The 56,524-nt window shown below is 60.7% G+C and carries 52 protein-coding genes and 1 tRNA gene (1 of these 53 cut by a window edge); 24 read left to right on the forward strand and 29 right to left on the reverse strand.

Annotated features, from left to right (window positions below; genetic code table 11):
• Both ACIPZF_RS08955 and ACIPZF_RS08960 read left to right on the forward strand, forming a co-directional pair.
• On the forward strand, nucleotides 1-369 hold the final stretch of the coding sequence (locus tag ACIPZF_RS08955) for a FecR family protein (protein WP_400797873.1). It extends 564 nt beyond the left edge of the window; 369 of the gene's 933 nt are visible here — the last part of the coding sequence; the start codon falls outside the window, past its left edge; the stop codon is at nucleotides 367-369.
• A gap of 95 nt (nucleotides 370-464) precedes the next feature.
• Nucleotides 465-541 (forward strand) — tRNA-Met (locus tag ACIPZF_RS08960).
• Between the two features lie 55 nt (nucleotides 542-596).
• Here ACIPZF_RS08960 and ACIPZF_RS08965 read toward each other — a convergent pair.
• Entirely contained in the window at nucleotides 597-1,208 is a 612-nt protein-coding gene (locus tag ACIPZF_RS08965; RefSeq protein ID WP_400797876.1) for a LysE family translocator, read from the reverse strand.
• Between the two features lie 118 nt (nucleotides 1,209-1,326).
• On the opposite strand from ACIPZF_RS08965, the gene ACIPZF_RS08970 reads away from it, so the two are divergent.
• Complete coding sequence (locus ACIPZF_RS08970) at nucleotides 1,327-2,241, forward strand: LysR substrate-binding domain-containing protein (RefSeq protein ID WP_400797879.1); 915 nt, start codon at nucleotides 1,327-1,329, stop codon at nucleotides 2,239-2,241.
• On the opposite strand, the gene ACIPZF_RS08975 is transcribed toward ACIPZF_RS08970, so the two are convergent.
• Nucleotides 2,181-2,765: a D-Ala-D-Ala carboxypeptidase family metallohydrolase gene (locus tag ACIPZF_RS08975; RefSeq protein WP_400797881.1), complete on the reverse strand. Its 585-nt coding sequence runs from the start codon at nucleotides 2,763-2,765 to the stop codon at nucleotides 2,181-2,183. The two genes, ACIPZF_RS08970 and ACIPZF_RS08975, sit on opposite strands and share 61 nt — an antisense overlap.
• A 68-nt stretch (nucleotides 2,766-2,833) precedes the next feature.
• On the opposite strand from ACIPZF_RS08975, the gene ACIPZF_RS08980 reads away from it, so the two are divergent.
• Nucleotides 2,834-3,979 carry a hypothetical protein gene (locus ACIPZF_RS08980; protein ID WP_400797884.1) on the forward strand — a complete coding sequence of 382 codons (1,146 nt, stop codon included), beginning with the start codon at nucleotides 2,834-2,836 and terminating at the stop codon, nucleotides 3,977-3,979.
• 254 nt (nucleotides 3,980-4,233) lie between these two features.
• Nucleotides 4,234-4,923 carry an NYN domain-containing protein gene (locus tag ACIPZF_RS08985; RefSeq protein ID WP_400797887.1) on the forward strand — a complete coding sequence of 230 codons (690 nt, stop codon included), beginning with the start codon at nucleotides 4,234-4,236 and terminating at the stop codon, nucleotides 4,921-4,923.
• A gap of 31 nt (nucleotides 4,924-4,954) precedes the next feature.
• Here ACIPZF_RS08985 and rimI read toward each other — a convergent pair whose 3' ends face one another.
• A complete protein-coding gene (rimI, locus tag ACIPZF_RS08990; RefSeq protein WP_110996186.1) occupies nucleotides 4,955-5,410 on the reverse strand; it encodes a ribosomal protein S18-alanine N-acetyltransferase in 456 nt (151 codons plus the stop codon).
• On the reverse strand, nucleotides 5,407-6,195 hold the full coding sequence (locus ACIPZF_RS08995) for an energy transducer TonB (RefSeq protein ID WP_400797890.1): 789 nt from the start codon (nucleotides 6,193-6,195) through the stop codon (nucleotides 5,407-5,409). The genes rimI and ACIPZF_RS08995 overlap by 4 nt, the downstream gene beginning before the upstream one ends.
• 429 nt (nucleotides 6,196-6,624) lie before the next feature.
• Here ACIPZF_RS08995 and mksB point away from each other — a divergent pair, with 429 nt between their 5' ends.
• From mksB to mksF, 3 genes are read left to right on the forward strand one after another with little or no spacing between them, the layout of a single operon-like run.
• The gene (gene mksB, locus ACIPZF_RS09000) at nucleotides 6,625-7,902 is read left to right on the forward strand and encodes an Mks condensin complex protein MksB (RefSeq protein WP_400797893.1); all 1,278 of its coding nucleotides are present in this window, start codon (nucleotides 6,625-6,627) and stop codon (nucleotides 7,900-7,902) included.
• Nucleotides 7,892-8,599, forward strand: coding sequence for an Mks condensin complex protein MksE (gene mksE / locus ACIPZF_RS09005; RefSeq protein ID WP_400797896.1), 708 nt, complete (start codon nucleotides 7,892-7,894; stop codon nucleotides 8,597-8,599). Before mksB ends, mksE begins: the two co-directional genes overlap by 11 nt.
• Nucleotides 8,596-11,427, forward strand: a complete 2,832-nt coding sequence (gene mksF / locus ACIPZF_RS09010; protein ID WP_400797899.1) for an Mks condensin complex protein MksF — start codon at nucleotides 8,596-8,598, stop codon at nucleotides 11,425-11,427. The genes mksE and mksF overlap by 4 nt, the downstream gene beginning before the upstream one ends.
• A gap of 141 nt (nucleotides 11,428-11,568) precedes the next feature.
• Here the strand turns inward: mksF and ACIPZF_RS09015 are convergent, their stop codons facing one another.
• The 5 genes from ACIPZF_RS09015 to rplU all read right to left on the reverse strand — a co-directional run bounded on the left by ACIPZF_RS09015 (nucleotide 11,569) and on the right by rplU (nucleotide 15,258).
• A complete protein-coding gene (locus ACIPZF_RS09015) occupies nucleotides 11,569-12,030 on the reverse strand; it encodes a CreA family protein (RefSeq protein ID WP_400797902.1) in 462 nt (153 codons plus the stop codon).
• A complete protein-coding gene (gene proB, locus ACIPZF_RS09020) occupies nucleotides 12,027-13,145 on the reverse strand; it encodes a glutamate 5-kinase (RefSeq protein ID WP_400797905.1) in 1,119 nt (372 codons plus the stop codon). Before proB ends, ACIPZF_RS09015 begins: the two co-directional genes overlap by 4 nt.
• An 87-nt stretch (nucleotides 13,146-13,232) precedes the next feature.
• A complete protein-coding gene (gene cgtA / locus ACIPZF_RS09025; protein WP_400797908.1) occupies nucleotides 13,233-14,459 on the reverse strand; it encodes an Obg family GTPase CgtA in 1,227 nt (408 codons plus the stop codon).
• Nucleotides 14,460-14,647: 188 nt separating this feature from the next.
• The gene (rpmA, locus tag ACIPZF_RS09030) at nucleotides 14,648-14,905 is read right to left on the reverse strand and encodes a 50S ribosomal protein L27 (protein ID WP_008092023.1); all 258 of its coding nucleotides are present in this window, start codon (nucleotides 14,903-14,905) and stop codon (nucleotides 14,648-14,650) included.
• A gap of 38 nt (nucleotides 14,906-14,943) precedes the next feature.
• Nucleotides 14,944-15,258 (reverse strand): 50S ribosomal protein L21, encoded by a 315-nt coding sequence (rplU, locus tag ACIPZF_RS09035; RefSeq protein ID WP_008092021.1) that lies wholly within the window; start codon nucleotides 15,256-15,258, stop codon nucleotides 14,944-14,946.
• 245 nt (nucleotides 15,259-15,503) lie between these two features.
• Between rplU and ACIPZF_RS09040 the strand changes: the two genes are divergently transcribed.
• From ACIPZF_RS09040 to ACIPZF_RS09050, 3 genes are all read left to right on the forward strand, one after another.
• Nucleotides 15,504-16,472 (forward strand): polyprenyl synthetase family protein, encoded by a 969-nt coding sequence (locus ACIPZF_RS09040; protein WP_400797911.1) that lies wholly within the window; start codon nucleotides 15,504-15,506, stop codon nucleotides 16,470-16,472.
• 186 nt (nucleotides 16,473-16,658) lie between these two features.
• Nucleotides 16,659-17,000 carry a zinc ribbon domain-containing protein YjdM gene (locus tag ACIPZF_RS09045; RefSeq protein WP_400797914.1) on the forward strand — a complete coding sequence of 114 codons (342 nt, stop codon included), beginning with the start codon at nucleotides 16,659-16,661 and terminating at the stop codon, nucleotides 16,998-17,000.
• An 81-nt stretch (nucleotides 17,001-17,081) separates the two neighbouring features.
• Complete coding sequence (locus tag ACIPZF_RS09050; RefSeq protein WP_400797917.1) at nucleotides 17,082-17,327, forward strand: hypothetical protein; 246 nt, start codon at nucleotides 17,082-17,084, stop codon at nucleotides 17,325-17,327.
• Between the two features lie 26 nt (nucleotides 17,328-17,353).
• Here ACIPZF_RS09050 and ACIPZF_RS09055 read toward each other — a convergent pair whose 3' ends face one another.
• From ACIPZF_RS09055 to ACIPZF_RS09075, 5 genes are all read right to left on the reverse strand, one after another.
• The gene (locus ACIPZF_RS09055) at nucleotides 17,354-17,971 is read right to left on the reverse strand and encodes an FKBP-type peptidyl-prolyl cis-trans isomerase (protein WP_400797920.1); all 618 of its coding nucleotides are present in this window, start codon (nucleotides 17,969-17,971) and stop codon (nucleotides 17,354-17,356) included.
• A gap of 85 nt (nucleotides 17,972-18,056) precedes the next feature.
• Entirely contained in the window at nucleotides 18,057-18,362 is a 306-nt protein-coding gene (locus ACIPZF_RS09060; protein ID WP_387528970.1) for a DUF6482 family protein, read from the reverse strand.
• 192 nt (nucleotides 18,363-18,554) lie between these two features.
• Nucleotides 18,555-19,043, reverse strand: a complete 489-nt coding sequence (locus ACIPZF_RS09065) for a TIGR00645 family protein (RefSeq protein ID WP_016501546.1) — start codon at nucleotides 19,041-19,043, stop codon at nucleotides 18,555-18,557.
• Between the two features lie 121 nt (nucleotides 19,044-19,164).
• Complete coding sequence (locus ACIPZF_RS09070; protein WP_003247487.1) at nucleotides 19,165-19,503, reverse strand: hypothetical protein; 339 nt, start codon at nucleotides 19,501-19,503, stop codon at nucleotides 19,165-19,167.
• 164 nt (nucleotides 19,504-19,667) lie between these two features.
• Nucleotides 19,668-22,106, reverse strand: a complete 2,439-nt coding sequence (locus ACIPZF_RS09075; protein WP_400797924.1) for a Lon protease family protein — start codon at nucleotides 22,104-22,106, stop codon at nucleotides 19,668-19,670.
• A gap of 252 nt (nucleotides 22,107-22,358) precedes the next feature.
• Between ACIPZF_RS09075 and ACIPZF_RS09080 the strand changes: the two genes are divergently transcribed.
• The 3 genes from ACIPZF_RS09080 to ACIPZF_RS09090 all read left to right on the forward strand — a co-directional run bounded on the left by ACIPZF_RS09080 (nucleotide 22,359) and on the right by ACIPZF_RS09090 (nucleotide 25,449).
• The gene (locus tag ACIPZF_RS09080; RefSeq protein WP_400797926.1) at nucleotides 22,359-22,847 is read left to right on the forward strand and encodes a DUF3015 domain-containing protein; all 489 of its coding nucleotides are present in this window, start codon (nucleotides 22,359-22,361) and stop codon (nucleotides 22,845-22,847) included.
• Nucleotides 22,848-22,923: 76 nt separating this feature from the next.
• On the forward strand, nucleotides 22,924-24,777 hold the full coding sequence (locus ACIPZF_RS09085) for a DUF4105 domain-containing protein (protein ID WP_400797929.1): 1,854 nt from the start codon (nucleotides 22,924-22,926) through the stop codon (nucleotides 24,775-24,777).
• Nucleotides 24,778-24,951: 174 nt separating this feature from the next.
• A complete protein-coding gene (locus tag ACIPZF_RS09090) occupies nucleotides 24,952-25,449 on the forward strand; it encodes a GreA/GreB family elongation factor (RefSeq protein WP_400797931.1) in 498 nt (165 codons plus the stop codon).
• On the opposite strand, the gene gdhA is transcribed toward ACIPZF_RS09090, so the two are convergent.
• The 3 genes from gdhA to ACIPZF_RS09105 all read right to left on the reverse strand — a co-directional run bounded on the left by gdhA (nucleotide 25,446) and on the right by ACIPZF_RS09105 (nucleotide 29,430).
• Nucleotides 25,446-26,786: an NADP-specific glutamate dehydrogenase gene (gene gdhA, locus ACIPZF_RS09095; RefSeq protein WP_400797933.1), complete on the reverse strand. Its 1,341-nt coding sequence runs from the start codon at nucleotides 26,784-26,786 to the stop codon at nucleotides 25,446-25,448. The two genes, ACIPZF_RS09090 and gdhA, sit on opposite strands and share 4 nt — an antisense overlap.
• 320 nt (nucleotides 26,787-27,106) lie before the next feature.
• Nucleotides 27,107-28,774 (reverse strand): energy-dependent translational throttle protein EttA, encoded by a 1,668-nt coding sequence (gene ettA, locus ACIPZF_RS09100; protein WP_346614845.1) that lies wholly within the window; start codon nucleotides 28,772-28,774, stop codon nucleotides 27,107-27,109.
• A 275-nt stretch (nucleotides 28,775-29,049) separates the two neighbouring features.
• Complete coding sequence (locus ACIPZF_RS09105; protein WP_400797935.1) at nucleotides 29,050-29,430, reverse strand: hypothetical protein; 381 nt, start codon at nucleotides 29,428-29,430, stop codon at nucleotides 29,050-29,052.
• Nucleotides 29,431-29,690: 260 nt separating this feature from the next.
• Here ACIPZF_RS09105 and ACIPZF_RS09110 point away from each other — a divergent pair, with 260 nt between their 5' ends.
• The 5 genes from ACIPZF_RS09110 (at nucleotide 29,691) to ACIPZF_RS09130 (ending at nucleotide 38,446) form a co-directional block, all read left to right on the forward strand.
• Nucleotides 29,691-33,521: an EAL domain-containing protein gene (locus ACIPZF_RS09110; protein ID WP_400797937.1), complete on the forward strand. Its 3,831-nt coding sequence runs from the start codon at nucleotides 29,691-29,693 to the stop codon at nucleotides 33,519-33,521.
• 284 nt (nucleotides 33,522-33,805) lie between these two features.
• Entirely contained in the window at nucleotides 33,806-35,059 is a 1,254-nt protein-coding gene (glyA, locus tag ACIPZF_RS09115) for a serine hydroxymethyltransferase (RefSeq protein ID WP_012316314.1), read from the forward strand.
• A 383-nt stretch (nucleotides 35,060-35,442) separates the two neighbouring features.
• Entirely contained in the window at nucleotides 35,443-36,399 is a 957-nt protein-coding gene (locus ACIPZF_RS09120; RefSeq protein ID WP_400797939.1) for an arsenic resistance protein, read from the forward strand.
• Between the two features lie 229 nt (nucleotides 36,400-36,628).
• Nucleotides 36,629-37,063 carry a DUF2846 domain-containing protein gene (locus ACIPZF_RS09125; protein WP_400797941.1) on the forward strand — a complete coding sequence of 145 codons (435 nt, stop codon included), beginning with the start codon at nucleotides 36,629-36,631 and terminating at the stop codon, nucleotides 37,061-37,063.
• A gap of 93 nt (nucleotides 37,064-37,156) precedes the next feature.
• Nucleotides 37,157-38,446, forward strand: a complete 1,290-nt coding sequence (locus tag ACIPZF_RS09130) for a hypothetical protein (RefSeq protein ID WP_400797943.1) — start codon at nucleotides 37,157-37,159, stop codon at nucleotides 38,444-38,446.
• A 47-nt stretch (nucleotides 38,447-38,493) separates the two neighbouring features.
• On the opposite strand, the gene ACIPZF_RS09135 is transcribed toward ACIPZF_RS09130, so the two are convergent.
• The 4 genes from ACIPZF_RS09135 to ACIPZF_RS09150 form a co-directional block, all read right to left on the reverse strand.
• Entirely contained in the window at nucleotides 38,494-38,724 is a 231-nt protein-coding gene (locus tag ACIPZF_RS09135) for a hypothetical protein (RefSeq protein ID WP_400797945.1), read from the reverse strand.
• A 1,033-nt stretch (nucleotides 38,725-39,757) separates the two neighbouring features.
• Nucleotides 39,758-40,126: a hypothetical protein gene (locus ACIPZF_RS09140; RefSeq protein ID WP_400797947.1), complete on the reverse strand. Its 369-nt coding sequence runs from the start codon at nucleotides 40,124-40,126 to the stop codon at nucleotides 39,758-39,760.
• Between the two features lie 187 nt (nucleotides 40,127-40,313).
• Nucleotides 40,314-40,925 (reverse strand): YitT family protein, encoded by a 612-nt coding sequence (locus tag ACIPZF_RS09145; protein ID WP_400797949.1) that lies wholly within the window; start codon nucleotides 40,923-40,925, stop codon nucleotides 40,314-40,316.
• Nucleotides 40,915-41,097, reverse strand: coding sequence for a hypothetical protein (locus tag ACIPZF_RS09150; protein ID WP_400797951.1), 183 nt, complete (start codon nucleotides 41,095-41,097; stop codon nucleotides 40,915-40,917). Before ACIPZF_RS09150 ends, ACIPZF_RS09145 begins: the two co-directional genes overlap by 11 nt.
• Before the next feature lie 435 nt (nucleotides 41,098-41,532).
• On the opposite strand from ACIPZF_RS09150, the gene ACIPZF_RS09155 reads away from it, so the two are divergent.
• Nucleotides 41,533-41,694: a hypothetical protein gene (locus ACIPZF_RS09155; RefSeq protein WP_400797953.1), complete on the forward strand. Its 162-nt coding sequence runs from the start codon at nucleotides 41,533-41,535 to the stop codon at nucleotides 41,692-41,694.
• A 1,038-nt stretch (nucleotides 41,695-42,732) separates the two neighbouring features.
• Nucleotides 42,733-43,362 carry a LysE family translocator gene (locus ACIPZF_RS09160; RefSeq protein WP_400797956.1) on the forward strand — a complete coding sequence of 210 codons (630 nt, stop codon included), beginning with the start codon at nucleotides 42,733-42,735 and terminating at the stop codon, nucleotides 43,360-43,362.
• Nucleotides 43,363-43,445: 83 nt separating this feature from the next.
• Here ACIPZF_RS09160 and ACIPZF_RS09165 read toward each other — a convergent pair whose 3' ends face one another.
• The 3 genes from ACIPZF_RS09165 to ACIPZF_RS09175 are packed head-to-tail and all read right to left on the reverse strand — an operon-like array spanning nucleotide 43,446 to nucleotide 47,219.
• Nucleotides 43,446-44,939, reverse strand: coding sequence for a DUF1254 domain-containing protein (locus tag ACIPZF_RS09165; protein ID WP_400797957.1), 1,494 nt, complete (start codon nucleotides 44,937-44,939; stop codon nucleotides 43,446-43,448).
• 47 nt (nucleotides 44,940-44,986) lie between these two features.
• Nucleotides 44,987-46,441, reverse strand: a complete 1,455-nt coding sequence (locus tag ACIPZF_RS09170) for a DUF1254 domain-containing protein (protein WP_400797960.1) — start codon at nucleotides 46,439-46,441, stop codon at nucleotides 44,987-44,989.
• Nucleotides 46,442-46,460: 19 nt separating this feature from the next.
• On the reverse strand, nucleotides 46,461-47,219 hold the full coding sequence (locus tag ACIPZF_RS09175) for a hypothetical protein (protein ID WP_400797963.1): 759 nt from the start codon (nucleotides 47,217-47,219) through the stop codon (nucleotides 46,461-46,463).
• Nucleotides 47,220-47,509: 290 nt separating this feature from the next.
• Between ACIPZF_RS09175 and ACIPZF_RS09180 the strand changes: the two genes are divergently transcribed.
• Complete coding sequence (locus tag ACIPZF_RS09180; protein WP_400797966.1) at nucleotides 47,510-48,418, forward strand: transporter; 909 nt, start codon at nucleotides 47,510-47,512, stop codon at nucleotides 48,416-48,418.
• Between the two features lie 175 nt (nucleotides 48,419-48,593).
• Here ACIPZF_RS09180 and ACIPZF_RS09185 read toward each other — a convergent pair whose 3' ends face one another.
• Nucleotides 48,594-49,538, reverse strand: coding sequence for a hypothetical protein (locus ACIPZF_RS09185; RefSeq protein WP_400797969.1), 945 nt, complete (start codon nucleotides 49,536-49,538; stop codon nucleotides 48,594-48,596).
• A 740-nt stretch (nucleotides 49,539-50,278) separates the two neighbouring features.
• Between ACIPZF_RS09185 and ACIPZF_RS09190 the strand changes: the two genes are divergently transcribed.
• Both ACIPZF_RS09190 and ACIPZF_RS09195 read left to right on the forward strand, forming a co-directional pair.
• Nucleotides 50,279-50,872, forward strand: coding sequence for a hypothetical protein (locus ACIPZF_RS09190; protein WP_400797972.1), 594 nt, complete (start codon nucleotides 50,279-50,281; stop codon nucleotides 50,870-50,872).
• A gap of 99 nt (nucleotides 50,873-50,971) precedes the next feature.
• Complete coding sequence (locus ACIPZF_RS09195) at nucleotides 50,972-51,508, forward strand: super-infection exclusion protein B (protein WP_400797975.1); 537 nt, start codon at nucleotides 50,972-50,974, stop codon at nucleotides 51,506-51,508.
• A 268-nt stretch (nucleotides 51,509-51,776) separates the two neighbouring features.
• On the opposite strand, the gene ACIPZF_RS09200 is transcribed toward ACIPZF_RS09195, so the two are convergent.
• The 4 genes from ACIPZF_RS09200 to ACIPZF_RS09215 form a co-directional block, all read right to left on the reverse strand.
• Entirely contained in the window at nucleotides 51,777-52,634 is an 858-nt protein-coding gene (locus ACIPZF_RS09200; protein WP_400797978.1) for a hypothetical protein, read from the reverse strand.
• Nucleotides 52,635-52,720: 86 nt separating this feature from the next.
• Nucleotides 52,721-55,615 carry a DUF927 domain-containing protein gene (locus tag ACIPZF_RS09205; protein WP_069943421.1) on the reverse strand — a complete coding sequence of 965 codons (2,895 nt, stop codon included), beginning with the start codon at nucleotides 55,613-55,615 and terminating at the stop codon, nucleotides 52,721-52,723.
• The gene (locus ACIPZF_RS09210; RefSeq protein WP_400797981.1) at nucleotides 55,612-55,896 is read right to left on the reverse strand and encodes a DUF3077 domain-containing protein; all 285 of its coding nucleotides are present in this window, start codon (nucleotides 55,894-55,896) and stop codon (nucleotides 55,612-55,614) included. The genes ACIPZF_RS09205 and ACIPZF_RS09210 overlap by 4 nt, the downstream gene beginning before the upstream one ends.
• Nucleotides 55,893-56,177: a hypothetical protein gene (locus tag ACIPZF_RS09215; protein ID WP_400797984.1), complete on the reverse strand. Its 285-nt coding sequence runs from the start codon at nucleotides 56,175-56,177 to the stop codon at nucleotides 55,893-55,895. Before ACIPZF_RS09215 ends, ACIPZF_RS09210 begins: the two co-directional genes overlap by 4 nt.
• Nucleotides 56,178-56,524 lie beyond the last annotated feature (347 nt).

Below are 56,524 nucleotides of genomic sequence, written 5' to 3' on the forward strand. Positions count from 1 at the left end.
GACGAGCTGGTGGTGCTCAACGGCAAGGCGATGATCCTGCAGGGCGGCGACCAGCGCATGGTTTCGGCCGGCGAACGGGTGACCTTCACCGATGCACGAATAAACCCCGTGGAAAAAGCCGACGTGAAAGCCGCCGATGCCTGGCGCACTGGCCAGCTGCACGCCAGCAACATGCCCTTGGGCCAGGTCATCGAACGCCTGGCCAGCTATCAGGGCCGTCGCGTATGGCTGATGGATGAACAGACGGCGTATCGGCGAGTGAGCGGTGACTTCAACCTCGACCGCCCTGGCGAAACCCTCGACGCCCTGGCTGCCGCGCAGCACTTGCAGCTGCACGGCGTGCTCGGGCAATGGCTGATCGTCCAATAAAAACGGGCTGAGCGGCTAAGTTTTTGAAAGCGTGCAAATTTTTTTTGAAATGAGTGTTGACACAGGGGCCTCACAAGCGAATAATGCGCGCCATCGGCTACATAGCTCAGTTGGTTAGAGCATAGCATTCATAATGCTGGGGTCCGGGGTTCAAGTCCCTGTGTAGCCACCAAACTTGAAAAGGGCTTACCGCAAGGTAGGCCCTTTTCTTTTGCCTGCAGAAAAGTTCAGCGCACACCCGCCACCGCCACGGCCAGCCCCAGGCCGATCAGCGCTACCCCGATCACCCGATCGACCATGCCCTGCCGCTCGATCATTGCCGCGCGCAACCCCGCACTCGAAAAGAACACCGCCACCAGGCTGAACCAGGCCCAGTGGGCAAACGACATGAATGCCCCATAGGCGAAATCCACGACCAATGGCGTACCTGGCTGGACCACCTGCGTGTAAGCGCTGACTACAAACAGCATGGTCTTGGGGTTCAAGGCGTTGGTCATGAACCCCGTGCGTAGCGCGGCCACCAGACTCTTGCCAGAGACTTGGCCCTCAAGGCTCAAGCGGGTGGTGTTGGTCAGCGATTGATAACCCAGGTAGATCAGATATCCCGCCCCGAGCACCTTCATCGCCAGGAACAGCGCCGGGCTCTGGCTGATGATCACCGCAACACCCAATACCGTGTACAGCACATGCACCTGCACGCCCAAGGCGATACCTGCCGCTGCAGCCAGCCCCGCCCTGCGGCCCAGTGCATAGCTGCTGCGGGTAACCATGGCGAAATCGGCGCCGGGGCTGATGACAGCCAGCAGAGTGAATAGAGCAACGGCGAACAGTTCGGTCACGGGTGGATCCTCGATAGGCGATGTAAATGCACAGACGTGCTGATTATCGAGGCCATACAAGAAGCGAAAAATCGATTTATAGTGAGGCGAATCCGCTAGTTTTCCTCACATAAAGCCTATGAAGCTGCCACCCCTTACCGCCTTTCGCTATTTCGACATCGCCGCCGAAACTGAAAGCTTCGTGCGCGCGGCCGAGCGCCTGCATGTCACCCATGGCGCCGTCAGCCGCCAAGTGCGCCTGCTGGAAGAACACCTGGGCATCGAACTGTTCGAGCGTCGCAACCGGGCAATTTTCCTGACCCCAGCCGGCCGCGCCCTGCAAGGCACCACCCAAGCTATCTTCGAGCAACTCGAAACTGCAGTGCAGCGTCTGCAGCAGCAAGAGCGGGATAACGTGCTGGTGCTTTCCTGCGAACCGACCATCGCCATGCGCTGGCTGATCCCTCGCCTGCCCCGCTTTCACGCCGCCCACCCAGACCTGCAACTGCACCTGGTAGCCGCTGGCGGGCCATTGGACTTCGCCCGCAGCGGTGTCGACCTGGCGCTACGCCGCGATGACTTCCACTGGCCGCCGACATTGCATAGCCTGAAGATCTGCGACGAGTGGATCGGCCCGGTCAGCCGCGACGCCAACCTTGAGCTCGATCACCAGCGCCTGCTGCACTGCGGCACCCGACCAGACGCTTGGCCTGCGTGGCTGCGCCTGAGTGGCCGCAAGGCACGACACAGCCAGCGCAGCGACTACGAACACTTTTACCTGTCACTGCAGGCGGCCAGCGCCGGCCTTGGTTTGGCCATCGCTTCGGCGCTGATGGTGCGCGACGAGCTCGACAGCGGACAGCTGCACGCTCCGCTCGGCTTCTTGCGCGACGGCTCCGCCTATCACCTGCTGAGCCCGCAACCGCTGAACGACGGCGGCAAGCGCCAGCGTTTCGCAGAATGGGTGATTGGCGAAAGCCAGGCCTGCCTCGCTCAGCTGGGCTTGATACAGAACGACGAACCGGCACTGCCATCACCACCCCAGGTGCGATAGCCCGCTGTGTCGAGATGGATACGGCCTGTCGGATAACGCCCCAGACCCATGTTCCAGGCCTGACCGTGCTGCTGCCAGAAGCGGCACAGCGGGTTGGGATCGGCCCAGGCCGGCAGCAGGATATCGACTGCGAAGGCACGGGTATGGGCACTGTCCACAGCACCACCGGCGCAGCGGTTGAGGCTCGGATCGCGGTAGGCCGAAACGACTTCGAACTGACGCAAGATGCCTTGATCACCCAGTGTCTTGATCAGCGCCAGCGTGGAGCGCACATTGGGCCAGTTGCTGGACGGTGGCACGGCGAAGGGCGAGGCCTTGCACAGCCGCCAGTCGGACGCCGAGCGCAGCAGCTGATGAATCGGCACCACGCCATACAGGCGAGCATCCACCAGCATCTCGCGAAAGGGCCGGGTCTGATGATCCCCCGCCCATTGCGCGAACATCCACAGGTCACGCTCATCGGCCTGCGCCACACCCGCGATCGATAATACCACCGCCATCAGGCAGCCTTTGGCCCTTCTCATTCCCGCTCCCCCACTCCAGTATGGGCACCCTCGCCAATCCTGGCGATTCTGCTGACAAGGAGTTAAGCATGTACAAGCTGGCCCTACCGAGCCTGGCCGCCCTCGCCTTTACCGGATTTGCCGCAGCCGATGCTCAGATCTACCTGGGCGACGCCCAGCGCGTCACCCGCCTGTTCGCCTTCCCCAACAACTGCCACGTGATCTGCTTTCGCGACTGGACGCTGGAGCAGACCGTCGAGCATTACCTGACCCAGAGCGTACGCCGCGACGGCCACGCCAATGCCCAGGTGCACGTGCGCCGCGACGCTGATCGGCTCCACGCAACCATCAGCGACGTCCCCGCCAACTACGCCGAGCCGCTGCGCAAGCTGCTCGATAGCGGCGAGCTGGCTTACCAGGGCGCCACCCAGCTGAACAAGGACGGCAAATGGGCCTATGACTGGTACCTGTTCCTGCCGCTCGGCATGGCCCTGCAGAACCGCCGCAGCATCGAGCTGCTGCACTTTCCGCCCGACTATTCGCTGACCCAGGCGCAAGACTACCTGCGCAGCAACACCACCGACCGCTGGGCCGAGCTGCTGACCTATAACGGTGTGGCAGCCGGCGACACCCCGGCCTACCAGACCATCATCGACATTGCCCCGATTGCCGCACCGGCCAGTGCGGGCGAAACGCTGAAAGAGACCTACAGCTACTTCAAGGATTATCAGCTGCGCATGGTCAAGGAGATGACCCTGCAGAACATCACCCAGCCCCTGCCAATGGTTGCCTTCGGTGCTCCAGTGCGCAGCTGGATCGAGCAGCAATACGGGCCCAAGGTCGGTGTGTTGGGCCTGGTCAGCATCAGCCCGCAGGCCGGCGCCAAGGTGCCGGTGCTGGGGGCCAACCACCCGAGTGCGATCTGGTATGCGGCGGACAAGAGCAACTACGACGGCGATCAGGACAAGGCCGACGCGGCTGGGCTGAGGATGATGGGGCAGGATTTGACGGCGGCGTGCTGGCAGGCCGGGATGGGACGCAATCAGGAGGCCGATGCCAAGCTGACGCTCGATGCGTGCTCGACCAAGTGGCAGGTGACGCAGAAGAAGCAGACCTGTGAGTTGTTCTTCCGCACGGTGCGCAAATACACGCCAGAGCAGGCGGCGGCGAAGTGCAATAGCGGGGCTGTGACGAGGAGCCTGAGGGATTTGCGCAAGCCAGTCGAAACCGAGTGAGATGTTTCAGGCAATGTCGGGGGCAACGTGGAGCAACACACTTCTCCATACGCCTTGACCCACGCCCGCTCCGTATTGAGTCATCATTAGCCAACAGCGAGCATCTGTACCGGAGATGCCTGTTGACTGCCCCAATCCTGGTGGCATAATCAATTTCACTACTCAGCCCCGTACGCGACGATTCAGTTCGTTGGCTGTTGGGGTGAAAAAACCGGCCTAGCGCCGGTTTTTTCGTTTTCAGGGCAATAAAAATTTTGCGTACAGCCTGCTTCATCGACGGATACAACGTGTTCTACGGGCTGGTAGCAGGCACAGGCTTCAAATGGCTCGACCTGCCTGCTTTACTCGGTCATATCATCAAGGTTGAACAACCGGAAAGCGAAATCAAAGCCATCAGCTTTTTTACCGCCGGCGTAAAGCCGTCTTTAGCGAGCCGGGGAAGCGTTTCGAAAGAAGCTCAAGACACTTACCTTCGCGCTCTGATCGCAAGAGGAGTTGTTGTTCATTACGGACGCCATCAGCTGGAGCCTCGTAGTGCTCCACGATTCATAGATAAAGAAACGCCACCCTCGCGGCTCGACAAAGTGGCCATCTGGAAGCTCGAAGAAAAGGAAACGGACGTTCTGATTGCCATCAGCATGTACCGGCTCGCCGCGCAGCAATGCACGATCCCCGCAGAAGAGCGAATAGAACAGATAGTTCTAGTTTCTGCAGATACCGATATGACTCCAGCCCTAAGGGCCATCAGAGAGGATTTCCCAGAACTGCGATTGGGCGTGATCCTGCCGCACCGCGAGGGCATGAAGCGAACTGCACCCGGCTCACTCAAAAATCATTCACACTGGATGCGCCACCTGGTGACAACCGAGGAGCTTGCCTCACACCAATTCCCAGATCGGGTGCCCACCCAGAAAAGACCGGCAATCAAACCCGCATATTGGTAACAATTTACTCAATGCCAGACAGGCTGGACCATCAATCTTCGAGCAAGGTGCAAGCCATCACCAGCGCGTCCTCACGCCCACCCGCGACCGGGTAGTAATCGCGCCGACGCCCAATCTCGTTAAAGCCATACCGCTCATACAACCGATACGCCGACTGGTTGCTCGCCCTGACCTCCAGGAAACACTCCCGCCCATTGAGCTGATACGCCCGCGCCATCAGGTGTTCGAGCAACCGCAAGCCCATCCCCCGCCCCTGGCTCTCCGGCTTCACGGTGATGTTCAGCAAGTGCGCCTCATCGATGATCACATTGATCACACCATGACCCACCTGCTGCTGGCCATCGAACATCAACCACACTTCGTAGGATTTGAGCGCATCCTGGAAAATCCCGCGGGTCCAGGGATGGCTGAACGCGGCATATTCGATCTTCAGCACGGCATCCAGATCCGCCTCGGTCATCGGGCGGAAACTGATCGATTCACTCATTCAACGCTCTTCCAGCGCGCCATCAGCTGGCGCATCGCTTGCCAGACGTCCGCTTTGCGCTGCGGCTCGTCCATCAACAGTTCAAGGCCCGGCAAGGCCCAGGCATCGCCCAGGCCGTCGAGCTTGAGGACTTGGTAATAGGCTGTGTCATCGGCATTGGCGGCATGGCGCAGGGCCGGCAAGCCAATCAACCACAGCACGGTGCAGGGTGCTTCCTCCAACCGCGCCTGGATGAAACCCTGGACGAAATCACGCGCGGCCGCCGGGCCCTGGTCCATGTTGCCGCGCACCAGCAGCGGCCAGCGTACGGGCTCGCCGATGATCTGCGGCGCGTCGGGCAGGCCGGCGGCGCGCAGCATGTCCTTGAGCAGCAGGTAGGACGGGTCGCGGCTCTGGAACGGTTGGCCGGTGGCCAGCTCGACCAGCAGCAGGCAGCTGCCGGCACGCAGCAGTTGCAGCGAGAAGCGCGGTGGCGGCACCAGCGCCGGGCGCGGCGCGGGGGGCTGATCCTCGACCTCGACCGGCTTGGCGACAGGCTTGGCCGTGCTGCTCGGGCGCGGGATCTCGATTTTCGGCCGCTCGCCGGAACGCGCCTGCGGTGCGGACGGTGCATCGTTGGCGGCCGGAGCGGTTGGACTGACCTCGAACGCTGCGTCCTCGACCGGCACCTGCGGCAACAGCAGCTCGGGGCGCGACGGGGCGGCGAACGGCAGTTCGGCGCGCGGCAGCCAATGCACCACTTGCATGGCGGAAAGGTAGGCGCGTCGGCGGGGTTCGGTCAGCAAGGCACGGATATCCGGGGGGGGAGGGTCAGTGGGGGATTGTAACGTGTACGCGTGGGATTTGCAGGGGCCTTGAGACCGAGCGCCGCCCGCGCGGCGCATCGCGAGCAACGCTCGCTCCTACGTTTGTTTCCGGCCAGTAACGTCAGTGACAGGCGCGCGCGAACGCCTTGTTTGTTTGGCACGATATCGCGTCATGCGCCAAGGCGTTCGCGCGCAAATCCCACAGGCGGAATTGGCCAGAAACAAACGTAGGAGCGAGCGTTGCTCGCGATGCGCCGCGCGGGCGGCGCGCGATCTTGAAAACGCCGCACCCGCCAAGACAACCACCTGCACCACAGCGGATTCACCTCATTACAGACAAGGGGTGAAATCCTCCCCCCCGGATGCAGTACAATCGCCCCCTTTTTACTTGGCAACGAGTAGACGCCAATGATCGAACCCAAGCGCGTCCTGCGCGCCCTAGCCGAACACTGGGCCCTGATCGAGCCGCTGTGCGAGCGTTTCGACCAGGGCACCCTGAGCCTGGTGGAACTGCGCCAGCAACTGGGCCGCCAGCAAGTGGAAAGCACGCCGCAGGACATCACCCAGCTGCTCGACGTGTGGATTCGCCTGGATATCCTGGTGCCGGTGGCCAAGAGCCCGAATCGCTTCGAGCTCAACGCCCAGATCCACGACTTCCTCGCCTACCTGCGCCGCGAGCACCGCCTGGGCCTGTGCCTGGAGATCGAGGCCTACCTGCGCCACCTGGAGCGCCTTGCCGGGCACATCCAGGATGCTTTCGACAACCGCGACAGCGACGACCTGGCGCGCCAGCTGCGCCTGCTCGACATGCGGGTGCGCGACGTGCTGAAGAAGCTCGACAACGACGAACAGGCGCTGGTGGCCGTGGCCGAACGGGCCAAGACCAGCAACCGCCAGATCCCCTTGCGCCAGCGCTATGCCGAAGTGCTGGCGACCTGGGACGAATATGTCGAGCCGATGATCCAGCTGGTCAACGCCGACGGCGCCTTCGAGCAGGGCGTGCGCAAGGTCGAGACCGTGCTGCTGAAACTGCTCGGTGAACAGGCGCGCCTGGGCCACCTGGTGGACGACGACATGCTGCTGCGTACCCACGCGCGCATCCTCGAAATGCAGACCAGCGCCCAGCTGACCCTGCGCCACGCCCGCGAGCTGCTGCTGCCGCTGCGTGAAGAAGCCCGCCGGCACAATGCCGTGACCCGCGGCGCGGCGCTGGCCCTGTCGGTGATCCGCCGCAAAGGCATCGACGCCGTGCCGCACGCCGCCATGCCGCTGTTCACCCGCCCGCAGAGCACCTTCCTCGGCAGCGCCAGCCAGGTCGAGGCCTACGTCTACGCCCTCGCCCGCTTCGAGCCGAAACCGGCCAAATTCCCCAAGGCGCACAAGACCCAGAGCGGCGTGCTGCCGCGTGCACCGCGCACGGTCAAGGAAATGCTCGAACGCTGCGAAAACGCCCTGCCGCTGCCCGACCTGATGGTCTGGCTGCTGGAGCAGGAGCCCGAAGGCGCCACCGACGAGCTGCTGTACTGGTTCTCACGCCTGTCACGGGAAAAGCGCTTCAAGCGCGAACGCCTCGACCGCCGCGAATACACCACCCAGGAACACCTGGTCAGCCTGCGCTCGTTCGCCCTGACCTCCAGCCGCGAAGCGCCACCTGAAAACAACGCGAGCCCAGCCCATGCATCTTGATCTTTCCGAACTGTCCCAGCTCGCGCCGATCTTCCGCGAGCTGTTCAAAGGGTTTCACGTCAGCCGCCGCGACCCGGAGCTGTACGCCCAGCTGTCGAATTTCCAGGACCAGTACCGCACCCTGTTCAAGGCCCTGGGCTTCGAGCTGGTGTGCGATACCCGCGGCTTCTACTACTTCGTCCCCGACCAGGCCGCGGCGCAGGTCAACAAGACCGCCCAGCGCCTGTCGCTGTTCACCTTCATCCTGGTCGAGCACCTGGCCGACCAGGGCCGCGACCCGATGGCCGTGCTCGACGGCGGCAGCATCGGCCGCGACGAGCTGCCATCGCTGCTGGACAAGTACCGCGACCTGTTCCTGCAGGCCGAAGTGCAGACCGTCGACGAGCTTGAAGAAAAGATCATGCGCCGCATGACCCAACTCGGCTTCGCCCACGAAGAAGGCGGCATCTACCGCTTCCTGCCGCCGATGCACCGCTTCCTCGACGTGTGCCTGTCGGTGCAGCAGGACCGCGACCTGGCCGCCACCCTGCACAGCGACCTACCGCTGCCAACGCCGGTATTGGTCGAAGAAGAAAGCGCCGAAGAACTGGCGCGCACCGACGACCCGCTCGACCTGGCCCCCTTCGAGGCCGACGAAAGCGAAGAAGAAGCCCTGGCCCGGGCCATCCGCGAAGAGCAACAGGAGATTGACGCATGAGCCAGGAACGCTACGGCATCCGCCGCTTCGCACTGCTCAACACCGCCGGCTACAGCCTCGGCCTGTTCCCCCTGGAGCACCCGCTGTCGGTCTACGGCGCCAACAACCTGGGCAAGTCCGCCTCGATCAACGCCCTGCAGTTCCCGATCCTGGCGCGCATGTCCGACATGAGCTTCGGCAAGTACAGCCTGGAACAGTCGCGCCGCTTCTACTTCGCCAGCGACACTTCGTACATCCTCTGCGAACTCAACCTGCCCCACGGCCCGCACGTGATCGGCGTGGTCGGGCGTGGCCCGGGCGGCGGTTTCGGTCACCAGTTCTTCGCCTACAAAGGTGAGCTGGACCTGGCGCATTACCAGAAGAACGACACCTGCCTGCGTCAGAAAGAGCTGTTCACCAACCTCGAGCGCCTGGGCCTGAAGGCCTATGAACTCAAGCCGGACGAACTGCGCCGGCTGCTGGTCGGCGGCCACACCTCGGTGCCGCTGGACCTGACCCTGATCCCGCTGCGTTCGACCAGCGAGCAGAGCCTGAAGACCTTCCGCGCCCTGTTCATCAACCTGCTGCACATGCGCGAAATCACCGCCGCCAAGCTCAAGCAGCTGTTCCTCGATGCATTCGAGCACAGCCTGCGCTCGGGCAGCGTCGACTACATCGCTGCATGCGAAGAAGCCTTCCGCGACGTGCGCCGCATGGAGCAGGACTACAACGCCCTGGTCGCTGCCGGCCCGCTGGTCGAGGCCCTGGCCGGCGGCGTGGCCCAGCGCGACATCCTGCGCGGCAAGCTGCACCGCCTTTCGCCGCTGCTCGACAACCTGCTGGGCACCTGGCAGGAATACGCCATGGCGCGCAAGGAAGAGCTGGTGATCCAGGCCGAGCACTTCCGCGGCGAGCAGGACCGCTTGCAGAATGACCAGCGTGGCGGCACCCAGGAGCTGATGCGCCTGGAGCGTGAAATCACCGGCATCCAGCGCTGGCTCGGCGAGCTGTCGGTGCTCAAGCACCGCTTCGCCCTGGTCGATGACGTCAAAGTCCTCGAACAGCAGTTGCTGGCGGCCAAGGACGCCCACGACGAACTGGCCGGCGCATTGGCGCAGTCGCGGCAGTTCTCCGCCGAAGACCTCGACGAGCGCGTGCGCGACCTGGAAAAACGCGTGAAGCAGGTCAGGCAGCAGCTCGACCACGCCGACAACAACAGCTATGCCCGCCTGCGCGAAGAGTTCTCGCAGGCCGACGTCGACCGCCTGATGCGCCTGTTCAACGGCGCGCTGTTCAGCCTGCCGCTGGGCGACCGTGGCATCGAGCTGGACGACAGCGACCTGTGGGTGAAATCGCTGGAGGCCGTGCTCGACGGCTTCAAAGGCGAGCGTTTCGAGGCTCCGGGCATTTCCATCGACCTCTCGCACATCGACCCACCGGCGCTGCAGGCCCTGGCCGACCGCGCCGCCCTGCGCGACCAGAAAGACCGCCTGGAACGCGAGCTCAAGCAGCTCAAGACCCAGCAATCGGTGGCCGCCGACCGCACCGCTTCCAAGGCTCAGACCGAAGCCCTGTACCAGCAGGTACTCGACGCGCAGAAGGCCCTGGAAGACTACCGCCGCAGCGAAACCCTGGCCGCCGAAGAGCCCGAGAAGCTGGAGCAACTGGCGCAACTGGAAGCCGCCCAGGACGAACTCAAGCGTTCCAGCGACGCCTTCACCGAGCGCGTCCAGCAACTGTCGGCCAAGCTGCAGCTGGTCGGCCGCCAGCTCGGCGACCTGGAATCCAAGCAACGTACCCTGGAAGACGCCCTGCGCCGTCGCCAGCTTCTGCCAGCAGACTTGCCGTTCGGCACGCCGTTCATGGAAGCGGTGGACGACTCCATGGACAACCTGCTGCCGCTGCTCAACGACTACCAGGACAGCTGGCAGGGCTTGCAGCGCGTCGACAACCAGATCGAGGCGCTGTACGCCCAGGTGCGCCTCAAGGGCGTGGCCAAGTTCGACAGCGAAGACGACATGGAGCGCCGCCTGCAATTGCTGGTGAACGCCTATGCGCACCGCACCGACGAGGCCCTGACCCTGGCCAAGGCGCGCCGCGCGGCGGTCACCGACATCGCCCGGACCCTGCGCAACATCCGCAGCGACTACGACAGCCTTGAGCACCAACTGGCCCTGTTCAACCGCGAGATCAACAAGCGCCAGGTGTCCAACCTGGAGAGCTTCCGCGTGGTGCTGGCGCCGAACAAGGAAGCGCTCAAGCACATCGACCAGATCATCCACAGCGCCGGCCAGTACGAGGAAGGCGAAACCCTGTCGGTGTTCGACCTGACGCAGAGCTCGGAGCAGGATCACAAGAACGAAGAGGCCAAGGAATACCTGGCTCGCTTGGTGGCCGCCAACCACAACCAGCTGGGCTTGAAAGACTTGTTCGAACTAGCCTTCGAGATCACCAAGATCAACAGCCAGCCAGTGATCCACGCCGACATCGACGGCGCGGCCTCCAACGGCACTACCATGACCATCAAGGCGCTGACCAACATGTACTTGTTGCTGCACCTGATGGACCGTGACCTGGCCGGGCGCATTCGCCTGCCGTACTACCTCGACGAGGCGGCGGACATCGACGAACGCAACCAGGCGGCGCTGCTGGAGACCAGCCTGCAGCTGGGCTTCGTGCCGATTCTGGCGAGCGTGAAGCCGCAGGTGTCGGCGCATGTGGCGATCGACCTGGAAGGCGGCAGCGGGCCGAATGGCATCTACATCGACGAGGCGGACTGGAAGTACATCAGCCGGCGGGATGTGGAGAAGGCGATCGTGCGGGAGGATCAGGCTGAGGAATTGGCCTGAGGAATTTGGGGCCGCTTTGCGGCCCTTTCGCGGGGCGAGCCCGCTCCCACAGAGTAATGCAGCGCCGCTATAAATGTGGGAGCGGGCTTGCCGAGACGTCGGACCGCCCGCGAAAGGAGGCCAACGGCCTCCCCTACGGCATCACTGACTCCAAGGCAGAATCGGAATCGCCGTCACCGCATTCTGCGGGCTGCCTTCGATCATGCGGTCGCTGTACACCAGGTACACCAACGTATTACGTTTCTTGTCCAAAAAGCGCACCACCTGCATGGTCTTGAACACCAGCGAGGTGCGTTCCTTGAACACCTCCTCGCCATCTTTCAACTCACCCTTGAAGTTGATCGGCCCAACCTGACGGCAGGCAATCGACGCCTCCGCCCGGTCTTCGGCCAAACCCAGCCCACCTTTCACACCGCCCGTCTTGGCGCGTGACAGGTAGCAGGTCACACCCTCGACCTTGGGGTCGTCAAACGCCTCGACCACGATGCGGTCGTTCGGCCCGACGAACTTGAACACGGTGGACACCTGGCCGATTTCCTCGGCCCCGGCCAGCATCGGCAGCGCCAAGGCTGCTGCGGCAATTACGCCCTTGAGCATTTTCATACCAGCACCAGGTTGTCGCGGTGCACCAGCTCCGGCTCGGCGCTGTAACCGAGGATGGCCTCGATGGCATCGGACGGCTGGCCGATGATCTTCTGAGATTCCAGCGCACTGTAGTTGGCCAGGCCACGGGCCACTTCGATACCGTCCGGGCCGACGCACACGACCATCTCGCCGCGACGGAAGCTGCCCTGCACGGTTTTCACACCAACCGGCAAGAGGCTCTTGTTGGCTTGGCGCAGAGCCTGCACGGCACCGGCGTCGAGCACCAGGGTGCCACGGGTCTGCAGGTGGCCCGCCAGCCATTGCTTGCGCGCCGCCAGCATGCCGCGCTCGGGCGACAGCAAGGTACCCAGGCGTTCGCCCGCCTTCAGGCGGTCCAGCACGCGCTCGATGCGGCCACCGATGATGATCGTGTGGGCACCGGAACGGGCCGCCAGGCGCGCGGCGCGCAGTTTGGTCTGCATACCGCCACGGCCCAGAGCACCACCGGTACCGCCGGCCACGGCGTCGAGCGACGAGTCATCGGCACGGGCTTCATAGATCAGCTGTGCTTCGGGATTGTTGCGCGGGTCGGCGTCGAACATGCCGTCGCGGTCGGTGAGGATCACCAGCAGGTCGGCTTCGACCAGGTTGGCCACCAGCGCGGCCAGCGTGTCGTTGTCGCCGAAGCGGATCTCGTCGGTGACCACGGTGTCGTTTTCGTTGATCACCGGCACCACACCCAGATCGACCAGAGTGCGCAGGGTGCTGCGAGCATTGAGGTAACGCTTGCGGTCGGACAGGTCGTCGTGGGTCAGGAGGATTTGCGCAGTGTGCTTGCCGTGCTCGCCGAAGCTCGACTCCCAGGCCTGCACCAGGCGCATCTGGCCGAGCGCGGCGGCGGCCTGCAGCTCGTTCATCGCGCTCGGTCGGGTGGCCCAGCCCAGCTGGCTCATGCCTGCCGCCACGGCCCCAGAGGACACCAGCACCAACTCCACGCCCGCTTCACGCAGCGCGACCATCTGCTCGACCCACACGGCCATGGCGCCGCGGTCCAGGCCTTTGCCATCCGCCGTGAGCAGCGCACTGCCGATCTTCACGACCCAGCGCTTGGCGCCAGTCACCTTGCTTCGCATCTTCTCTTCCAACCTATGTCGAATCCGTAGATACATTAGATACAAAAACGCCGCTCCAGAGAGCGGCGTTTAGTGTACTGCAACCGGTCAGTCACGCACGTAAATGATTTCCGGGCCGTCTTCGTCGTCCTCGAAATCATCGTCCCAGGCATCATCGTCGCCGATGTCGTGCACGCTCTTGACGCCGGTGCGGCGCAGGGTGCGGGCGTCATCCAGGGCCTGCAGCTGGGCGCGGGCTTCGTCTTCGATGCGCTGGTCGAGCTCGGCCAGCTCCTGGGCGTAGGCCGGGTCGTTGGCCAGGCGGTCGGCGCGGTCTTCGATGTAGCGCATCAGGTCGTGGCTGAGCTGCTCGGTACCCTGCTTGGAGATGGCCGAGATCACGTAGACCGGGCCTTCCCACTGCAGGCGCTCGACCACTTCCTTGACCCGCTCGTCGCGCTCGTCGTCCATCAGCATGTCCGACTTGTTCAGCACCAGCCAGCGCTCACGGTCGGTCAGCGCCGGGCTGAAGCGGGTCAGCTCGTTGACGATCACTTCGGCGGCATCGGCCGGGTTGCTCTCGTCCAGCGGCGCCAGGTCGACCAGGTGCAGCAGCACGCGGGTACGCGCCAGGTGCTTGAGGAAGCGAATGCCCAAGCCGGCACCGTCGGAAGCGCCTTCGATCAGGCCGGGGATGTCGGCAACGACGAAGCTCTTCCAGCGGTCGACGCTGACCACGCCCAGGTTCGGCACCAGGGTGGTGAACGGGTAGTCGGCGACTTTCGGCTTGGCGGCCGATACCGCACGGATGAAGGTGCTCTTGCCAGCGTTCGGCAGGCCCAGCAAGCCAACGTCGGCGAGGACTTTCAGCTCCATCTTCAGGTCGCGCTGGTCACCCGGCTTGCCTGGGGTGGTCTGGCGCGGCGCACGGTTGGTACTGGACTTGAAACGGGTGTTGCCCAGGCCGTGCCAGCCGCCTTGGGCGACCATCAGTTTCTGGCCAGGGGTCACCAGGTCGCCGATCACTTCCTGGGTGGAGGCGTCGATCACCGTGGTGCCGACCGGCACGCGCAGGAACAGGTCTTCACCCTTCTTGCCGGTGCAATCGGTGCTGCCGCCGTTGGAGCCGCGCTGGGCTTCGTGGTGACGGGTGTAGCGGTAGTCGACCAGGGTGTTGAGGTTTTCGTCGGCGACCATGTACACCGAACCGCCATCGCCACCGTCGCCGCCGTTGGGGCCGCCGTTCTCGATGAACTTCTCGCGGCGGAAGCTCATGCAACCGTTACCGCCGTCACCGGCCTTGACCCGAATCGATACTTCGTCAACAAACTTCATTTAAACCGCCTCTCGCCTTCCGGCGAGTTGAATACCTGAAAAACCTGAGGCTCTTGCAAAAATGAGCGCGGCGGCCCCGTACGACCGAAGAAACCCACGCCGGCAGCCCATACAAACAGCTTTGCAAGAGGCTCACCACAAACGAAAAAGCCCCGTCGCATGACGGGGCTTCTGGAGCGACGTCGCGATTAAGCGGCGACGATGCTCACGTAACGGCGGTTGAACTCGCCTTTCTTCTCGAACTTGATCACGCCTTCGATCTTGGCGAACAGGGTGTGATCCTTGCCCATGCCAACGCCGTAGCCGGCGTGGAACTGGGTGCCGCGCTGACGGACGATGATGTTGCCGGCCTTGACGACCTGGCTGCCATACATCTTCACGCCAAGGCGTTTCGATTCTGAGTCGCGACCGTTACGGGTACTACCACCAGCCTTCTTGTGAGCCATGGTTCAATTCTCCAAATAAATTCAGGGGATCTAGGGGATTAAGCCTGGATGCCGGTGATTTTGATCTCGGTGAACCACTGGCGGTGGCCCATACGCTTCATGTGGTGCTTACGGCGACGGAACTTGATGATGCGTACTTTGTCGTGACGGCCTTGCGAAACGACTTCGGCAACAACTTTAGCACCAGCGACGACTGGAGCGCCGATGGTGACTTCTTCACCGTTGGCGACCAGCAGAACGCGATCGAAGGTCACGGATTCGCCAGTGGCGATTTCCAGTTTTTCGATCTTGAGGAATTCACCTTCAGCGACTTTGTACTGCTTGCCGCCGGTAACGATTACTGCGTAAGACATGGGTATTTCTCCGATAATCCTGCTCACCCAGCGCTTTATATATTGAGTATTGGCTGGCATGGCTGCATGGGGCTGGAACGGCCCGCTGCAATTGCGTAAGGCAGGTGCTGCCCAGGAAGTTAGGGTGCGCGATTGTACGCAACAGAGGATTCGCTTGCAAGTACCGCCCCCGCCGCCCGGGCACCGCGCCTTGACACCACGGGACCCGCGACCTAGCATGCCGCGCAACCTCACTGGAGCAGCCGATGCAACCCCAAACCTTCTACCGCGCGGTAGCTGACGATTTCAGCGCCGTCGACGAGATCATCAAGAAGCAGCTGACCTCGCGCGTGCCGCTGGTATCGAAGATCGGCGACTATATCACGTCCGCCGGCGGCAAGCGCCTGCGTCCCCTGCTGGTGCTGCTGTGCGGCAAGGCCCTGGGCCGCGAAGGCGACGACCTGCGCCTGCTGGCTGCGACCATCGAGTTCCTGCACACCGCCACCCTGCTGCACGACGACGTGGTCGACATGTCCGGCATGCGCCGTGGCCGCTCCACCGCCAACGCCCTGTGGGGCAACGCGCCAAGCGTGCTGGTGGGCGACTTCCTCTATTCGCGCTCGTTCGAAATGATGGTCGAGCTGGGCTCGATGCCGGTCATGCAGATCCTCTCCAAGGCCACCCGGGTGATCGCCGAAGGCGAAGTGCTGCAGCTGTCGCGCGTGCGCGATGCCAGCACCACCGAAGAGGTGTACATGGAGGTCATTCGCGGCAAGACCGCGATGCTGTTCGAGGCCTCGACCCACAGCGCCGCCGCGCTGGCCGAAGCCAGCGATGAACAGCGCGAGGCCCTGCGCACCTTCGGTGACCACCTGGGCGTGGCCTTCCAGCTGGTCGACGACCTGCTCGACTACAAGGGCGATTCCGAGACCTTGGGCAAGAACGTCGGCGACGACCTGGCCGAAGGCAAGCCGACCCTGCCGCTGATCTACACCATGCGCGAAGGCACGCCTGAGCAGGCGGCACTGGTGCGTCAGGCGATCCAGAAGGGTGGCCTGGAAGACCTGGAGCAGATTCGTGTGGCGGTCGAAGCTTCGGGTGCGCTGGATTACACGGCGCAGATGGCTCGCGATTATGTGGCCAAGGCCATTGCCTGCCTGGAAGTGCTGCCGGCCAGTGAATACCGGGATGCGCTGGTTGAGCTGAGTGAGTTTGCGGTAGCGCGTACGCACTGATAGACCGAGTCGTCTTTTTCGCGGGGCAAGCCCGCTCCCACAAGGTACTCCACAAGGCTGAAGCCAGTGGAAAACTCTGTGGGAGCGGGCTTTGTCCCGCGAAGCTTTTGGGCACACAAAAACATTTCCCGGGCAAAACCTTATACAATATGGGCCTTTAACCGTCCGTCTGTTTAAGGAACCGAAGTGAGCACTCTGCCAGCCTGCCCCAAATGCAACTCCGAATACACCTATGAGGATGGCACCCAACTGATCTGCCCCGAATGCGCCCACGAGTGGTCGGCCAACGGCGAAGCCGATGCCGGCGGCGATGAGGTGGTGAAGAAGGATTCGGTCGGCAACGTCCTGCAGGACGGCGACACGGTTACCGTGATCAAGGACCTCAAGGTGAAAGGCTCGTCCCTGGTGGTCAAGGTCGGCACCAAGGTCAAGAACATCCGCCTGTGCGACGGCGACCACGATATCGACTGCAAAATCGACGGCATCGGCGCGATGAAGCTGAAGTCGGAGTTCGTGCGTAAGGTCTGATTACAAAATCTGCCAATTGGCACTTGCTATTCTGATAATAAGAATTATTCTCATTGGAACCGCTATCCAAGGAGAATAGCCATGACTTATCTGATCGACGCCTGGCTGGACCGCCCCCACCCCTACCTGCGCATCCTTCATCGGGAAACCGGTGAAGTGTGCGCGGTGCTCGAAGAAGAAGCACTGGACGAACTGCGCGACCAGGGAGACCTGGACCTGCATGGGCTGAATTCGAGCGAGCCGATCGTGCTCAAAGAGCTGGTGCGCAATCTGTTTCTGTTCTGCTATGCACGGGCGTTGCGCCCTGGGGGAACAGACTGGAATTGAGGCCGGCAGCGCCGGCCTCAACGGCATTACAGAACGTCGAGCAGCTCGACGTCGAACACCAGGGTGCTGTGCGGCGGGATGCTGCCGACGCCTTGCGCGCCGTAGGCCAGCTCGCTTGGCACGTACAGGCGCCATTTGCTGCCCGCGTTCATCAGCTGCAGCGCTTCGGTCCAGCCAGCGATCACGCCGCCAACCGGGAATTCAGCCGGCTGACCACGATCGTAGGAGCTGTCGAATACGGTGCCGTCGATCAGGGTGCCGTGGTAGTGCGTGCGCACGTTGCTTTCGCGGGTTGGCTTGGCGCCTTCACCGGCAGTCAGCACTTCGAACTGCAGGCCCGATGCCAGGGTGGTGATGCCTTCGCGCTTGGCGTTCTCGACCAGGAATTCCTTGCCAGCGGCAGCGGCGGCTTCGGCCTTGGCGGCAGCTTCGGCTTGCATCACTTCACGGATGACCTTGAAGCTGGCGGACAGGTCGGCTTCGCTGACGCGGCTGTCGGCGCCGTTGAAAGCGTCGACCAGGCCAGCCAGGATGGCGTCCAGGCTGACGCCCGGTGGCGGGTTGTCGCGCAGCTGGCCGCCCAGCTGACGGCCGATGCCGTAGCTGACGCGAGTTTCGTCGGTGGACAGGTTGAGTTCGGACATGGTCGTGCTCCACTGCAGGGCGCAGTGTAGCCGCGCCCTTGATGAAAAGGGCGAGCAGCCTAGCACACTGGGAAGCTGCGAGCAGCTACCAGGCCGAACGCGGCGAAATCGGGACTTTCAGGTCTTCTTCCGGGTGTTGCCCCATGCCGCACATCTCGTCTTGAACGGACCAGTGCAACAGGTTCATCGACATCATCGGCAAGGGCTTCAACAGCTCACGCGCCTCTTCGACCGAGCGCACCCGCAGGCGTTTGCCCTGGCTGTCATCGAGTGGTTGGGCGCGCCCGTTGACCCGGGCCTCAAGCAGGTAATCGCCGCCTTCTATGGCGATCAGGTTGAGTTCATTGACATGGCCGGCCCTGGCCTCGGTATTGAGCTGATGCAGGTTCATGAGAGCACCTCGCTGCTGGAACCACGCATGAGTGCTCATTTTTTGTACAGGGCTGTGGAATACACAAGATGTAACTGACGCCGCTCGTCAGTTGAACCGAGATGGCCCCCTCGCGGGACAAGCCCGCTCCCACAGGTACACCACAGGGCTCGATGTGGGAGCGGGCTTGCCCCGCGAAGGGGCCAGAGAATTTTAGTGCTTGGTCAGCTTGTCCAGGTAACCCATGCAAAACGCCGAAACCACGAAGGTCATGTGAATGATCACGTACCACATCAGGTAATCGGTGGAGATGTTCTGCGCATCCATGAACACCCGCAGCAGGTGGATGGAGGAAATCGCCACGATCGAGGCAGCGACCTTCATCTTCAGCGACGAGGAGTCCATCTTGCCGAGCCAGTTGAGCTTCTCTTTGCTGTCGTCGATATCCAGCTGCGAAACGAAGTTTTCGTAGCCGGAGATCATCACCATGACCAGCAGGCCGCCGACCAGCGACATGTCGATCAGCGACAGGATGACCAGGATCAGGTCGGCCTCGCTCAGGGCAAAAACGTTGGGCAGGACGTGGACAACTTCCTGGAAGAACTTCAGCGCCAGGGCCAGCAGGCCAAGGGACAAGCCGAAGTAGATGGGGGCGAGCAGCCAGCGCGAGGCATACATCGCGTTTTCGAGAATACGTTCCATGGAGGGTTTTGAACTCGTCAGGTGACTGAAAAAGCGAGCGCGAGTATAGCCAGCCACCTGTGACAGCAAAAGCCTGCGGTCCATTGCCGCAGCCACCCTGCATGAAATCGGGATAACTCTTTCAGGTTTCCGGATGGAACTGATAATCCCCCAGATTGCGGCACCGCTCGCCATTGATCCTGCGCAATTGCGCCTGCAGATGCAGGCACCAGATCTGCGGATCCTCGGCCACCTGGTACCCATGCAAGGTCAGGCTGTCGACGATGGCATTGAGCACCGACTCGGCCACCAGCGGGCCATGGAACGGCCCCTGGGCCTTGATGGCAGAGGGTTGTTCACCGGCCATGCCGGCGGCGAACAGCAAGGTCCACATGCCGTTGTCGCCGGCCAGCGGACGAATGCTGCATTCGATACGGGTCACCAGGCCCAGGCACTGGCGGGTAAGGCTGAGGTTGCGCATGGCCGCGTCCCCCTCTGAAAAGCCCTGTTCAACCCGAAACGTTCGGGCTGTCTCCATCCTGAACCCTGCTGCCGTCCTTAAGTTCCAGCATAGAATAACGCTGTAAAAAGATGGAAAACCGGCGCTGAACGGTAGCACATGGCCGCCAGCGCCGATTTATTGACTCAGGCCGGTTTCGCCTGGGCAATCACCTCTTCCAGGCGTTCCTTTTCCGCCTTCTCGATGTCTTCCTCGCTGATCATTTCGGCGATCTCACGCAGGCGCTCGACCACCCGGGCATTGACGCTGCCTTCAGTGAACAGGCCCTCGTCGTTCAGCACGCCGGCCTCCTCGCCCACCAGCAGGCTCAACGCCTCGTCGGCCTGGCTCACCGCATAGACGTGGAACACGCCGTTCTCCACCGCCTGCAGCACGCGCTCGTCGAGCATCAGCGTGGCGACGTTGGCACGCGGGATGATCACCCCTTGCTCACCGGTCAGGCCACGGGCCTCGCACAGGCGGAAGAAGCCTTCGATCTTCTCGTTTACCCCACCCACTGCCTGCACTTCGCCGAACTGGTTGATCGAGCCGGTGATGGCGAAGCACTGCTTGAGCGGCGTGCGCGACAGCGCCGAGATCAGCGTGCAGGCTTCGCCCAGCGACGCACTGTCACCGTCCACGTAGCCGTAGGACTGCTCCAGGGCGATGCTCGCCGAAATCGCCAGGGGGAATTCCTGGGCATAGCGGCTGCCCAGGTAACCGGTGAGGATCATCACCCCTTTGGAGTGGATCGGCTGGCCCAGGTTGACCTCACGCTCGATGTCGACGATACCGCTGCCGCCCGGGTACACCGTGGCGGAAATACGCGCCGGCATGCCGAACGCCGAATCACCGACTTCCAGCACGGTCAGGCCATTGCACTTGCCGATGGCCGCGCCTTCGGTATCGATCAGGATGATGCCGGCGAGCATGTCGTCCAGCACCCGTTGCGACACGCGCCCGGTACGGGTGGCCTTGGCCTTGAGCGCGCGCTCGATGTGCCCGGCATCGGTCTTTTCATCACTGGCCAGCTGGCGAATGAAGTCGGCCTCGCTGACCAGCTGGAACAGGTCGCCGATACGCGCCGACAGGCGCGACTGGTTTTCCGCCAGGCGCGCGCTGTAGGTGGCCAGGCGTGCCACCGCATCGCTGGTTAGTGGCGCCATGCCCTCTTCGTTGGTGCGGGTGCGTAGCAGCTGGGCGAACTGTTCGAGGTTCTCGTCGACCATCGGCATGTCTTCGTCGAAGTCGACCAGCACCCGGAACATCTCCTGGAAGTCCGAATCGTGGTCCTGCAGCGCGTAGTACAGCTGACGCGAACCGATGATCACCAGCTTGACGTTGAGCGGGATCATCTGCGGCTGCAGGCTGACGCTGGCGACGCGGCCCAGCTCACCGATCGGCGACTCCATTTTCAGCTTGCGCGACTGCAGGGCGCGCTTGAGCGCATCCCAGACGAACGGCTCGCCGAGCATCTTCTCCGCCTCGAGGATCAGGAAGCCGCCATTGGCGCGGTGCAGCGCGCCCGGGCGCAGCTGGCGATAGGAGGTGTACAGCGCGCCCTGGTCGGTGCTGTATTCGATGCGACCAAACAGGTTGTCGTAGGTCGGGTGCGGCTCGAACACCACCGGCGCGCCACCGGCGGCGTGATGGCCGACCACCAGGCTCGGGGCGTACTGCTCTTCGAGCAGCTTGCGCGCCACGGCGTCGGTTTTACTGTCGTCGACCAGTTGCTCGACCACGGTGCGCAGCAGGTTCAGCTGAACCGATTGCAGGTAAGCACACACTGCCGCGTTCTCGGCGTACTTTTCCGACAGCGGCGCCAGCAAAGGCTGCAGGGCCAGGGTGATGGTTTCTTCGTTGAGCTGGCGAAGTTGGTTGTTCGACTCGCGCTTCCACTGCGGCAGGCTGGCCAACTCTTCGTTGAGGCGCTCTTCGAGGAAGGCGATGTCTTCATGGAACTGCTCGCGAACTTCGTCCGGCAGCTGGGCGAACTCGGCTTCGTCCAGCGCCTTGCCGTCGGCCATCGGGGTGAACGCGACATTGCTGGCGTCGCGGTACAGGGCCACGTCCTTTTCCAGCGAGGCGCGCTCGATGACATCCAGGGCGCGGTCGTAGCGCTGGTTGAAGGCGCGGTCGATGGCGCCCTTCTTCTGCTGGTAGGACGGGTGCTCGAACACCGCCGGGAAGGTCGCCAGCAGGTTGTCGATCAGGCCGCCCATGTCGCTGATGAAGGCTGCGGCGCTGCCCGACGGCAGCTCCAGCGCACGCGGCTCGCGGGTGTCATCGAAGTGGTTGACGTAGACCCAGTCGGCCGGGGTCTGCTGGCGCTTGCCCTCGGCCTTGAGGTAGCGCTTGACGAACGAGAAGCGCCCGGTGCCGGGCTCGCCCATCACATACACGTTGTAACCCGGGCGTGGCATGGCCACGCCGAACTGCAGGGCCTCGACAGCACGTTCCTGGCCCAGGACTCCGCGAAACGGCTCCAGATCGTCGGTGGTGGCAAAAGCAAACTGCTCGGGGGAGAAACGCCTGGTCAAAGCTTCAGGCGCGAGGCGCAGGCGCGTAGCGACAGGATCGGGCATTAGGTGTCCTTACTTCGGCGGGGCAGATACGCAGCATTCTGGCGCTGCCCGCGCGCGCCTTGCAAGGCTCGGCGGGACTTTATGTCGCAGCCGGTGCGGCATGATGCACAAGCAAATTTTTCGCAATCAACAACGCAACCTTTAGATCGTGCCTAAACTCCAAGCTGCGCGGGTGGGTGAAACGCTTTCCCGACCTGGCAACCGAGTTGCCAGAAACCCTGACCCTTGGTTAAGACAAATAGAGAAAAAGCTATGAAACGGATTCTTCTGGGTACTCTGTTCACCGTGGTCTCCCTCAACGCCATGGCCGAAGCGCCAGGTGGCCCGAACTGCGGCTGGGGCAACATGCTGTTCGAAGGCCAGCGCGGCACACCGGCTCACTTCCTGGCCTCCACCACCAACGGCACCTCCGGCAACGCCACCTTCGGCATGACCTCCGGCACCAACGGCTGCTCCACCAAGGCTTCGCTGACTTACGGCGGCAAGTCCTGGTTCGCCATGAATGGCATGATGAACGAGCTGTCCGAGGACATGGCAATGGGTCAGGGCGAAGCCCTCACCACCTACGCCGTGGTCCTGGGCGTGGCACCGGAAGACCGTGGCTACTTCAACTCGGTCGCTCACCAGCACTTCAACCAGATCTTCAGCAGCGCCGACGTGACTGCCGAAACCGTGCACAGCAACACCCTGGCCGTGCTGAAAAACGACCCACGCCTGGCCAAATACGCTACTGAAGCCTAAGCGCAGGTCTACCCGCCTCACCTCTGGGGCGGGTTTTCACCTTTCTATCGGCATCGTTAAGAAGTAGTTGCCCGACATGCTCAAACGCCTCGCTTACCTGGCGCTGTGTGCCTGCGCCCCTGTTCATGCCGCGCCCGCGCTGGATGAAGGCCGTCTCCAGCAACTGGCCAACACCCCTTACTGGATTGCCCTGGGCCATTACGAAACCGCCAAGCTCGGCGGCTGGCGCAGCTACGTCGACGACCGCAAGTTCTTCCTCGCCGAGGATGGTGCGCACCACCCGGATCAGGAACTGCGGGCCACGGTACAGGCGCTGTACGCCCCGGCCAGCCTGGGCGACAAGCATGCCCAGTGCGTATTCCCCGCGCGCACCCGCTGGCTGCGCGAGCAACTCGATCTACAGAACCTGCCCCAGCCGGACTGCCAGGAATTCAAGACCTGGTACCAATCGATCGATCCGCACAGCGCGGCGCTGATCTTCCCGGCCGCCTACCTGAACAGCCCATCGTCGATGTTCGGCCATACCCTGCTGCGCATCGACCAGTCCAACACCCGCAGCGACGACACCACGTTGCTGAGCTACGCGATCAACTTCGGCGCCTATATCGAAGGCAGCGACAACAGCATCCTGTACGCCTGGAAGGGCCTGATGGGTGGTTACCCCGGCCTGTTCGCGCTGATGCCCTACCAGGAAAAACTGTCCGAATACCGCAGCCTGGAGAACCGCGACCTGTGGGAGTACCAGCTGGACCTCACGCCCGAGGAAACCGGGCGCATGGTCGAGCATGTGTGGGAGCTCAAGCAGGTCCAGTTCGATTACTTCTTCTTCGACGAAAACTGCTCCTACCGCCTGCTGGAGCTGCTGAAAGTGGCCCGGCCAAGCCTGGACCTGACCGCGCAATTCCCGCTGACCGCGATCCCCACCGACACGGTCAAGGCCGTCAAGCAGTCAGGCATGGTCGCCAGCGAGACCTACCGCCCCTCGCGCGAACGGGAGTTGCTGGCCCGCGCCGAACCGCTGGATGTCGAGGAAAAACGCCAGGTGCTGGCCGTGAGTGCCGATACCGCGCAGCTGCAAAGCCCCGAATTCACTGCCCTGCCCCGTGACCGCCAGGCGCTGGTGCAGGATGCCGCTTACCGGCTGGAGCGCTACCGCGCCAACGGCCAGGAACGCGACCCCGGCCAAGCCAAGCGCAGCTTCGAATTGCTGCGGGCGATCAACCGCAACCCGCCACCGCCGCTGCAGATCGAACGCCCTGGCCTGCCCGAAGACGGCCATGACTCGCGCACCTGGCAGCTCGGCGTCGGCACCCGCGAAGACCGTGCCTATGCCGAGTACGGCCTGCGCATGGCCTATCACGATCTCAACGACAACGCGTACGGCTTCCCGCTGGGTGCGCAGATCGAGATCCTGCAGCTTAAGGTGCGCCAGTACGAAGGCAACGACTGGCAGGTGCAACGCCTGGATCTTGCCACCATTCGCTCGCTGACACCGCGCAATGAGCTGCTCAAGCCGTGGTCGTGGCAGGTGGCCGGTGGCCTGGAGCGGGTGCCGGGCAAGCATGACGACGAGGTGCTGGTCAGCCACGTCAACGGCGGTGCCGGCGGCACCTGGCAACTGGCCGATGGGCTGCTGGGCTTCGCCTTGGGCACGGTGCGGGTCGAGCATCACAACGACTTCGCCCAGTTCATCGCCCCGGCGGCGGGGTTCAACAGCGGGCTGCTGTGGCGCAATGGGCTGGGGAATATGACGCTGGAGGCAAAGGGCGATTACTTCACCAATGGTGAGGTGCGGCGCAGCGTGAGCTTGAATCAGCAGTGGGAGATCAGCCAGAACCTGGGGTTGAGGTTGAGTGCTTCGCGCCAGTTCAGCCATCTGGCCACGGCGCAGAACGAGGTGATGCTGGAGCTCAAGTGGTATCACTATTGAATGGCGCCTGGACAGGCCTCTTCGCGGGGCAAGCCCGCTCCCACAGGTACACCATAGCCCTCGAGATCTGTGGTGTACCTGTGGGAGCGGGCTTGCCCCGCGAAGAGGCCGGCACAGACATCCATTGAAACCCGCGACCTGCCACCATGGTCTCCAGCACAAGGAGGCCACAGCATGAGCCGAGCATTCGTCAACGAGGACCAGGCCGCCGCCCAGGCCGACCAGCCGGTGGAGCGGCGCGTCAGCGATCAGCCCAACTACGTCACCGCCAGTGGCCTGCGCCAGCTGCAGCAGCGTGTGACTGAACTCAATCACTTGCGCGCCGAGCTGCAGGCCCAGGGCGAGCGGGCTGACAAGCAGCGCCTGGCCGACGCCGAACGCGATTTACGCTATTTCAGCGCCAGGGTGCAGAGCGCGCAGGTGGTACCCGCCGCGACCTCGCACAGCAAAGTGCAGATTGGCAGCCGGGTGACATTTGCCGATGAACAAGGGCAGGAGCACAGCGTGCAACTGGTTGGCGAAGATGAAGCCGATGCCAACCGTGGGCTGATCAATTGGGGCTCACCGCTGGGGCGGGCGCTGTTGGGCGCCAGCCCCGGCGACGAGGTGTTGTGGCGACGACCTGCTGGGGATCAGTCGATCGAAGTCGTCGCCATCGCGGGTGATGCTTAGACTACGCCCTGGGCCAGCATGGCGTCGGCGACTTTGACGAAGCCGGCGATGTTGGCGCCCTTCACGTAGTTGATCTTGCCGTCGGCCTCTTCACCGTAGTGCACGCAGGCATGGTGAATCGACTGCATGATGTGGTGCAGCTTGCTGTCCACTTCACCGGCGGTCCACAGCAGGCGCATGGCGTTCTGCGACATTTCCAGGCCCGACACGGCCACACCGCCGGCATTGGAGGCTTTGCCCGGTGCATAGAGGATGCCGGCTTGCAGGAAGATATCCACAGCCTCCAGGGTGGTCGGCATGTTGGCGCCTTCGGCCACGCAGATGCAGCCGTTGCGCAGCAGGGTGCGGGCGTCTTCAGTGTCCAGTTCGTTCTGCGTGGCGCACGGCAGGGCGATGTCGCACGGCAGGGTCCATGGGGTCTGGCCCTTGCGGAATTCCAGGCCGAATTGCGCGGCCAGTTCGCTGATGCGGCCTCGCTTGACGTTCTTCAGCTCCATCACCGCGTCCCATTGGGCGTCGGTGAGGCCGGCTTCGGCGTACAGGGTGCCTTCGGAGTCGGACAGCGAAATCACCTTGCCACCGAGGTCCATGACCTTGCGCGCGGCGTACTGGGCGACGTTGCCGGAGCCGGAGATGGCCACGCGGCGGCCGTCGATGCGCAGGTCCTGGCGCTTGAGCATTTCTTCGGCGAAGTACACGCAGCCGTAGCCAGTGGCTTCAGGGCGAATCAGGCTGCCGCCGTAGGTCATGCCCTTGCCGGTCAGCACCGAGGTGAACTGGTTGGCCAGGCGCTTGTACTGGCCGAACATGAAGCCGATCTCGCGGGCACCAACGCCGATGTCGCCAGCCGGCACGTCGCAGTCGGCGCCGATGTGGCGGTACAACTCGCTCATGAACGCCTGGCAGAAGCGCATGACTTCGGCATCGCTCTTGCCCTTCGGGTCGAAGTCCGAACCGCCTTTGCCGCCGCCCATGGGCAGCGAGGTCAGGGAGTTCTTGAAGGTCTGCTCGAAGGCCAGGAACTTCAGCACGCTCAGGGTCACCGACGGGTGGAAACGCAGGCCACCCTTGTATGGGCCGATGGCGCTGTTCATCTGGATACGGTAGCCGCGGTTGACCTGGACCTTGCCCTGGTCATCGACCCACGATACGCGGAACAGTACCGCGCGCTCAGGCTCGACCATGCGCTCGAGGATGCCGGATTGCAGGTAGTGAGGGTTGGCTTCGAGGAACGGCCAGAGCGTGCGCAACACCTCTTCCACCGCCTGGTGGAATTCGGGCTGGCCCGGGTCGCGTTGCTTCATGCGCGCGAGGAAATTGTCGACGGATTCGATCATGGTAGACGTCTCACCAAGAGGGATTGGACTTATTGGTTTTTTTGATTTCGCTGGAATGTACCAAGAAGCAATCGCACTGGAATAGGGCGAAATGTCGTTTTTATGAAATTATTTGGTGCGTTTTATATAAATGTATACAAAACATTCTCGGCGGCGCTCCATTCGCGGGCAAGCCCGCTCCCACAGGGATCATGTAAAACCGGAGGCTTGCGCCGAACCTGTGGGAGCGGGCTTGCCCGCGAACGAAGCCAACACTGCCCTCTAGCCAGGCACAAAAATGGGGCCGCTAAGGGCCCCATTCTTGTGCAGCGGAAACCGGCTTACTGGGCCAGCTTCTTGTGCCGTACACGGTGCGGCTGGGCAGCAGCATCGCCCAGGCGCTTCTTGCGGTCGGCTTCGTACTCGGTGTAGTTGCCCTCGAAGAACATCACGTTCGAGTCGTCTTCGTACGCCAGGATGTGGGTGGCCACACGGTCCAGGAACCAACGGTCGTGGGAAATCACGATCGCGGCGCCGGGGAAGTCCAGCAGGGCTTCTTCCAGCGAACGCAGGGTTTCGACGTCGAGGTCGTTGGACGGTTCGTCGAGCAGCAGGACGTTGCCGCCCTCCTTCAGGGTCAGGGCCAGGTGCAGGCGGCCACGCTCACCACCGGACAGGTCCTTGACGAACTTCTGCTGATCGCCGCCCTTGAAGTTGAAACGGCCAACGTAGGTGCGCGACGGGATTTCGTAGTTGCCGATCTTGATCATGTCGGAACCATCGGAAACCTGCTGGAACACGGTCTTGCCGCCGTCCAGGTCTTCGCGGCTCTGGTCGACGCAGGCCAGTTGCACGGTTTCACCGATCTCGATGCTGCCCGAGTCCGGTTGCTCCTTGCCCATCAGCATACGGAACAGGGTCGACTTACCGGCACCGTTACCGCCGATAACGCCGACGATCGCGCCCTTAGGCATGGCGAACGACAGGTTGTCGATCAGCACGCGGTCGCCATAGCCTTTGGAGACGTTCTTGAACTCGATGACCTTGTCGCCCAGGCGCGGGCCAGCCGGGATGTAGATCTCGTTGGTCTCGCTGCGCTTCTGGAATTCCTGCGACTGCATTTCTTCGAAACGCTGCAGACGCGCCTTGGATTTGGACTGGCGGGCCTTGGCGCCTTTGCGCACCCACTCCAGTTCCTCTTTCATGGCCTTCTCGTGGGCGCTTTGCTGCTTGGATTCCTGCGCCAGACGGTCCGACTTGGCTTCCAGCCAGCCCGAGTAGTTGCCTTCGTACGGGATGCCGGCGCCGCGGTCCAGTTCGAGGATCCAGCCGGCGACGTTGTCGAGGAAGTAACGGTCGTGGGTAATCGCGACCACGGTGCCCGGGAAGTCGTGCAGGAAGCGCTCCAGCCAGGCCACCGAGTCGGCGTCCAGGTGGTTGGTCGGTTCGTCGAGCAGCAGCATGTCGGGGGCCGACAGCAGCAGGCGGCACAGGGCCACACGGCGCTTCTCACCACCGGACAGGTGCTCGATTTTGGCGTCCCAGGCCGGCAGGCGCAGGGCGTCGGCGGCGACGTCCAGCTGGCGCTCCAGGTTATGGCCGTCGGCGGCCTGCAGGATCGATTCGAGCTTGGCCTGTTCGGCGGCCAGTTTGTCGAAGTCGGCGTCTGGCTCGGCGTAGGCGGCGTAGACCTCGTCCAGGCGGGCCTGGGCGTCCTTGATCACGCTGACCGCTTCCTCGACCACTTCACGCACGGTCTTGGTCGGGTCCAGTTGCGGTTCCTGCGGCAGGTAACCGACGTTGATGTCGGGCATCGGACGGGCTTCGCCGTCGAATTCCTTGTCGACGCCCGCCATGATCCGCAGCAAGGTCGATTTACCCGCGCCGTTCAGGCCGAGCACGCCGATCTTGGCGCCTGGGAAGAACGACAGGGAAATGTTCTTGAGAATTTCCCGCTTCGGCGGCACGACCTTGCTCAGCCGATGCATGGTGTAGACGTATTGAGCCAAAACCAAGCCCTCTAGATAGGTAAAGACATCGACGTACGCCCCGGCCAGGTGGCCAGGCGGATGTGTTTACGGGGTGTTGAACAAAGTCGACCATTCTACGCCAACGCGCGGCGTTGCACAGGGTGGTCGGATGGTGGGATAGATTGGGGCCGCTGTGCGGCCCATTCGCGGGGCAAGCCCGCTCCCACACAGACCACACAGGACTCAAGCCTTGTTCAGTACCTGTGGGAGCGGGCTTGCCCCGCGAAGAGGCCGGCACTATTCCATGAGAAGGCTCAGACGTGACGCTGTTTAGCCTTACCCCGCGGCAACCGGCAACGGTCACCCTGCTCGGCCAGGCGCGCGGCCCAGGCGGATTTCACGCTGAAGCCACCGCTGCGGGCAGGCTGCTCGGCAACCTTGGCCGGCTTGCTCAAGGCCTTGCTGGCCGGTTTCACCGCAGCAACAACCTCAGCCGGTGCAATCGCCGCCTTGGCGACCTTGCGCAGCTCAGCCAGCGACGGCGTCTTGTTTTTCGAGGCAGCGGCCTCTGGTTTGACCAGCGAACGCTGGCACGACTTGCAGGATACGTCCTCGGTCACGGCAGTGCTGACAAGGGTCTGACTGCTGCGCCCACAGGCGGAATCGAGGCCATTGGAGGAAAAGTGAGTAACCAAAACCGAACATCTCCGATGCGTTGTCATTGAAGCGGCCGGCATTCTCGCACAGCCAGCAGGGTCTTGCCGAACACCCCGCTTGCACCACGACCGTCGGCATCGCTCTGCGAGGCTGGCACTTTGCCATAATCACAGGCATGCTAGCCCGTTTCGGGTATCCGGCCTTATAGTGCGCCACCACGGTCCGGCTCCCCGCGACACCGGCATACACCGTGCATGATCAATCCCTGCCATCGCCAGCCCCTTAGCAGGATCAACGCTTGACCAATCTCAATCATCCGTCTGCGCTGCGCCCCGCCCCCCCGGCCCCTGCTGCTTCGTTGCGCGGCTCGGTCAAAGGTGCGCTGGCCCTGCTGGCCCTGATACTGCTGGGGCTGCTGCTCTGGCAACTGTTCGCGCAGTTCCGCCACACCCAGGCCGACCAGCGCCAGCTGAACCTGGATGCGAGCGCCGAGCTGGCCGACCACCTTGGCCTGAACATGGCGCTCAAGGCCCAGCAGGCACTGAATGTGGTGCAGCCCTACGTCAAAGCGCCGACGCTCGCCGCCCTGCCGAGCCTGCTGGGCACCTTGCGCGAGCGTCTCCCCACGTTGCGGGACCTGGCCTGGCTGGACCACAGCGGGCAACTGCTGAGCGACAGCCTGGTCGGCAGCCCCGACCGTCAGCAGATTGACGAGCTGTTCCAGCTGAACCAGGGCCGCAGCTACTTCTTCGCCAATTCGCCGGACAACCGCACCGTCTACCTGCTGCTGCGCCAAACCGCCGAGCAAGATCGCGGCTACTGGCTGCTGCGCCTGTCCAGCGACTACTACCGCACGCTCACCGCGCACCTGGACGGCCCAGCGCATCCGCTGTGGCTACTGGAAAACAGCCGCAGCGGCGAGGTGCTGGAGCGCCACGCGCCTGCGCAAACCAGCGACGAGCCGCTGCAAAGCGTGATGCTGGCGTTCATCGACAACAGCGCCTGGCAACTGCGCGGCCTGTTCGATGCCGGCCTGGCCCAGCAAAAGCTGCTCCCGGCACTGCTCGGCAAGGTGCTGCTGGCATTGTTCTGCGCCCTGCTGCCGGTGCTGGCGCTGATCAACATGCGCCGCCGCCAGCGCGCCCTGCAGGAAGACCGCCGGCGCTACCAGGAAATTTTCGAAGGCACCGGTGTGGCCCTGTGCGTGCTCGACCTCTCCAGCCTGCCCGGCCAACTCGACCGCTATCACCTGCGCAACCTCGCTGCACTCAAGCAGAGCCTGGCGCTCGACCCCAACCTGCGCCGCGCCCTGCTGCTGGAACTGAAGATCACCGAGATCAACCAGGTGGCGCGCCAACTGCTCAATGTCGACTGCCACGAAGGTGCCTGGCAGCGGTTGATCGACGGCAGCGGCGATGGCCGCGACAGCGTCGGCATGCAACTGATCGACGCGCTGATCGAACAGCGCCCGCTGCTCGAACTCGAAGTCCGCCTGCCCGCGCCGCTGGGTGGCGAGCTGCACCTGTGGCTGATGGCGCGCCTGCCCGAGCAACGCCGCGACTACCAGGCGGTGATCCTGAGCATCAGCGACATCACCAGCCGCAAGCAGGTTGAGCTGTCTTTGCTGGAGCGCGAGAGCTTCTGGTCGGACGTGGTGCGCACCGTGCCGGACCAGCTCTACGTGCAGGACGTGCTCAGCCAGCGGATGATCTTCAGCAACCGCCACCTCGGCCAGACCCTCGGCTACGACCGCAGCGAGCTTGCGCAGATGGGCGACCGCTTCTGGGAGCTGCTGTTACACCCCGAAGACGCAGCGCATTACCAGGCCCTGCGCCAGCAGCAACGCGGCAACGGCCACGACCAGCCACTGCATTGCCAACTGCGCTTCCGCCATCGCGACGGCGGCTGGCGCTGCTACGACATCCGCGAACAGGTGCTGACCCGCGACGGCGATGGCCTGGTCACGCGCATCATCGGCGTGGGCAAGGACGTCACCGTGCAGATCGAGGCCAGCCAGTCGCTGCGTGACAGCGAGCAGCGCTACCGCATGCTCGCCGAAAGCATCAGCGACGTGATCTTCTCCACCGACAGCCGCCTGCAACTCAACTACGTCAGCCCCTCGGTGCAGGCGGTGCTGGGCTATCAGGCCGACTGGATCTTCGACAACGGCTGGCAGTCGATCATCGCCAACCCGTCGCAGCTCACCGGCATCTATAGCCTGATGGAGCGGGTCAGCAAGGCCATGGGCGACCGCGAGCAACTGGCGCAACTGCGCAGCCAGCTGCCTACCCAGCTGTTCCTGTTCGATTGCCTGCGCGCCGATGGCCGCAAGATCCCCATCGAGCTGCGCCTGGTGCTGGTGTGGGACGAGCACGAACGCTTCGAAGGCGTCTTGGGCGTTGGCCGCGACATCAGCCAGCAGCGCCGCGCGGAAAAAGACCTGCGCATGGCGGCCACGGTATTCGAGCACTCCACCTCGGCCATCCTCATCACCGACCCGGCCGGCTATATCGTGCAGGCCAACGAAGCGTTCAGCCGGGTCAGCGGCTATGCGGTCAGCGACGTGCTCGACCAGTTGCCGAGCATGCTCACCGTCGACGATCAGCAGGAAGGCCACCTGCGCTACGTGCTCAAGCAACTGCACCAGCGCGGCACCTGGGAAGGCGAAGTGTGGCTCAAGCGCCGCGACGGCGAACGCTACCCGGCCTGGGTCGGCATCACGGCGGTGCTCGATGACGAGGGCGACCTGGCCAGCTACGTCTGCTTCTTCACCGACATCAGCGAGCGCAAGGCCAGCGAACAGCGCATCCACCGCCTGGCCTACTACGACGCCCTGACTCACCTGCCCAACCGCACGCTGTTCCAGGACCGCCTGCACACTGCGCTGCAACAGGCCGAACGGCAGAAGTCGTGGGTGGTGCTGATGTTCCTCGACCTCGACCGTTTCAAACCGATCAACGACTCCCTCGGCCACGCCGCGGGCGACCGCATGCTCAAGGACATGGCCCTGCGTTTGCTGGCCTGCGTCGACGACGACGACACCGTGGCACGCATGGGCGGTGACGAATTCACCCTGCTTCTGCAATCGCGTGCCACCCGCGAAATGGCCCTCAACCGCGCCATCCACGTGGCCGAGAACATCCTCGGCAGCCTGGTGCGGCCATTCGTGCTGGAGGGCCGCGAGTTCTTCGTCACCGCCAGTATCGGCATTGCCCTCAGCCCGCAGGACGGCAGCGAGCTGAGCCAGCTGATGAAGAACGCCGACACCGCCATGTACCACGCCAAGGAGCGCGGCAAGAACAACTTCCAGTTCTACCAGGCGGAAATGAACGCCAGCGCCCTGGAGCGTCTGGAGCTGGAAAGCGACCTGCGCCACGCGCTTGAGCAGAACGAATTCATCCTCTATTACCAACCGCAGTTCAGCGGCGACGGCAAGCGCCTGACCGGTGCCGAGGCGCTGCTGCGCTGGCGCCATCCGACCCGTGGCCTGGTGCCGCCGGGCGACTTCATACCGGTGATCGAAGAACTGGGCCTGGTGGTGGATGTCGGCGACTGGGTGCTGCGCGAGGCCAGCCGCCAGCTCAAGGCCTGGCACAAGGCCAAGGTGCGAGTGCCGAAGGTCTCGGTGAACATCTCGGCGCGGCAGTTCTCCGACGGCCAGCTGGGCAACCGCATCGCCAGCATCCTCGAAGAAAGCGGCCTGCCGCCGGCCTGCCTGGAGCTGGAGCTGACCGAAAGTATCCTGATGCGCGATGTGAACGAAGCGATGCAGATACTCGACGGCCTGAAGGTGCTGGGCCTGAGCATCGCAGTCGACGACTTTGGCACCGGCTACTCGTCGCTCAACTACCTCAAGCAGTTCCCCATCGACGTGTTGAAGATCGACCGCACCTTCGTCGACGGCCTGCCCGAGGGCGAGCAGGACGCGCAGATTGCCCGCGCGATCATCGCCATGGCACATAGCCTGAACCTGGCCGTGATCGCCGAGGGCGTCGAGACCCACGAGCAGCTGGAGTTCCTCCGCGAGCACGGTTGCGACGAGGTGCAGGGCTACCTGTTCGGGCGGCCAATGCCGGCCAACCAGTTCGAGGCACAGTTCGCCAACGAGACTTTGTTCATGTTCCATTGAAGGTCCACGGCTTGCACTTCTCCTTGTGGGAGCGGGCTTGCCCCGCGAAGAAGACACCGCGGTGTATGGCACCGGCGTCGCCGGTGTTCGCGGGGCAAGCCCGCTCCCACAAGGTACTGAATCTGCGACCCGTAAAACGGACCTCAAAGTCAACTCCAGCCCAGCTACGGCGCGGGATGCAACATGAAGCCCATTGGTCCGCGACTTGATGCCACTTCATATGCCAGGCGCGAATCAATCGGTTAGAATGCACCCCCAATTCAGCCCGATCCTTGAGGACCGTTATGTTCAGCCGTGATTTGACCATTGCCAAGTACGACGCCGAGCTCTTCGAAGCCATGCAGCAAGAAGCTCTGCGCCAGGAAGAGCATATCGAGCTGATCGCTTCGGAAAACTACACCAGCCCAGCGGTCATGGAAGCTCAGGGTTCGGTCCTGACCAACAAGTACGCCGAAGGCTACCCAGGCAAGCGCTACTACGGTGGTTGCGAGTACGTCGACGTGGTCGAGCAACTGGCCATCGACCGCGCTAAAGAGCTGTTCGGCGCCGACTACGCCAACGTCCAGCCGCACGCCGGTTCCCAGGCCAACGCTGCCGTTTACCTGGCCCTGCTGTCGGCCGGTGACACCATCCTGGGCATGAGCCTGGCCCACGGCGGCCACCTGACCCACGGTGCTTCGGTCAGCTCCTCGGGCAAGCTGTACAACGCCATCCAGTACGGCATCGACGCCAACGGCCTGATCGACTACGACGAAGTCGAGCGCCTGGCTGTTGAACACAAGCCGAAGATGATCGTTGCCGGCTTCTCGGCCTACTCGCAAGTGCTGGACTTCCCACGCTTCCGCGCCATCGCCGACAAGGTCGGTGCCTACCTGTTCGTCGACATGGCCCACGTCGCCGGCCTGGTTGCCGCTGGCGTGTACCCGAACCCGGTGCCGTTCGCCGACGTGGTCACCACCACTACCCACAAGACCCTGCGCGGCCCACGTGGCGGCCTGATCCTGGCCCGTGCCAACGCCGACATCGAGAAGAAGCTGAACTCGGCCGTGTTCCCAGGCGCCCAAGGCGGCCCACTGGAGCACGTCATCGCCGCCAAGGCCATCTGCTTCAAGGAAGCCCTGCAGCCTGAGTTCAAGGCTTACCAGCAGCAAGTGGTGAAGAACGCCCAGGCCATGGCCAGCGTGTTCATCGAGCGTGGTTTCGACGTCGTTTCCGGCGGCACCCAGAACCACCTGTTCCTGCTGTCGCTGATCAAGCAGGAAATCTCCGGTAAAGATGCTGACGCTGCCCTGGGCAAAGCCTTCATCACCGTCAACAAGAACTCGGTGCCGAACGACCCACGCTCCCCGTTCGTGACCTCGGGCCTGCGTTTCGGCACCCCAGCCGTCACCACCCGTGGCTTCAAAGAGGCCGAGTGCAAAGAGCTGGCTGGCTGGATCTGCGACATCCTCGCCGACCTGAACAACGACGCCGTGATCGACGCCGTGCGTGAAAAGGTCAAGGCCATCTGCAAGAAGCTGCCGGTTTACGGCAACTGATTGGCGATTGCCTGATGTGAAAGAGCCCGGCCTTTGTGCCGGGCTTTTTTCTGAGGGGTAGGACGCAGGATTTTCAGCGCCTATGAGATCGAGCGCCGCCCGCGCGGCGCATCGCGGATAAATCCGCTCCTACGTTTGTTTTCGGCCAGTAACGCCAGTGACGGAGGTGCGCGACCGCCTTGTGTGTCCGGCTCAATTTCGAGACCGGCCCCAGAGCGGTCGCGCGTCGATGCCACAGACATGATTGGCCCGAAACAAACGTAGGAGCGGATTTATCCGCGATGCGCCGCGCGGGCGGCGCTCGATCCCATAGGCGCCAAATCCCTCAAGGCGAACCCCTGGCAGCCCTTCCCATATCCGCCCCAACAAATACAGGCCCCACCTTGACCCGAGAACAACTCGAAACCCAGCAAATCCCGATCTACTTCGCCGCCGTGCTCGCCGCCGTCGCCTTCGGCCTGCTGGCCACCGAAACCGCGAGTTTGCTGGAATCCCTGATTACCCCCGCCATCGCCGTGCTGATGTACGCGATGTTCCTGCAGATCCCCTTCCTCGACCTGCGCCAGGGCCTGGGCAACCGCCGCTTCATGGCCGCGCTGCTGCTGGCCAACTTCGTGCTCGTGCCGCTGCTGGTGTGGGCCGCCACCCGCGGCCTGGTCGAGCACCCGGCCATCCTCATCGGCGCCCTGCTGGTGCTGCTGACGCCGTGCATCGACTACGTGGTGGTGTTCACCCACATCGGCAAAGGCGACTCACGCCTGACCCTTGCAGCCACGCCCGTGCTGCTGCTGGTGCAGTTGCTGCTGTTGCCGGTATACCTGATGTTGATGCTTGGCGATGGCAATGCGGTGGCGATCGACATCACCCCCTTCGTCGAAGCCTTCGTGCTGCTGATCGTGCTGCCGATGGTGCTCGCCGTGCTTACCTCGGCCGGCGCTCGGCGCTCAAGGGTGATATCGAACTGGAATGACGCCTGGACCTGGATGCCGGTGCCGGCGATGGCATTGGTGCTGGTGGCGGTGATCGGTTCGCAGATTGCCGTGGTGCTGAGCGATTTCGAGCGCCTGCTGCCGGTGATCCCGGTGTACCTCAGCTTCATGCTACTGGCACCGGTGCTCGGGTTTGTATCGGCGCGGCTGTTCCGTTTGCCGGTGGCTGAGGCACGCTCGGTGACCTTCAGCGCCGCGACACGCAATTCGTTGGTGGTGTTGCCGCTGGCGCTGGCGTTGCCGGAAGACCTGCGCGGGCTGGCGGCGGCGGCGGTGATTACCCAGACGCTGGTGGAGTTGGTGTTTGAGTTGGTTTATGTGCGTGTGGTGCCGGCGCTGGTACGAGTATAACTCGCCCGCCCCCCGCGAAACTGTGGGAGCGGCTTTAGCCGCGAAACAGGCGCCACGGAGGATGGCACCGGCTTCGCCGGTGATCGCGGCTGAAGCCGCTCCCACTCGCTGAGCCTATTCTGCTGTGAGCTCAAATAACAGTAACCGCCAGCCATTGGACAGCGCTCACCCTACAGGTATAAAACATCCACCCCATGGCAAAACGCCGCTACCCAAATAGGGACATTGGATGAAAAAGCTCATCGCCGCTCTCGCTACCATCGCCCTGTTGCAAGGCTGCACCTCCGTGCCCATGGCCCACCCCTACGAAGATACGCAAATGAAGCGCTTCGAGATCGTAGCGGACAAGTCGCGCATCTATATCTACCGCAACGAAACCATGGGCGCTGCAATTCAATGGATGGTGTCCATCGACGGCCGCATGATCGGCGCCACTGCCAAAGACACCTATCTGGTCGCTGAAGTAACGCCGGGGGAACACACCATTTCCTGCACCGGCGGGGAGTTCCATATGCTCAAGGTGACTGCCGAGGCGGGCAAGAACCTGTACATCTGGCAGGAGATGAGAATGGGCTTCGGTAATGCCAAGACCCAGTTGCATGTGATGAGTGAGGCAGAAGGCAAGGCGGGTGTGATGGGTACGAAACTGGCAGGGACGTTGTAAAACTGGCTTTCCATAAAAAACATTGGTTGCGGGTTCCCTCACATGAGGGTACCCGTTACTGCATGCAAGCCACCAATGATCTGGACGTATCACATGGATTTTGATCACGACTTGCCACTACCCGGCGACATCCTGCTGCTCAGAGGAAAGAGCCTGTTCACCAAACCTAATATCACGTTCCAAGCAATATCAAGGATGCAGCGCTCAAGCTACTCACACGTCGCCATGGTGACTGGCCAGAACATGATCATGGATGCGAACCCAGGCATCGGTATCACCCTGCGTCAATGGGATGAGGTCCGTCACTCCTACGATGTCGGTAAGTCAGTGCTGGTCCGACACAAGACAGCAAACCGCGATGCAATTCAAAACGTCATTCAGCGAGCACATTACTATTTCGGCCAGAAATACAAGCTTACTGCCTTAATGAGCAATGAAGTTAAATTTTCCGATAATAAAGGCATCGTATGCTCTCAATTTATCGCACAAATTTTTCAAGACTGCCAACTGACATGCTCAAAGAAATTGCCTCGTAAGACCTTACCAATTGATATCCACACGTTCACAAGCAATAACCCAGAGTGGGCTGTTCGCCCGCTGTGCGAAGTCGAGATCGGGTTGAGAAGCCTGCCCAAGGACCTGGCTTATTCCATGGCCGAAGCGAATCACAACCTTGACATCTACGTCGCCGCATCGCTTAAGCAGACTTTTGACTTTAGTCTTACGTTTAAAAAACTGACATCGGAAATTGCCAGCCTGGTTGAAGCATCCAAGGGCGAAATGGCCCCAATAACCGCGATGATGAAATATTCATCCAAGACCGATATTTCGATAGCACATCTCATCTCGTCATGGCAAAAGTATTTTATCGACCCAAATGTCAAGGCAGCCTTCCTTCACGAAGAGGGCTCTGCCGCTCAAGAACAAGTCAAGATATTTACTAAAGCATGCGAACTGGTAAGACATCATTGCGTAACAGCCAATGAAGCACACGATCAGCTTAGCCTTTTGCTGACCGATTATGAGAGTAATGCAAAATCTCTAAAGCCCAACCCAAATGAAGTTGAAGTATTCTCATGGCTGACTAGACTATGTGAAATTCAAGAAGCCATACAATCACAAGTCGTCACCTTGGATTGGATTTTAGCTAGCGAGCCGTCAAACATTGAGGCAGCCAAGCATTTTAGTTTTCAAAAACTTTTTGATGAATACGCACTGAACCCGAAGTCTGACGCCACTGAAGCAATGGACACGCTGGCAATCATTGCAAACTTTTGTAATTTGTGTGAGTCATGGGCACGACAGCGGCCGCATTACGATCAGATATTAAGAGCACAGGATGTCTTAGAAAATGGTGGGGACGCCGCAATTCGAGAGAGCTGAGACATGCGCTATCGCCGACATCAGGACCGGCGATAGCACCTGTTCCCCTACTCGGCTAGATCACCTTGCTGGCTGAGCTCGGCCATCTTCCCACACTGTTCACTGGCCAAGCGGCTGATGATCCGAATCGCCTGATGGATGCCGGCGGTGGTGCGGAAGGTCAGCTGCGGGTTGTGCTCGCATTCGAGCATCTCGTCGTGCTGTACGAGGGCTTCGCCGAGCAGCTCCAGCGTCCATGCGTAACTTTGGATTGTGGATAACCGTTCAAGGTCAGTCATGGGGGACCTGCCTTGGTGTGCAGGCGGGATGGGGTTTGGAGCAGATGGGGTAGAAACGGTGGAGGCTGGGGGCCGGCGTGGGGCGGCGGCGGAGAACGGATGCGAGGATCCGCAAGGGATTTCTGGTGGTCATGCATGAGTTCCTTTCGTTGTGGACCTGCCACCGCTCGCGGCCAAGCAAGTTAAGGTGGCAGCAGTACGCGGGTTGGCCGACCGGGACGAAAGGAACCCGGCACACCCGAAGGTGTCCCGCGCACCACCGCCATAACACGACATCGCGGACACAAAAAAAGCGCCTGCGATAAAGACTGGGCGCTGATGCGCCTTTCGATTCCGACCGGCCAAGGTCGCATCACCGATGCTTCGGTGACTGAGGCAATGTATCCCCCTGCCCCATGTTTCGCAAGCCGCTCGGCTTGGTGAATGCGCGACTTATGGTGTGGGAAAACACCGAAAGCGGATCAAGCATTCAATATGACTGTCAGCCGAATTTAGCCTCCTCAACCTAGCTGACCCACCTACGCCACGCACTGAAAGCCTACCCCAGGCGCCCTTATTGAAGGTTTCAAATCCATCTGGTTAACGGAGGAAGGGCTGGAACGAGGTCGACAGCTAGCCGACCGATTGTTCGGGTTAAGGACGCAAGCGGAGCAGGTGCCCGACTCGAATACCTGACTTTTTCTCACTTCATACAACAGGAGGTGATTGTTGCCAGTAGGCGCCGATACGGCGATTGATGCACCACGCTGACCGTCGCCAAACGGTTAGGGTGGCAGCTGTACGCAGGTTGGCGAACCGAGGAAAAGGAACCCGGCAGACCCGAAGGTCTCCCACGCACAGCCACCATTGAACGAAACTGCGGACGCAAAAAAAGCACCTGCAATCGTGATCGGGGCGCCGTTGCGCCTTTTCGTAAGGGTCGCCAAACCCGGTCGCATCGTCAATTGCGACCGAGGCAAATTATGCCTCTGGACACGCGTCTGCAAGTTTCTTAGGTATCAGAAAGGAAAGCAGGTGACGTAGGACTGCCTGATCAGGCATTTGAAAGAGAGGCTGGCTGGGAATAGGCTTTCTCAGCCTCCCCGGCCTTGTAAATATCAACCGCCACCTCGGCGATTGCCCGGCAAAGCGCCTGGGTTGCGAGATCAACTTCAGTTTCGCCGTTCACCCCTGCCGGGTATCTCCGAACATGCTCTCGTTTGTGGGTGCCAACACGGCAGGTCACTGCACCCGCATTAATCTGCATGCCGTGCTGCACCACCAACCGCATGGCATCAGCACCATCCACAATCGGGTCCCATGGAAGCCAGGCCACGCAGTCCCCGAAATCTCGGTAATAGCCTGCCGAACCATTCTGGAAGGAAAGCTCCAGCCCAATGGACCGGGCGGAAAACTCAATCAACTCGCAATCCGACACACTGCCTCCACGCGTCAACAATAAGTGCATCATGAATGCGATATCACAACGCCACTAACCAATTCTGATTGTGACAAATCCTAGTCGGCCCCGCCAGTACAGGACATGAGCTCATCCCACTCCCGCGATCCCCGCCCGGGCGTAGGAGCGCGTACCGCTGGCGACCTGGAAATCAGCCCCGATACCGGCCAGGCTTGTGCCAGCGAATCAGCACCAGGTTCATGGCGACGGTGCCCACGGCCGACCAGGCCATTTTGTCGGCCGGCAGGTAGAAAGCCGCGACCAGGAATAGCACCGCATCGCAAACGAGCTGCGCCACGCCGGCGTTGATGCCGAACTTGCGCTGCAACCATAGGACCATCGAGCCGGTACCGCCCATGGATGCGTTGTGCCTGGCCAGGCAGAGGATGCCCATTCCCAATAGCGTCCCGCCGAGCGCCCACCCCACCGCCGGCTCGATGCCGTTCACGTTCAACGCTGGGCTAACCAGCTTGACGCCCAGGCCCAGTGCGAAGCTGACCAGGATGCTTTTCAGGGTGAAGTTCCGACCCATGGTGAACAGCGCGAGCAGCAGGAACGGCACATTGATTGCCGGCACCAGCACCGATGGCGGGTAGGCGGTGACGAATGACGCCAGCAGGGCCATTCCAGCAATACCCCCGGTGATCAGCCCGCTCTTGCCCAGTATTGCAATTCCGGTCGCGGCCAGGGCGATGCCCGTAAACAGGCCGTACGCGTCATCCAGCGTGCTGTGGCGTGGGTAAGAGGAGGCGCTAGTGTTCATACGGCGTCTCCATGCGCCGAGTGGCTGGCTGGCGCAAGCCTTCAACACGGGTGACGCGGGCAATCTCGATGCCGTGGCGAACGATGATAACCACGGTTCCGTAGATCACTTGTTCAAGGATGAATTCAAGGCTCGACTGGGCGTCGGCCAGGTCGTAAGTCACCTGATACACGGTGCGGTTCCTTTTGGGAGGGTGGTTCGAAAGGTGGGTTTCACCTGGGGCGCCTTGGGCCAGGGTAGGCCGGCAGCTGAGAGAAATGATGACGCTGATTGTGCGAAAAGTGCTTTCTAACTTTGCAAGGAATGGGGCTATCTTTGAATTGACTATTCGCGATATCGGAAAATCGCGAGAGAAATATGCGCTGACAAGTAGGGGCGGATTTTTAGGAGCCGGCTAAATCCGATCCTTGGCTGCAATCAGTCATTTCAAGCTTGGCGCGCACCTCGGCGTTGTCTGCCTCATAGGTACGGCACGAGATGCGCCGGCCCAAGGCGATTGAGTGGCCAGCAACATTTAAGAATAGGAATCGAACCGGGGTGTGGCGACCAATGAATTCGGGTGCAAGAGCGTGCAGGGCCGCGGCGGCTACCACAGGATTGGGCGAGATTGTCGAAGATCTGCCCTGATAGCTCAAACCAGCTGATTTCGGCAATTTGTTTCAACTGGCGGGCGAAAGCCGCACCTTTTATCAAGGCGCAAAAAAGGCCTGCATCGCTGCAAGCCTTTAATGTGGTGCCGGAGACAGGAATCAAACAATGGACCACATGACCAGTATCTACTGAAGAATCTGGCTAATCACATGAAGTCGTATCCCTAAACGTATCCCTAAAGCAAAAGTCACCTCACCGGAGTCGAAGCCGGGAGACCGTCTAGGATTAGCTGAACCCAACCCAGAGCACTGCCATATGACTACTACGCCCCAAAACCTCAACACCATGCTGCGCACACTGCTGAAGATGCATGAGGAAGGCCAGGAACTCGAGAGGACATTCATCGAGTCCAATGCGGAAATTTTTGAGCAACTGTGGGCGAAAGGTTACGGATGCTACCGAATCACGAGGATGCAGGCCGGTAACATCAGGCCTCGTAGGGAGTATGCCGGCCTGCTAACCCCACGCGGCATTGAGGCAGCTCGAGCCCTTGGCGGTTAACGCACCGCAACACTCCTGCTGGGGTCAATGAGCTGACTGCAAGCGAAGCCTCATTCTTGCAGTTGGCAAGATAATTCGAGGGTTAACCAATCAATTGGGTGGGTTCACCCAGTGAAGCAGTTCACTAAGCTGTGAACGCTCCCGCTAACAAGAAAGCGCGGGTTTCCTGCCCCGTATCTGACCACATCTCTCAGGGTCCCCGGCGGCTCCTAGGATCCGGGAGGTGGGGAGTGCCTCAGCCGCTGAAGGCATGCCCAGATAGGGGGCATGGGGTCGCTAGATGACTACCAATCCAAAGCGGTGTAACAGGTGTAATGGGTGTAACGAATACGAGCAACCCATTGTTCTTAAAGGAAAAAATAGCGTTACACGTTCATGCCTTCGCTTTGCCCTAGCAGTGTAACAACAGATCCGGTGTAACCATGGTAGGCCGCTATCGACCCATTGCTGCCCTTCGCGAAAGGCAGCTACCGGCCAATAGCAGCAGCTCCACGTTTATAACCATTACTGGCCAACCTGTTTTAAAAAGGCCTTCACACGGATTATGTTGTCTCTCCACACCTGGCTGTAGTGGCCAAATCCATCCCCACTGTATCTGCTTCTGCCTGACTACCGCCGGTTAGCATGACTCCTCCCCCCAAGGAAGTAATACCCCATGCCGGACGCCACCAACCTCCACCTGTTCATTGTCGCCGCCTTGCTATTGCTGGTTGTGCCCGGCCCTAACATGGCTATCGTCACCAGCCATGCAGTTGCCCACGGCTGGCGCGCCGGCCTCGCCGCCGCTCTGGGAATAACCCTGGCCGATGTGCTGATGACCATCACGGTGAGCACGGGTCTCGGTGCGCTGGTAATGAGTTGGGCTCCGGCGTTTGACTTGCTGCGGTGGGCCGGTGCTTGCTATCTGTTGTGGTTGGCCTGGCAGGCCTTGAAGGCTCCTTCTGCGAATACGGATACTCCAGCCACACAGGATTCGATGCGCAAGATTTTTGCCCGAGCCACGCTCAACAGCCTGCTGAACCCCAAAGCGCTGTTGTTCTTCATGGTATTCCTGCCGCAGTTCGTCACCGTGGGTGGCAGCAGCGTCACCTCGCAATTGATGTTCCTGGGATTGCTGCTTTCGCTTATCGCCTTGATCTTCCATTCCCTGCTAGGCTTCTGGGCCGGACGTCTGCATGGGCGCCTCCGCGAAGGCGTAATCTCTAAACGTTTTGGTGCGTATAGCTTCGCTGCGGTCATGACAGCTCTGGCGGTACGTTTGCTAGTGCTCAACCCGCCGGGTTGAGGGCTCACCAGGATGGTTCGACGTATCTCTCATTGACTTGTTCACATTGCCCCGTTTAATAACGGGGCAATGTGAGTTCAACACTACTGCTTGATCAAATCACTGGGCTTCCAGCTCTGGTCGAAAAACGCCTGTTTCGGCCCGTACAGCCGCACAATCACCAAGAAGCCTTTGCCCGGTACCGTACGAATCCAGTTTTTCCCTGTACTTGGTGATTCAGGGCCGAAGTAGATGTCGGTGGAGCCGTCGCTGTTCTGCGCTGGCTTGTCCATCTGGTTGAGCGACGGGAACGGCTGGCCGTTGTCCAGCCCCGAGGCGGTCAGGTTGTCGTAGGCAGTCACCGACCAGAACAACGCCGCTGGCACATTTGCCGGAAGGTTGAGTTTGTAGGTGTGGGCACCGTCGAGGAACTTGCCATCGGCATCGCGTGTAGTCGCCGGGTACTTGGCGCCGGCACCGACCATGTTCATCACCATGCCCGGGCTGTCCGAGTAGGCAGAGGTGAAGAACGCCACTCGCTGCTCAAGATTGGTGAACGTGCCGCTGGCCTGGAACTCGGTGTTTTCCCCGGCAAACGTGTTCACATACTGGCGATCCGTGTAATAAAGGCCACCCGGCTCTTTCATCAGCAGATGACTGGTGACCACCTTGCTCATCTTGAACGCCGTGCGTGCCGCCTCATCCAACAGTTTGCGCCGCTCGGCATCCGGGGCAAAGGCCTTGCCCTTTTCGATGCCGATGGTATGCAGGAAGCCGCGCATGTCCATGTCCGCCGTGTCGACCGCTTCGGCTTCTATGAAGCGCGAGAGCAGTTCGAAGTAACGGCCGTCCTCGGGAAACAGCATGTTGATCGGTGCGCCGGTAGCATCGGGGAATTGCATGGGCAGCGCCGAATCCTTCTTGCCTAGCGGATAGATCTTCGTGCGCTCCACTTCGGCCACCGGCACGCTCAGGTCCTTCGGGTCCTTGAAGAAGGTGCGCCAGAACAGGAACACATTGTTGGTGCGCGAGCGGTAGACAAAGCCCTCGGTAGGCTCAGGGCCGTCATAACCAGGCGGCAGCAGCACATAGGTACCGCCCTTGCCCTTGTCGGGCCCGGCCAGGCCGACGTCACCGCGCCAGGTATTGCCATCGATGGTGGGCCCCACAATCGGCCGCTGGAAGAAATCATCGAACATGCCCTGCACGCCGGGCGGTGCTTCGACCACCAGCGGCCCGTACTTCGCCAAGTCCAGGTAGCTCATGGCGTAGACCAGGTCGGAGTTCGGCGTGGTCACCAGTGTCTTGGCATTGATGCGCTTCTTCCAGGTCGGCAGGATGTTGTAGCCAGCACCGAATTGTTTCTCCGACGCTTCCTTCATCGACCAGATGTTGATGGCTGGCAACGCCCACAGGTACGACTGTACTGCACGCTGAAAGACCAGTTCGTCGATCAGGCTGCGGGCGGTGGCTTCGGTCGGAAAGCCATTTTCGAAAGGCTGATTGGCCAGCTCTTCGTAACGCGTGGCGGCATTGGCGACGCTGCCCAGCGAGACCGCTACGGCCAGGGCGGTCAAGGTGTTGCGCAAGCTGCTCATGGGATGTCCTTATGTGGCGCAGTTTGAAAGGGTGCCTGATGCGGCTGTCAATTGGCCTTGACCACCGCCGGCGGCGTCCACTGGCCGTTCATTGCGGAGGCTTCAGGCCAGTAGGCTCGAACGTACAACGAGAAATCGGCGCCCTTCGGCGCGGGCAGCCAGTTGCTTTCCTTGTCGGCACCCGGCGATTCGCTCTGCACATACAGCGTCAGCGAGCCGTCAGCATTGTGTTTCAACGCTTTGTTCTTGGTACCCAGGGAGTACCGGCCCAAGGCGTTTTCGGCAAAGAAGTGCTGTTGGTTATAGAGCGTGAGTGACCAGAAACCTTTTACCGGCGGCAAGGCATCCTTGGCGAACGTCACGCTGTAACGTTGGGCACCGTTGAGGCGTTGGCCGCTTTGATCCAGGTCCTGGTAGAAATACTTGGTCTCGATCTGTTTGTTGACGAAGATGTTCGAACGGGCGACCGCCGTGCGCAGAAAGTAATCGGTACCAAACGCTGCGCCATTGTTGATCGTGCTCCAGTGATGGGGCAGTTGCTGGCCGTAGTTGCGGAACTGCAACAGCGGCTTGACCACTTCCTCATCGGTTTTTTGTGCTTCGTCAATCATCGCCTGCTTCAGTTGAGGATCGCGCTGGGCAATCTGTGCCAGGTTTGACAACTGAGCGTAGCGGGCCTCTTCACCGGGCAAGGGCTTGGCATCTGCGAGAATGGCCGGCAGTTCATCAAAGAACTTTTCCGGGAAAACCCAGCGGGTTTCTTCATCACCCGCTGCTTGCGCAGGGAATTTGGGCGACTTGCGCCAGTCACGCTGTTTGGCTTTGCCATCGAATTGCGAAAGTGGGTACATGTCGATACCCGACAAGAATTGCTGAATCGCTTCGCGGTCCTGGTCGGTGTCGTCCTGGAAAACACGGGGGATGACAAAACCGGTATTGGTCTTGGCCCGGAATACCTGGGTAATCCCCTCGGGCACTTTTCCGTTCCATTCAGGCCCCACCAGCAGATAGAACCCGGGTTTGCTGCCGTACATCTTGCCCAGTTCGGCAAAGCTGTCCGAGCGCAGGTCCACCACCTGATACACCCAGAAACGGTCCTTGAAATCCGGTACTTGCAGCACCACCGGCTCGACATCCAGGGCAATGCTGCCAGCGCCGTAGACCACGTCCTGGTTGGGGCAGGCGACCAGGCGTTCGCCCGGCGAGATGTAGTCGGTGAGCATGGACAGGTGATTGATCGGCGCCACCGGCACGATGCCACCCATCAGCCCAGCTTCGGGCAGGTCCTTGAACTTCTGCCTGCGGTTGTAGATGTTGGCCATCGTCCACCCCCAGAAATACGCATCCCTGGCCTGCATGCGTACATACGCCTCGGTCACTTTCACATCCGCCGCAGGGCCGGTTACCTGTACGGCCGGCTGCTCGCTCGCCTGCACTGCGGCAGTGATCAGCAGCGCGCTGGTTGCCAGCGCCAGGTGGGCCATCAATGCACCTTTTCTCATGCGGTCATCTCCTTATCCGTTACTTCCCCAACGTGATGTTCAAACCCGCGAACAACGTGAACTGCGGCACGCCCGCGCCCTTGTGGTCCACCGTCCACTGCGGTTCGACGAACCAGTTGTAGATGTTGCTGCCCACCTTGCTGGCCTTGCCGATACCCAGGCCCACAGGGATGTAGTGCGTGTCGTTCTTCAGGTCGAAGGTCCAGGTGCCGGTGGAGCGCAGGTACCAACCCTTGGGCAGGTTGTGAATGATGAAAGGCTGAAAGGTCGCGGTTTCGACATGGGGCCGGTCATCATCACCGGCAAAAGATGACTGGTACTGCACCAGGGCACCCAGCAGGCCGCGTGGGGAGACATCGATGGCCACGGCGGCAAGCCCACCCTGCCATTTACCCGTGCCCAGCTCATCATGCTCGGCGGTGGGGGCCGTGATCTGCGGGCCGATGCCCAGCTGCACGCCCTCGGTCTTGAGCAGAAAGATATCGAACAGGTTCAAGTCGCCCAAGCCGGTGCTGTAACCGCCGTGCGGGTCCGGCCGGGTACTGATGGGCACCGTGGCGCGCAGTAGTTGCGGTACACCAATGAAGTCCCCCGGGGCGATTGGCAGCGTGCCGCGCACCAGCAGGTCGTTGGTGTGTGCGTTGGTGTCATACAGCGACGGTGTGTAGTAATCCTGGAAATTCAAACCCGGGGCAAGGTTGAGCGGGTTGTTACTTTTGTTGGCAGTTTCGGCATTGTCTGCCTGGGCGCCGAAGGGGATCGAAACAAGAACTGCCACTGCCCACGGCCGTAACCATGGAGTCCTACTACACATGCTTTATCTTCCCTGAGTTGGCGATTGGCTACTGACCGATTCGAATCGATTGGTCGACTGCCTCAAAGTTAGCAGAGGTTTCGTATTGTGCTAGCACCGGTGGCCCCGTGCCGGAATATTAAGCCACCAATCACAATGCGGGTTTTCAGTTTGTGGCTATGCTCAATAACCAATCGCTTGCAGCCCGGATGAGGCTAACGCAGGTATTTTCCGCAGCATTTGCCCACTCCATGGATGAACACTAAGGACCCTACATGCTTCGACGCTCGTGGTGTACTGGCACAACACTGCTGGGGATCAGCATTGCCGCTTCCATTACCGCCCAGGCAGACAACGCTCGCGACTGGCAGAACCTGCCGACCGACCTGAACATGATCTTTGGCTACTACAACCTCATCGACACCAACACGCCCATCGACACCTCGTTGCCGATCGATGGGCTTTCGCTGAACGCCGACCTGTACATCCTGCGTTACGCAAAATCCTTTGGGATCGACGGGCGCAACTCTGCGATACAGGTCATCCAGCCCTATGCCGATGTCAGCGCATCGTTCGACGATGCGCGGTTTTTCAACGGTACCAAGCACAATGGCGGCCTGGGTGATGTGCAGCTGGTTTTCGTGCACAACCTGTTCGGAGGGCCGGCACTGACCCAGGAAGAGTTCGCCACCTGGCAGCCCGAGACATTCCTGACCGGGGCCTTGTGGGTGACGGCGCCTACCGGCGATTACGACAAGAAGCGCATCATCAACATCGGCGCCAACCGCTGGGTGTTCAAACCGGAGCTGGCCTTCGGTACACCTATCGGGCCGACCTGGCTCGAGATCAACACCTACGTATCCCTGTATGGCGACAATGATGATTACCTGGGCGACAACAAGCTTGAGCAGAAGCCGCTGTATGCCGTTGAAGGTCACTACAGCTACAGCTTCAACCGTGCGCTTTGGGCCTCCATCGATGCCACCTACAACAAAGGCGGAGAAACCAGGATCAACGGCGTCAACCAGGACAATCAGCAAGAGAACACATTGCTGGGTGCCAGCCTGGGCTTCATGCTATCGCCCCAGTTCGGGGGGCTGATTGCTTATTCTGATACCGTTTCCGAACGGACAGGTTCGCCGGATGTAAACACTTGGACTTTACGCTTACAGTATGTTTGGTGAGGACTTCAATCAGCGTACGGTCGCAGCGAAAACAGAGAGGAAGGGCCGCCATCATGGCTGTGAGCTTCGGATCGATACCTACCGGCTGTAACAGACCGCTTTCGACCCGAAGCAGCCCTCAGGAAGGGCAGGATTGAGCCAGACGCAGGCGCTTAAAATCATCAGTGAGACGCCCTTACTTGCTCCATACTGGCCACCACTTTTTTCTGCCCACCTCTTCTTGGAAGCGATCCAACCACATCCTGTATGGCTCGGCACTCGGAATCATTCCTTTCACTACATCATCAGCTAAACGGAAGCGTAGGGTGGATACTTCACCCATTCCTAGCTTCTTACACCGCCTACCTAGCTCTACACCGCGTTCGTCTAGGTGTTGGCACAACGTCATGCTGAAAAACAGAAGATCGTCAGTGAAACGGGCTATATCTCGGATGGTGTCACTGTAGCCTTCATGGCGGTGCCCATCCTTTTCAATGCCGAAATACATGTGCTCAAAGTTCATCCCCCTCGGCAACTGGTTATGGAGAAGCATGTCAGCTAGCTCATTTCGAACCGTAAGTGTGCGATTCAAGCAGTGCACAGCATCAACCACCTCCAGCCCGGCCCGGATGGCAGGACCTTTTAGCGTGAGTTTCTCCAAGACGATGGTACGCAGCGCTTCAACTGGCGGGTTAATGGGGCTGATTTTTTGCAGGTTTTGCGTCTCGCTTACTTTTCCGCCATTGACTGGATCTAAGTATTCGCTCCGAGCTTTGGTGTACGCGTCAGTCAGAGGCTTAATAGCGCTCACTTTAAGCCCCAAACCGATGTTGAAGGCTTGCTGCGCAAGTAGCATGGCCAGATTCGTGTTTCGAATTTCGGTGTTTATCGCATCATGCTGTTTACTTCTTTTGGCGATCCGTCCCGCTGCCCATGCACCAAAACCTGCACCAAGTAAGCCACCTACAACAGCAATGAGAAGCGGTGAGTTACTCAATTTTTCCAAAAAATCCAAATTAGGCCACCACGACGCAGATGCAGTGTATACGCCGCCCACCGGTTCCCATAATCCCGCCATCGCAAACCCTCGCTCTATCCATGGCACATGGCCAGTATACATCGGCTTGGGCATCCTGAGCATCGTTCAGTCCTTTGCAGCCCCTGTAGTGCTGTGCGAGCTGCCAATTACGGACGCAAGCCGGTCAGACGTATGCGGTGAGGGACGACTTCTCCCAAACCGGCTGCATAGCTCATCTAGGGTTGGGGCTTATGGATGGGGAAGCAGGACCGCAATCAGCGCTTATGCCAAGACTGAGAGTTGCTTACTTTAATGCTTCGACGGTGCCACCAGGAGCAGAGGCGTTCAGGCCAGTCCTCCCTCAACTTCTGATTTGAAACGGGCTCAGACGGACGTCCGAAATGGGTCGATAGCAGTCGTTCGCGACTGACCGCTTTCGACCCATAGCTGCCATTCACGGAAGGTAGCTAACGGAGAGAAGAGGCACGCAGGGCCCTCCCATAATCGGCATGGACATACAGCAGGCGACTTCGTAATATCAGTATAAATTCTGTCGATTTTTTCTTCTTGCCAATGTCGCGTTTCAAACGATCCATTAAGTTGGTTTGAAGGCTACGCATCGACAAGGAGTATTAACTAAATGCTAGCATTTGGAGGCAAGATTGAAAATCAGAAGGGATCTTGAGCCTGTAGCGCCTTACATATCTAGGCTTTTATCGATCGGAGAGGAGTTTAGGGTGTGCGAGAAGAACTGGAGTCACTTAAAAAATGAAGAGGACTTCCGGTTTGTATCGAGAATCCCACATCAGGAGCGGCACCTTGTAGAGGCGTTGTATGCAGATGGTCGAGACATGGCGATCTACATGTACGATTCTCTGCTTGCTATAAACTATGACTTCAGTAAATATCCAACGCTCACGGCACTTGTCGAAGCATTCAAAAGCTCTTGGGTTTACGGTGGTTACAATCAAGACGTGCCAATCACTGCGAAAGACACATGCAATAAATACGACGTCAATCTTTGGTCTGTGGATCAAATGGTTACTCTTTTCAAAAGTCAAGAGAGATTATTGGCGGCAGTGCGCATAACCCTGCAGATGCTGAAAGATAGCGATCTCTATAAAATGGAAAATGGTATTCAGACAATGAAACAAGTTGCAGGCATTCACATAAGCAGTGTTTCTGGTTCCAGTATTAATATTAACTCCGCTGACGCCACAGCAAGCATAACAACTAACTATAACGAGCCGGCTATCTTTGCTGATTTGATCTCGGCAATTAAGTCTAATGGCTTCGATAGTGAAACCGAGGCAAGGCTAGTAGATAATGTGCAAGCACTTGCCGTCAGCCACCAGAAAGGTGGCTTTACAGAAGCATACAGGGACTTTATGCAAAACGTCTCTGCGCACATCACTGTATTTGGTCCATTTATTGCTGGCATATCCGCATTATTGTAGTGCTTCGAAACTTCTTAAAGTCGTTTGATGCCTTCACCGGGGCGGGTTGGAGCACGCGCCTCAACCAAAAATTGGTACCACATAAGGAATTGTACAGTCATGGGGAAAATAACAGAAATTGCTGAGTATTTTAGAAAAATACCAGCGGCATTCTTAGTGGCAATTCTAACGGTTTTGGGACTAATCCTGTTCCTGCCAGAGGACTATGCCAGTACCGTTGCTGTTGATGGGTTTCGTAAAAATTTCCGAGTATATCTAGGTCCCGCATTCTTGTTTGTGCTTTCGTTTTCCGTCGCCAGAATATTCACTTCCTTTAAACAGCGACATGAGCAAAGACAGGTAACCAAATCACGTCAAGAATTGCTTCATAGCTTAACTCCAGAAGAAAAGGTTTATCTGATTCCATACCTTGAGAATCAACAAAACACCGTTCATGTTGGAATGGAAGATGGGGTCATGGCTGGGCTAAGGTCGAAGGGTATTACATATTTAGCCTCAAGCGTTGGGAGCCTCGTCGATGGCTTTGCATTTAATTTGCAGCCGTGGGCTCGCCAATACCTAGAGCTGAATCCTCACTTACTAGACGGATATGCGGGTCAACCTCAAACCCCAAGGCAAAAAATTGGATTTAGGTAGCAAGGCCAACAATTTCCTCAACTATCACCCACTTCGTCTGCTGGGCGTCTTAACGCTGCGCTTTTGGACTTTCGTGCTCTTAATCGTCAGCTCATGTTTTTGGCCGTTAGCCGCCTGTCGCGTAAGGCGGCTACGGGTCGAGAGCGGTCCGTCGTAGCTGGCTGTTCTCGAACCCTATTGGACCGCGAGCTTGGCCAAGCTGCTTTATGACGGAATCAACGTAACCATAGCAATAACAAACAGCCCGCATCTGCGGGCTGTTTCGGGGTTACGCTTCGATCAGGTCTGTTAGGGTGATGCCTTTAGCTCCCTCTAGCACGTCGTCGCGGTCGAGCCCTCTGCCTGAAGGGCCGAAGAGCGGGATCGACAGGTCTGACAACATCATGCTCCCGCTACCTCGATGATGGTCTGCGGCGAGAATTCGAGAGCCCACAGCGGCAAGTTGCTTGGCCAAGCGATTCCATTCATCGCCGAGGGCCAAAGCGGTTGCGCGTAGAGCGCTGTCCTGAGCTTGGCTAGACTCCTGCTTAACCTTGGAGATCTGAGCATCAAGCGCCTCAATTTCCGCCTGCAATGCAGCGACAATCAGTTCTTGGCGCCTTGCATGTTCATCAGCCTCAATGAGCAAGGTGCTAGCTCTCTCCATCGCAATGCTTGCGGCCTGTTCGCCCTCACTATTACCGGTTGCGACGTTGCGTGCGTAGAGGTTCGCAGCCTCAATCTCAGCTTGCTGCGCCCTCTCGAAGACTAGATTTGATTCTTTTTGGATCGCTTGTAGGCGCTCAAGAATAAGCGTACGAGTGCTCTCCAGTGAAGTTACCGTGTTAACTGAATCTGACATGACTTGACGAGCCTTTGTCTTGGCCTGCTTCGCATTCGCCAAACTTTCCTGATAGCTGATCTCGCGTTCGATTCGCTCAATAGCACCAGGAATACTGCGCAAGCGACCCTCTGCGCTGGAAAGCTTATTCATAGCCGCCGTACTTTCAGGGCTGCCAATACAATTGCCATGACGGTCCCAGTTACTCGGTGTTGCCTCCCACGCAGCTCTCAGGCCCGGAATGCTATCTTCGAGAGAATCCCGCTCTGCAATCAATTCGTCACGCTGCTTTTTCAGTTCTTTCATGATCAATACCTAATGATTGGAAGTGGTTTGTGCGAGGCTGGCAAGGCCATATGTTGCCGACACTACCTCGTGGGTTTAGAGGTAGTTCAAGCAGCCTGTGCTTCGTTCTCAGCCAGTTCAGGGATCGTCACGACGACGTAGCAGCGCTGTAGTCCGAGGCCGGGCAGGCGCACAGAGGTGGAGGCCTTGCCATCTTTGCCAGGCTCTAATACCCGACGTCTCAGCAGCTCTTTGTTCACTGCATTGATATTCATGCCTCGGAAGATTTCAGAGCGCCAAGCTTCGGGAAGTACGTAATACGTCGTCGTCGTGTGCGACGTGTCACCCATGCCGTGCTCCATCGACTTGCGAAAGCCGAGCCGGTCAATAGTGCGGGGGCCGTGCTCGTCTACCTTGGCAGCGGTCGACTCCCAGCGTGTAAAGCGGCTCTCCCCAAAACGCTCAATCACCTGGCGCAGGCGGGCGAGAATCGCATCACCTTCCATGTTTCCAGCCCCTCCTCGCTCAGCCAGCCAGGCATTCAGACACACGCGGGCGGAGTCGAGTGCCAAACCGTCCGGCCATCCCGTAACACCCAAGGCGGTGGCCAGCTCTCCCGCCGCCGCGGCCAAACCGAAGCGGGTTGCGGCACGCTGGGCCTGGCCGCTAGCGCTGGCAGGTAGGGCTTCAGTCGTGAAGCGCTCCACTGTGCTGCGCACCATGGCTGTATAGGCGCGCAACTTGGTCGGGTCGCAGAGGGCCGACAGGAAGGCAAGGGCAGGTGAGCCGTAAAACTTGGCCACCCGCGCCTTAAGCGCATCCGACAAGGCAGCGGCATCGTCGAAGCCATGCAGCTCCTCGAACAGCCCAAGCCCTTTGCTAGCATCGGCTGGGACGGCAAGTAGCCGCACCTCCATCCCTGCTTTCAGGTCCTTGTTTGCTTCGGCCATGTGTTGCGCAAGGGTCTTTTCTCCAGTGGAAAGGAACAGCAACCGCCATTCTTGTACTTGGCGCCCGCTCAACCCGCGATCATTGGCCCGCGCCTTGCCGGTGCCGTTGCCTAACATATAGACCGTTTCCCCGATGATTCTCGGGTCACACATCCCGATCTCATCGAGCACCAGCAACCCGTCCGAGTGCGCTGCCGCGATACTTTCCAGGGCGTTATCAGTAGAGCGCCAGGAGCGCACCAGGCGCGGCCCACCCCAAACTGAGGCCGCGACCTGCAAGTGGGTGGTCTTTCCGCCCGAGCTGTCGCCGTACAGATGGAAACCGCCCGATTCATGCCCGAGCAAATGCAGCACTGCCCCAGCAAAAGCCACGCACACTACGAATGCCAAGCGGTTATTGCCCACACACAATGCGCCGATGTGCTGTTGCCACTGCTCCAGCGTGCCCGATTGAGTGACGGGCGGGAGCTGGGCGCCGGCCTCGTAGAAATGGAGATATTCAGTACTGGCCCCTATCTGCCGATCCGGCACCAGATAGGCGTCCCCATGCCAGCCCAGGCGAGTTACCAAGCGGGCGCGCTCGGAACCGTCATAGCCTTGCAGGTAGCTCTGTAGGTCGTTGCGCGAATTGCGAGCAGTGCGCACGGGTGCCAGGCGCAGCCCCATATCAACCAGTGGCGCAAGTACTTCCTTGCCAAAATCGCCCGCCATTGCCCTGGCCGGAATGTTAAGGCGCTTGCTGGCCCCGTCGGGATCATCGAACTCCACCAGCAGGCCCCAACCGTGGCCCTTTTCGTCTCGGGTGCGAGCCAATATCTCTAACCGTGAACAAACCGGTCGTGCTTCGCCATCTTCACCGGCATAGAACACCCCATCCTTTGTGACACGAAAGCCGCTCGGGGCCGGGGCGGTTTTCTTCTCGGATTGGGGCTTGGCCTGGTCAGTGGCTTTGCTCTGCTTGGTGGGGTTGGGCGTGGTGGCAGGTGCGAGGGCAGACAGCTCCCCGGTGCGTTGCAGCTCCGACAAGTGTTGGGCTGTCCAGCCTTTGGATTGGGCATCCGCCGCATCGTCACCTTCGCGCCACTCACCGCCTGGCGCGAAAGTGGGGCGCTCACCGTCCATACCAGGGAGTTGCCTGAATACAGTCAAAGCTACCGTCTGAACCGAGGCAGTTCCAAGCTTCCGAAGGTGATCGGCCAAGGCATCCATGCACTTCAAGCCTGGAGCGTCGTTATCTGGCCACAGCAATACGTCACGCCCGGCTAGCGCCGCGAAATCAGCCTTCTGCCAAGAGTTCGTCCCGTTAGGCCAGCAGGTGGCAACGTACTCGGGCAACAGCTCGGCAGCGGCATCGGCGGCCTTTTCACCCTCGCACACTACGACTGGTGCCGAAGGACGTTTAGCCAGGTCATCGAGGCGCAGGAGCGGGCGTGGCTCCGGTAAGCCCTGCCAGCGCCAGGCCAGCGAGCCGTTAGCGGAGTGTTTACACCAGGTGAGAGGCGCGAAGACTTTGCGCGCCGTGCCGCTCTCATCCGGCCCGAGGTCGAAGCGGTACAGCACCAGAAGTGGCTGACCGTTGGCGTCACGGTAAATCCAAACCTTGGAAGGTTTACCGTGCTGCCGGTGCGCTTGCAGCACCTTCTGCATTGCCTGCTCAGGAATGGGCAACATGGGCACCCACTCGGGCTTTTTGGCCTGGCCAGTGGGTGGTGTGACATTGGTGCTATTCGTTGCCTCGACACCGAGGAAAGCCGCCAGCTTGTTGCAAGCTTCCACATCGGTGCCGCGATCAAGGTAGCGTACCAGGTCGATCAAATCGCCGCCTTTGTCACCGGTGGCGAAGTCGCACCAGGTAGCTTTGGCCAGGTTCACCTTGAGCGATCCTGAATGCTTGTCAGCTCGGGTTGGGTTGGGGGCGGTGTATTCCTTGCCGCCGTCTACACGCTTGCCATTGGGAAGCCAGTGAGCTAACACGCGATCAATCGCCGCCAGGGAGGCCGCTTTGACCTGGGCAAAGGTCGGATGTCGGGAGTTGGGTCTGGTCCTGCTCATGCTTGGCCACCCTCGGCAATCTGAATCCCAGTGGTTACATCATCGACAAGCGCCTTTGCCTGCTCGCCCAGATAATGTGCCGCCCACACCAGTGCATTGTTGTCTTCGCTCACGCCAGCCAGCTGGGTCAGTTTGTTCACGCAGTTCATGAGCACCGATGCCTGCTCCAATGCTTCCTCACCGGAAACACCCGGGCAGACCTTGAAGAGCGGTTGATTCAACGAGTTGTGCTTAGAGAAGGTGGCCCCACCTACGGTATTGACCTGAAGGTGCCCGTTCATTTCCGGCCCCCTTCCGCGACCTGTGTCGAGTCATCGGCATGCACGACCAGGGTACGAATCTGCTCCAGCGTTCCGCGCACATCCCACAGGGCGCCGAGGATCACACTATTAGCCAGGCGTTGCCCGTGCTCACTCTCAAACTGATCCTCTACCAAGCACAGCACTGCTTGGGCTCGCTCAATGGCGCAGGTGAGCGCATCAATCGGGACGCCTACCGGCGCATTTGCTGTCATGCATAGCAAGTCTTCTGGCTGAGAAAAGTGCTGTGTTGGATTGGTCATTGGGCACCCCCGTTTGCTTCCAGGGCGCGAGCACGGGCCATCGCAGCGTTGTAACGCGCCAAGCGGACGGAGAGGGACGAGTCGGCGTGCAGTGCCGCAATGGCACGGGCCTTCAGGGCAGCAATGTGGTTCTGGAGGGCAGACGGATTGAGGGCGTGCATGGGCGGAGCTCCTTGATTTGAGGAGCTGCCACTGATCGTCGCCAAACGATTTAGGGTGGCAGCTGTGCGCAGGTTGGCGAACCGGGAATCAAGGAACCCGGCAGACCCGAAGGTCTCCCACGCACAGCCGCCATAACACGGGAATGCGGGCACAAAAAAAGCGCCTGCATTCGTGATAGGGGCGCT

This window comes from Pseudomonas sp. NPDC089752 (assembly GCF_044748725.1).
In the GTDB taxonomy this organism is placed as follows: Bacteria; Pseudomonadota; Gammaproteobacteria; order Pseudomonadales; family Pseudomonadaceae; genus Aquipseudomonas.

Bases quoted from the DNA above. Each gene is read 5' to 3' on its own strand.
- ACIPZF_RS08970 (WP_400797879.1), top strand. From the start codon at position 1,327: ATGAAGCTGCCACCCCTTACCGCCTTTCGCTATTTCGACATCGCCGCC.
- ACIPZF_RS08975 (WP_400797881.1), bottom strand. From the start codon at position 2,765: ATGAGAAGGGCCAAAGGCTGCCTGATGGCGGTGGTATTATCGATCGCG.
- ACIPZF_RS08980 (WP_400797884.1), top strand. From the start codon at position 2,834: ATGTACAAGCTGGCCCTACCGAGCCTGGCCGCCCTCGCCTTTACCGGA.
- rimI (WP_110996186.1), bottom strand. From the start codon at position 5,410: ATGAGTGAATCGATCAGTTTCCGCCCGATGACCGAGGCGGATCTGGAT.
- mksB (WP_400797893.1), top strand. From the start codon at position 6,625: ATGATCGAACCCAAGCGCGTCCTGCGCGCCCTAGCCGAACACTGGGCC.
- mksE (WP_400797896.1), top strand. From the start codon at position 7,892: ATGCATCTTGATCTTTCCGAACTGTCCCAGCTCGCGCCGATCTTCCGC.
- mksF (WP_400797899.1), top strand. From the start codon at position 8,596: ATGAGCCAGGAACGCTACGGCATCCGCCGCTTCGCACTGCTCAACACC.
- ACIPZF_RS09015 (WP_400797902.1), bottom strand. From the start codon at position 12,030: ATGAAAATGCTCAAGGGCGTAATTGCCGCAGCAGCCTTGGCGCTGCCG.
- proB (WP_400797905.1), bottom strand. From the start codon at position 13,145: ATGCGAAGCAAGGTGACTGGCGCCAAGCGCTGGGTCGTGAAGATCGGC.
- cgtA (WP_400797908.1), bottom strand. From the start codon at position 14,459: ATGAAGTTTGTTGACGAAGTATCGATTCGGGTCAAGGCCGGTGACGGC.
- rpmA (WP_008092023.1), bottom strand. From the start codon at position 14,905: ATGGCTCACAAGAAGGCTGGTGGTAGTACCCGTAACGGTCGCGACTCA.
- rplU (WP_008092021.1), bottom strand. From the start codon at position 15,258: ATGTCTTACGCAGTAATCGTTACCGGCGGCAAGCAGTACAAAGTCGCT.
- ACIPZF_RS09040 (WP_400797911.1), top strand. From the start codon at position 15,504: ATGCAACCCCAAACCTTCTACCGCGCGGTAGCTGACGATTTCAGCGCC.
- ACIPZF_RS09050 (WP_400797917.1), top strand. From the start codon at position 17,082: ATGACTTATCTGATCGACGCCTGGCTGGACCGCCCCCACCCCTACCTG.
- ACIPZF_RS09055 (WP_400797920.1), bottom strand. From the start codon at position 17,971: ATGTCCGAACTCAACCTGTCCACCGACGAAACTCGCGTCAGCTACGGC.
- ACIPZF_RS09060 (WP_387528970.1), bottom strand. From the start codon at position 18,362: ATGAACCTGCATCAGCTCAATACCGAGGCCAGGGCCGGCCATGTCAAT.
- ACIPZF_RS09065 (WP_016501546.1), bottom strand. From the start codon at position 19,043: ATGGAACGTATTCTCGAAAACGCGATGTATGCCTCGCGCTGGCTGCTC.
- ACIPZF_RS09070 (WP_003247487.1), bottom strand. From the start codon at position 19,503: ATGCGCAACCTCAGCCTTACCCGCCAGTGCCTGGGCCTGGTGACCCGT.
- ACIPZF_RS09075 (WP_400797924.1), bottom strand. From the start codon at position 22,106: ATGCCCGATCCTGTCGCTACGCGCCTGCGCCTCGCGCCTGAAGCTTTG.
- ACIPZF_RS09080 (WP_400797926.1), top strand. From the start codon at position 22,359: ATGAAACGGATTCTTCTGGGTACTCTGTTCACCGTGGTCTCCCTCAAC.
- ACIPZF_RS09085 (WP_400797929.1), top strand. From the start codon at position 22,924: ATGCTCAAACGCCTCGCTTACCTGGCGCTGTGTGCCTGCGCCCCTGTT.
- ACIPZF_RS09090 (WP_400797931.1), top strand. From the start codon at position 24,952: ATGAGCCGAGCATTCGTCAACGAGGACCAGGCCGCCGCCCAGGCCGAC.
- gdhA (WP_400797933.1), bottom strand. From the start codon at position 26,786: ATGATCGAATCCGTCGACAATTTCCTCGCGCGCATGAAGCAACGCGAC.
- glyA (WP_012316314.1), top strand. From the start codon at position 33,806: ATGTTCAGCCGTGATTTGACCATTGCCAAGTACGACGCCGAGCTCTTC.
- ACIPZF_RS09125 (WP_400797941.1), top strand. From the start codon at position 36,629: ATGAAAAAGCTCATCGCCGCTCTCGCTACCATCGCCCTGTTGCAAGGC.
- ACIPZF_RS09130 (WP_400797943.1), top strand. From the start codon at position 37,157: ATGGATTTTGATCACGACTTGCCACTACCCGGCGACATCCTGCTGCTC.
- ACIPZF_RS09135 (WP_400797945.1), bottom strand. From the start codon at position 38,724: ATGACTGACCTTGAACGGTTATCCACAATCCAAAGTTACGCATGGACG.
- ACIPZF_RS09145 (WP_400797949.1), bottom strand. From the start codon at position 40,925: ATGAACACTAGCGCCTCCTCTTACCCACGCCACAGCACGCTGGATGAC.
- ACIPZF_RS09160 (WP_400797956.1), top strand. From the start codon at position 42,733: ATGCCGGACGCCACCAACCTCCACCTGTTCATTGTCGCCGCCTTGCTA.
- ACIPZF_RS09165 (WP_400797957.1), bottom strand. From the start codon at position 44,939: ATGAGCAGCTTGCGCAACACCTTGACCGCCCTGGCCGTAGCGGTCTCG.
- ACIPZF_RS09170 (WP_400797960.1), bottom strand. From the start codon at position 46,441: ATGAGAAAAGGTGCATTGATGGCCCACCTGGCGCTGGCAACCAGCGCG.
- ACIPZF_RS09180 (WP_400797966.1), top strand. From the start codon at position 47,510: ATGCTTCGACGCTCGTGGTGTACTGGCACAACACTGCTGGGGATCAGC.
- ACIPZF_RS09185 (WP_400797969.1), bottom strand. From the start codon at position 49,538: ATGCTCAGGATGCCCAAGCCGATGTATACTGGCCATGTGCCATGGATA.
- ACIPZF_RS09190 (WP_400797972.1), top strand. From the start codon at position 50,279: ATGTACGATTCTCTGCTTGCTATAAACTATGACTTCAGTAAATATCCA.
- ACIPZF_RS09195 (WP_400797975.1), top strand. From the start codon at position 50,972: ATGGGGAAAATAACAGAAATTGCTGAGTATTTTAGAAAAATACCAGCG.
- ACIPZF_RS09200 (WP_400797978.1), bottom strand. From the start codon at position 52,634: ATGAAAGAACTGAAAAAGCAGCGTGACGAATTGATTGCAGAGCGGGAT.
- ACIPZF_RS09205 (WP_069943421.1), bottom strand. From the start codon at position 55,615: ATGAGCAGGACCAGACCCAACTCCCGACATCCGACCTTTGCCCAGGTC.
- ACIPZF_RS09210 (WP_400797981.1), bottom strand. From the start codon at position 55,896: ATGAACGGGCACCTTCAGGTCAATACCGTAGGTGGGGCCACCTTCTCT.
- ACIPZF_RS09215 (WP_400797984.1), bottom strand. From the start codon at position 56,177: ATGACCAATCCAACACAGCACTTTTCTCAGCCAGAAGACTTGCTATGC.